Below are 57,671 nucleotides of genomic sequence, written 5' to 3'. Positions count from 1 at the left end.
TAATAGCAGACATTACCCTCTATCAAATCTAAGCAAAAGAGGTTCCCCCCATCATCAATCGCGAAAGGCAATAACGTTTTGGGGATTACATTTCTCTTGACCATAGCGAGGTAGCAGTTCTCTATAAAAGCAGTATTATGCTCCTCCACGTGTCTCGAACCAGCCAGCGGTTTAAACTTCTTAACCCTGACAGCATCATACTCGTCACTGCCATCCCACCAGTCTTTACTAGGCAATCCACCATTATTTTTTAAATAAAAGTTTCTAAATGCTTCTGGCAAGCAGTACCCTATAGCGTCCTCAAAAAATCTGATTTCTGCCAAGCCTATTTTCACGTCTGATTTTAATATCTGCATGCCATAAAACTCATTTATGGTATCTCCTCCAGCCGATCTTCAAAAACAGCCCTGTATCATTACTCTTTAGCACTATGATTAGTAGTCTATCGTAAAAACCTCTTATAGCTCAAAATCTAGGTCGTCAATTGATATGCTTTTATTGAGGCTATTAAATTTTTTTACAGAGTTTACTTTAAGACCATATCCCAACCCTGAAGTTGAAGTTTTAAGCCCTTTATAGCCTCTTAGTTCCAACTCATACAGCCCTGTTGGAATCTCAAGGAAGTCGTTACTCGGCATTCTAGATGTATAATTTTCTCTATAACTTAAAAAGAATTCTTTATCCCAATCCATTAGTGCATTTAAATCAGAAACTATAACCAAGCCCGATTCGATTTTTATGTTAAATCCGCTGTAATAAAACTTCGCCTTCGGAAGACTTGAACTAGCTTCACTGTCATCAATCAGGAATACCGAATAATCCTGTTCGGATATCTGATAAATAGGTATTACTACTCCCTCATCAATTGCTGCCCACCCTAATTTTTCATCATTTAGAAAAGCGTAGAAAATATTAGTTTCTTGTATATCTCTTTTCTTTAAGAAGCCATCCAATACAACTGGATCAAAAATTACAATCCCTGGCATGTACAGCTCAATACTTGCAAGACTTTTTATTAGACCCATACTGCAACCTTAACCTATAGCATAATTATTGGCTTTTAAAAGCATGTTCTATACAACTTTAATCTTTATAATTAGCTTATTTAAAAAATCCTATGTTATTTTTAGATTGATAAACAGGCCATTTTTTACATAACCTACTTTGCTAGAGAATCCGGGCAGCATTGGCTTTACGAATCACCTTGAGGCCAAACATGAAACTCTAGAGGTTTTCTGAAAATCAATATGAAATACTAGTCAACACCCAATTTAACTAAAAAATCGTCAAAAGACTCTGATATTTTCAACAAATTATCTCCATCTTGTGCATATATGTATACAAATCCGTAGTCTATCTTTCGCAAGGAAATAAAGATAGAGTTACCACCTGAGTCGTAGGCAAATGGAACGAACCATCCTTTAGACCAAGTTCCATGCGTGCTGCTTAAAGGGCTAATTTCCTTAATACTCTCTATAACATCAGAAATCTTTAAATTTCCGTATTTTATTGAATAAAATCCATTTACGGGCAGTCCCCATCTTCCTGATTCAACATCTTCTTCAGATGGAAATCCTCCGTTTTTTTTGAGGTAGTATGTTTTGAACCGCGCAGGAAGCACACTATTGAAGCTGGATTCGAAATCTAGAAATTCCACTTCAGATAGATCTGTTTTAGAACCCATCATATCGACCATGAAAACCACCACCCATTAAATATGTATTTAATCCCCGTCGCATACTGGCATTTACTTACTTCACCAGTATACGGTACTTCATTATGGGCCATCGTGTTCACAAGCTGCATATTACCCTAGTGTATTTTGTTTTAACTATCGGATTGACTGGAGTACCATCTGGTTTCAATCTACTTAAGTTTGAATAAAGCGCGTTACTGTTTTATAGTCAAGCCCTCCTCGTTCATTTCTCAAAACTTCGCTAAAACCTCTGGACTCAAGTTTAGCCAGTGAATCACAACTCCACCCCAGCGGATCCACCTTCCCACCGGACTCGGCGCATACGGGTACAAATTCTCCCCACCCAACAACCCAATCGGGTCCTGGGTGATAAATGTAGTGGTCAACAATTCCCGGACACAGAATTAAGTTTTTCTTCTGCTACAGCCGGCGGTACGAAGCCATTGTGCTGATGCGGCCTTGTCCAGTTGTACCGCTGCATGAGATAGCGTCCGATATCTTGCTCGGCCAGCGCTGCCGTCATGTAACCCATCGTCGGTATCCATTCCGCTTTCAAGCTGCGAAACAGCCGCTCCATGGGCGCGTTGTCGTAGCAGTTTCCCCGTCGGCTCATGCTTTGAGTTATCTGATAGCGCCACAGCCGCTGGCGGAAGCTACGGCTGGCGTATTGGCTACCCTGGTCGCTGTGAAATAGTAAGCCCTGTGGCCTGCCGCGCATCTCATAAGCTCTGTCGAGCGCCTTGATGACCAGCTCGGCATCTGGCTTGGCAGACATCGCCCAGCCCACTACCCGACGGCTATACAAGTCCAGGACGACCGCCAGGTAATGCCACCGTCCCTGCGTCCAGATGTAGGTGATGTCACCACACCAGACCTTGTTTGGCGTTGCCACGGTGAACTGTCGATCAAGAACATTGGGGATGTCGAGGCGCTCAACCGTGGCCCGTTTGTATGCGTGAGAACCGGGCTGCTTGCTGATCAAGCCTTGCTCCTTCATCAGGCCTCTGACCTTGAAGCGTCCCACATTGATACCCTCATCCCGGAGCATGGCGACGATACTGCGGCTACCTGCCGAGCTGCGGCTCTGGCTGAACAGCTCGTTGATGCGGCTGCGCAGGCTCGTACGGCGAACATCGATACGCCGTCGGCGGGCCAGGTGCGCGTAATAACAAGATCGGGGCAACTCGAACACTGAACACAACAGCTGAACAGGGTAATGCTCTGCCAACTTCCGAATCGACTTCAACGTCTGCGCCCGTGTTCCTCGGCCATCAAGAGCGCAGTGGCCTCCTTTAAGATTTTCTTCTCGATCTCCAGCCGATTGATGCGAGCCTTGAGCGCCTGGATTTCCTGCTGCTCTGGCGTCATCGCTTTGCTGGATGGGGTCACGCCATTTCGCTCAGCCTGAAGCTGGTTGACCCAGCGACGCAACGCCGGCTCCCCAATATCGAGCGACCTCGCGGCCTCGGCATGGCCGTAGCCTTGATCGAGCACAAGGCAGGCCGCCTCGCGTTTGAACTCGGGGGTGAAAGTACGTCGTTGTCTGCTCATCGAACACCTCTGTGTGGCGATCATTTTCGCCTAAAAAGGTGTCCGGGGTTAGTAGACCACTACAATCACTATTTCCCCATAGCTATTCCGCCCGTATGTTTTACGGCCGCATATATATCTGAAGGTATAAGCTGCATGAATCCTGACTCCTGATTATGGTGCCAAGTATAATCTGAAGGCCTTGGATTCAACCTATTGTAGCCTACAGCTTTATCCGCTCTTGCAAAATCTATAGCCCGTGTTCAACCAAGCTCAATCCTCACATTTTTAATCGAGCATCTAGAAAAGTCAGGGAACCTAACATGGTTGAATGGAACACTGTATGGGTACTTATTCCTTATAGAGACCAGTAAATTTTGAAGCGGATACGTTTTCCCAGCATATCTCCCATTGATCGGAAGCCTGTCATTTACCGGCTTAACCATCTTCGAAGAAAGCTCACAGTTCCAACCCAACGGCTCCACCCAGCCCACCGGACTCGGCGCATACTGGTACAGATTCTCCCCGCCCAACAACCCAATCGGGTGCTGCGTGGTAAACCGCCCCACCTATGGGTCGTAATATCGGAACGTATTGCAAAGATAAGGTCGCGATTGTAAAGTTTGTTAACACCTATACTCTTACCCCTACCACATATGCATTAAACGCGGCTTAGCATCAGGTCGACCATATAATCAAAAACCCCAAAAAATTATAAACTCTTCATAAATATTGTGGAATGCTTGCTTATCTCTGACCTGATAGACATTGCTAGCCACGTCAAGAAAATATTCATCCTAGCCACTAACACGGAAAACTGGAGCTAAGGGTGTAATATTCGCAAAACTTAATTCCGCCCAGTTTTAAAAATCATCCCATGGCGAATATTGGTAGCTGTCATCTATTTTAACAAAATCCAGCCCAGAAACTTTTTTATCAAGGCATTGATCCCTAAAGAAACTTGAACAAACCACCTCTTTAATTTCTTCAAAATAAAAGAGGTCCGAATTTACACCGGCTATTATTGATAGTTTTTCAATTTTCTCGTAGCTGGGTCCATTTAGTCGCTGTTCTTCAATCTTCGGATTTTGGTCAATCGTAAATTTTGAATTTTCTAGATCCATAGCCATTAACCTTTGAGATGCAATAAAGAAAAAGTATTCCAGGCCGCTTGCCTTACCTTTAATAATAAGTTCCACCGGTCGACAAACATACGAACAATTAAGCTTTTCGCAAATTTCCAAAAACTTTTTCGATACTAAAAAATGGTCAGGCAGCCAATCTGCTGTGATTTTTGCAACATGTGCGATCGCTTGGTAACTCTCGCAGAGATCAGCTTGCACAGGGCTCTCAGTTGGATAATGAAAAACTGGAATATCTGGAACCCAATTTAATTCAAAGAAATATGGAGCACCTTCGTCATCAGGAATATACTTCATAACATAGAAATCACTCACGTCTTTTACCTTATAGTAAACGCCCAGTTACTGAATGCACCTTAAACAGTCCTTTCTCAAGACCCTGAGATGCCCAATGCTGAATATTTTTTACTCCGAGAGCTAGGTCTATGTCAGTTAAGCTTCCAGAGTTCTTATTTAGAACCATCATTTTATTTTTAACTGCCTCAGTATACTGCCGGTGATTAGACCAATGCCCAGGCATATCTATTTTTTTTGCAAGAATTTTCGATCCTGGTAAGAACATGCCATTAGAGGCCCCGTCAGATTCCCACCCGATTTTCTTGAGACGTAGGAATAACGCTTTGAATTGAGCACTTTTCATCAGTTCTTCAGGAATAAGGTGATGATTTGCCATCCCATCACCCTTTCTATGGCCCATATTTCTACCTAGCTTAGTGGAACACCACCCCAGCGGATCCACCCACCCCACCGGACTCGGCGCATACCGGTACAAATTATCCCCACCCAACAATCCAATCGGGTCCTGCGTGGTAAACCGCCCCACCTCCGGGTCGTAGTACCGGAACGTATTCTAGTGCAGCCCGTTCTCGTCGTCGAAGTACTGGCCTTGGAAGCGCAGGTTCTGCTCCACCTCGTTCACGACCATGGCATCGATAGCACCCCAGGTTCGGTACTTAGCATGCCACACGATCTGCCCTTCGGCGTTGGTCATTTCCCGGAGAGTGCAGATCTGGTTGGTGTGGAAGTAGTACACCTGGTTTCCGGTATCTGCTTCGGCTGTGTCAATACGCGCACAGCTTGATCGGTAATGTGGCGGCGGCACATGTGGTAGTGAGCATGACTTACCTAACACGCCGCAGCACTGAATCCATTCCCGCTAAGCTTATGGCTAATGGTTGAGAGCATGCGATCGGGCATCCCAAAGACCAGCCGCTAGATTACGCATGAAGCTAGCCGAGCTGTATCTATGCCCGCACTTTCAATCAATACGCAGTTCCTGATAGCACAGTGCCGCATTGCACTAGAAGAAAAAGTTGTTGCACTCAGGTTTTACCGTTATCCCGCCTAATGCAACTATTAACTAGGCATTAGCCTACTTAAAAGAGCAATATCAAAACGCTCATTTTTTATCACTTTTTTGTTCGAAACGGCAGCTTTAAAAACTTCTTCATTAAATATCTCAGGCTTTAAGGCAGCCGAAGCAAATATAAAAACTGCTGGATACGCGTAGTCTTCTGGAAAGATCAAAATGTCCTCCATTGTTCTCTTGCCAGGCACAATCCGATTTATAAATGAAGGCACATAGAATTCTTCAAGTACCTTTCGGATGTTGATGCATACATTTTCGGCCGAGGATACATTCGGGGTATTGGTGCTTCCCCCAAAAGCCCGACAGAATCTATTATCTTTCTCACCTGAGCTTGTGAATGAGTAGCAGGAATCGTTAGGAAGGTTACTCTTATATGGGGGAGTGAACTGGCTGGAGTGATCAAATATTGGACCGCCATATACTAAGCCTCCAAGCACATAGGCGTCAGTCCTAGCCAAATGCTGAAAAAAAATATCCGCTACAACTTTTTTTTCCCACTTGAACTTAAGCTTATTCTTAGAAGCGGCAATAGATACCCCTTCAGCACCTTCTATCTTCTTAAGCTCGTGCAGCAGTGCATTTTCGAAGAATGTCCTATTCTGCGATGTCATGATTCACCAATACCTGAGAACGTTAAAGTTAGCAGTATGCACCGCACCTTTGCCACCGAAAATTCGACCTATACCACTTTTTGTATCAACCTGAAACACAGAGACCTTTCCGTTGGAAGGTTTAATTTTACCACCACCAAGGTGTCGGGTCCTATTTGCTGGATTTGAAATATTAAATACGTTCGCAGATTTCTGGTTTTTTGTTAATAGTGGTAGCGGCGGTGGATGAGATTGTAGACGTGCTCTACGTAAAAAAAGTCTGGACAGCCAGGGGCTGGATCTTAGACAGCTTCTCGCTGCGCAGGGTTATGGCGTAATGCCAGGCCTTGCGGCCTCTGGCGTCGTAGCCAAAGCAACTGGGGAGCTTACCCTGAGTACGGTGGATCTCCCGGTGCAGGCCGTCGCGCTCAAGGTCGCTGATCACCTGACCGTCGAGGTTGAGTTGGTGCAGGCGCACGCTGCCGTAGTACAGGTCTTTCAGTATAAATCTAGATCAAGCCATTGTTGCCAGCACACCTTTAAGCTGTAATGCATATTGTTTGCTATTTGGAATTCGCATTAACTTGATATACTTCTCAAGCAAACCAGAATCAAACTTTAAAATATACAGCTCCACCAAATGTATATTCAAGAAATTAATGTAATAAGGCAAAGTCTCAATGATATGATCTGGCTCACTGGAAGGATGCTTATTAGCCTGAACATCTTCAGTACCTTCTATAGCCTTTAGCTTTGATCCTACGTAGCGGCACAGAAATTTTTTATCAAACAATACTCCTACCAGATCATCTGGATATATATTTGCCATCTTAAACCTTTCTACATCTCGCGATAGAGAAATATCGGAAGGGGGCTGAGGGTTTACTTTAAAATTCAGCTCCCTGGCGACATAATCCAGAGCATCCACATATAGTTCGCTCTCAATCCAGTTCCGGACATCCACTATATTTACCATATATCAATTCCCTTTATAATCCGCTCCAGGTCATATCCTGTATGTCTATATGGATCAACCATTTCATGCTCCCATGGCGTTAGCGCATCCAAATTCCCTGCATCATGAATTTCTCCCCCTCCTACTCTTTGAGGAATTTTTTTGTGATGTAATTCCATAGTAACGTCCCTCACTTGAGGCAAACCAGTCTTACGATTGACTACTTCTACTGTCAATTTTGGAGCATATCCTTCGCTCATCCTTGATATATTGGCTGGCGAATAACTGCGTGTCGGTGTTTTAGCTTCTGATATCCAGAATTTCCGTCTAGCCGCTCCCCAACACTGCCATCCCCATGGATCTATCCAATTTATTGGATTTGGAGCATATCGATATAAATTAATCCCCCCATCCAACCCAATCGGGTCCTGCGTGGTAAACCGCCCTACCTCCGGATCGTAGTACCTGAACGTATTGTAGTGCAGCCCTGTCTCGTCGTCGAAGTACTGGCCCTGGAAGCGCAGGTTCTGCTCCACTTCGTTCACGACCATGGCATCGATGGCACCCCAGGCTCGGTACTTGGCCTGCCATACGATCTGCCCTTCGGCATCGGTCATTTCCAGCGGGGTGCCGATCTGGTCGGTGTGGAAGTAGTACACCTGGTTTTCGGTATGCCCTTCGGCCGTGTCGACACGGGCCAGCGGTGCATAGCTGTCCGGCTCGTACAGGTAAAGCTTGCTGCCCCCTGGCCCCTCCTCTCTTAGTAGCCTCAAGCCTTGCCAGAGGAAGTGTTTGGGTTCGGTGGTGCCGTCCTTTTCGACACTCTTGGCCACCTGGCGGCCGAGGCTGTCGTAGCGGTAGGTGCCGATACTTTCCAGTTTGCCTTGTACATGCGTTTGTACTTCAACCAACCGGTTTTCACAGTCGTAAGCGAGCGTCTGCAGCCGGCTGGGCCCGCTGGTTTTCTCGATCAGGTTGCCCCAGGGATCGTAGGTGTAGGTATGGTTGCGCCAGGTGCTGATACGGTTGTCGCGTACGTGATCGAACTGGCGGGTGTTGAAGTTCAGGCGGTTGGCGGCGGGGTCGTAGCGGAATTCTTCGCTATCGATTAATTGGCCAGTGCCGCTGCTGTGCAGCCGGCCGTTGGCTTCGTAGGTGTAGCTGATCTCCCCGCGCAGCTTGTCCACGGTGCGGCTGAGTTCGCCAGCCGGGTCGTAGTGGTAGCGGCGGTGGATGGGGTTGTAGGCGTGTTCTACGTAAGGGCGGGCTGCACTGCTGGCGTGTGGATTTTCGACAGCTTTTCGCTGGGCAGGGTTGTGGTGTACTGCCAGGCCTTGCGGCCTCTGGCGTCGTAGCCGAAACAGCTGGTGAGCCTGCCTTGGGTGCGGTGGATCTCCCGGTGCAGGTCGTCGCGCTCCAGGTCGCTGATGACCTGGCCGTCGAGGTCGAGCTGGTGCAGGTGGCCGCTGCCGTAGTACAGGTGGTTGAGGTGCTGGCCGGTGGGCAAGGTGAGCGTGGTGAGGTTGTCGAGGGGGGGTGTCGGAAATTTTGTGTTCGGGCATAACATGAGTAAGAGGTGCATGTATGCCAACCAAAAAGAAACCCGAGCTACGAAAGCTACCCAAAATCCCGAAAGAGCTGTTGGAGCAGTTCGACGGTGGAATGATGACCGCTGAAGCCATCGAGGACGCTTCTGCGGCGTTCAAGAAGGCGTTGATCGAGCGAGCTCTCAATGCCGAGCTCGGCCATCACCTGGGTTATCCGCCGGGCGCGCAGCGTCCAGAGGATGAAACCAACCAGCGTAATGGAAAGAGCAGCAAGACCGTCCTGACCGGTGATGGCCCGATTCGGCTGGACACCCCCCGCGACCGGGACGGCAGCTTTTCGCCCATTCTGATTCCCAAGCACGAACGACGTTTTACCGGTTTCGATGACAAGATCATCGCCATGTACGCACGCGGCATGACGGTTCGGGAGATCCGCGCATTTCTCTCGGAGCAGTACGGCACAGACGTTTCGCCCGACTTCATCAGCTCTGTCACCGACGAGGTCATGGCAGAAATTGGTGCGTGGCAACAGCGGCCTCTGGAACCGATGTATCCCGTTATTTTCTTCGACGCCATGCGGGTCAAGATCCGCGAAGAGGGACTGGTGCGTAACAAGGCGATCTACCTGGCACTGGGTGTTCTGCCTGACGGCACACGGGATATTCTTGGCATCTGGATCGAAAATACCGAAGGCGCAAAGTTCTGGATGAAGGTCTTCAATGACCTTAAAACACGAGGTGTCGAGGATGTCTTGATTGCTGTCACCGACGGCCTCAAAGGCATGCCAGAGGCGCTTGGCGCCGTGTTTCCAGAGACTACCCTACAGACCTGCATCGTCCATTTGATCCGTAACAGTCTCGACTATGCGGGCTGGGACAAGCGGCGTGAATTGGCAAAGGCGCTCAAGCCGATCTACCAGGCAATCAACGCCGAGGCGGCCGAGCAAGCCCTGGAAGCCTTCGACCACGGGCCGTGGGGTCAGAAGTATCCGACAGTTACAACTGCATGGCGGCGGGCCTGGGATCGAGTGATTCCCTTTTTTGCTTTCCCGCCTGCCATTCGCAAAGTGATCTATACGACCAACGCCATCGAGAGTGTTAATGCTCAACTGCGCAAGATCATCAAGACGCGAGGTCATTTCCCAACCGACGATGCGGCCACGAAGTTGATCTGGCTTGGGTTGCGCAACATCACGGCCAAATGGGGCTCGGCAGCTCATGACTGGAAAAGCGCCATGAATCAGTTTGCAGTTCTGTACGGAGATCGATTTATCAGGCCAACCTGGTGAAAGCATGGCCTGCCTAGCGGCAGGCCATTAATAGCCCGCACACAAAAAATCTGACAGTCCCCGAGGGGGTCGTACTCGTAGCTCGATTCACCCTGGGGGTTTCCTTTATAAACCGACCGAGGATGTCCTAGGCGAATTCGATTGTTTTTTGAGAAAAACTACATCCAACTGTTTTTTCTGAATTGGAAAAATCTCCAAGATTAATCGAAGCACCCGCCTCCTATATACCTAGTGCGTAGATTTCCCATTTATGAGTATCAATTCCCTCATAGATCAACTCAATCATGCTCATCTAGATAAACACTGCAGCTATCAAACATTAGATACCCACAGACTAAATCGAAACTCCAGTCATCTGCACGCTGCGTAAGCCTAATACCATTCTCTACTTGCTGAACGTCTACTTTTGCATATAACGCACCAGAGATATTTTTTGCGGAAAATTTTTTCACTATAGAACTTGAAATCTTTACGACTATCACATTGTATCGCACACCCCATCTTCCCCACTTCTTTACTTCAATCGCAGGCTGCTGCCTAGTGTGCAGCGACACAGTAGTATTGCCTAGAAAATCAAAATTTACTTGACCTATCATCAAGTTTTTATCCAAACCTTCTGGAAAAAGATTAACGAGAAAGTGTTTATGATCAAGAATATCAAGCAAATTCATTTTTTTCCCCAGCTAAGGTTATACCGCCCATGTATGCCCTCGACATTTGCATGTTGGCCTTAGCATTTGGCATGACATGACATGGATTTTTCACTATCTTCTATAAATTCTTTGAGAAAATTAAATCAATTATAAACATCATCAGCCCCATCGATATAAACCTCACAGCTATCAAAACCAATATCTTCAAAGACCATATAGAAACTCCAATCATCTGATTGCTGCGAGAATCTAAAACCACCTTCCACTTCAAAAAGCTCGACTTTTGAATACAACGCGCCAGAAATATTGCTTACTGAAAATTCTTTTATTCTCGAACTAGAAAGTATTATGACTATAGTGTTATAGTCTTCACCCCACTTACCCCATTTTTTCACGTCCAGTGCAGGCTGCTGCCTAGTGTGCAGAGCGACAGTAGTATTGCCTAAGGGATCAAATCTCACTTGGCCAACCATTAAAACCTCAGTCAGTCCTTGCGGAAAAAGCTTTACTATAAATTCTCTATGAGACACAACATCAAGCAAATTCATTTAAGCTTCCAATTAAAGTTATAGTGCCCATGAGTACCGCTGACACTGCCTGTAGTAGGATTACGAATTGGCCTCACATTGAAATGGGGATCCGCACCTCTCAAAGGCACAGCTTTGGAGTGACCAATACTATGTTCTTGGATAATGATTTTTTCACCTTTATTATTAGTGAAATAGTAATTACGAGTTTCCACTACGGCACCTTTTGAATTTTTTACTGCATTACCGTAACCATCTTCCAGATTAATTCTTTCAATCGTGGGGCTTTGATTGTTAGGTATACCAGCATCCCGCTTCGCTTGCCTGAAAGCATCTCTTCTACTCACGGCCTCATAACTTGTTTTTTTGTTAGGCCCACAAGTCGACAACCCCAGCGGATCCACCCACCCCACCGGACTCGGCGCATACTGGTACAGGTTCTCCCCACCCAACAACCCAATCGGGTCTTGGGTGGCAAACCGCCCCACCTCCGGGTCGTAGTACCGGAACGTATTGTAGTGCAGCCCAGTCTCGTCGTCGAAGTACTGCCCCTGGAAGCGCAGGTTCTGCTCCACCTCGCTCACGACCATGGCATCGATGGCGCCCCAGGCTCGGTACTTGGCCTGCCATACGATCTGCCCTTCGGCGTTGGTCATTTCCAGCGGGGTGCCGATCTGGTCGGTGTGGAAGTAGTACACCCGGTTTTCGGTCTCACCTTCGGCCGTGTCGACACGGGCTAACGGTGCATAGCTGTCCGGCTCGTACAGGTACAGCCTGCTGCGCCCTGGCCCCTCCTCCCGCAGCAGCCTCAGGCCTTGCCAGAGGAAGTGTTTGTGTTCGGTGGTGCCGTCCTTTTCGACACTCTTGGCCACCCGGCGGCCGAGGCTGTCGTAGCGGTAGGTGCCGGTACTTTCCAGTTTGCCTTGCACATAGGTCTGTACCTCGACCAGCCGGTTCTCACAGTCGTAGGCCAGCGTCTGCAACCGGCTGTGACCGCTGGTTTTCTCGATCAGGTTACCCCAGGGTCGTAGGTGTAGGTCTGGTCGCGCCAGGTGCCGAGGCGGTTGTCGCATACGTGGTCGAACTGACGGGTGTTGAAGTTCAGGCGGTTGGCGGCGGGGTCATAGCGGAATTCTTCGCTGTCCACGAGCCGGCCAGTGCCGCTGCTGTGCAGTCGGCCGTTGGGTTCGTAGGTGTAGCTGATCTCCCCGCGTAACTTGTCCACGGTGCGGCTGAGTTCGCCGGCCGAGTCGTAGTGGTAGCGCCGGTGAATGAGGTTGTAGGCGTGCTCCACGTAAAGAAAAGGCTGCACTGCCGGGGTGTGGATCTTGGACAGCTTTTCGCTGGACAGGGTTGTGGCGTACTGCCAGGCCTTGCGGCCCCTGGCGTCGTAGCCGAAACAGCTGGTGAGCTTGCCCTGGGTGCGGTGGATTTCCCGGTGCAGGTCGTCGCGCTCCAGGTCGCTGATGACCTGACCGTCGAGGTTCAACTGGTGCAGGTGGCCGCTGCCGTAGTACAGGTGGTTCAGGTGCTGGCCGGTGGGGAGTACCAGGGTCGTCAGGTTGTCGAGCGGGTCGTACTCGTAGGTCAATTCACCCTGTGGGGTGGTTTCCTTTATGAGTCGGCCGAGTACGTCGTAAGCGAAGGTCAGCTTCTCCGGGGCGATGCCGCGTTTCTTGCCGGTAAAGGTGACATGGCGATCGATGGAGAGCAGCCGGTCGCCTTTGTCGTAGTCGTACGTCTGGCGTCCGTCCTCGTTGACCTTGGCCAGCAAGCGGCCAATGGTATCCCGCTCGAAGGTGGTTACCCTTTCCGGCCGTTCGCCCCGCTCCCCAAAGCCGATCTCTTCCACCTGGGTCAGGTGCCCGCCGGCGTTGTAGGCAAAGCGCCGGGTGAGCTGGTCGATGCGCTGTTCTTCGATCAGGCGGTCGGCTGCATCGTAGGCAAAGCGGTAGGTGGCGTTGTTCTCGTTGCTCAGGCCTATGAGGCGCTGGACCTTGTCGTAGGCGTAGCTGACGGTGTGGCCGCTGGCGTCCTGGCGGCGGGTGGGCAGGCCGCGGCTGTTGCGTTGCAGGCGCGTGGTCTGGCCTTTGCCGTCGGTGTGGGTCAGTACCTGGCCCATGGCGTTGTAGGTGAAGCTCTCTTGAGTACCGTCCGGGTGCTGCAGGCTAAGCACCTCGCCCTCGGGCTTGCGCTCGAGGGTGGTGGTCTGGTCCAGAGCGTCAGGGATCGCTGGCGCTAAAAATCAGATAATGTTTCATCCACCCCAAATCCTTTCAATATTTGGGAGGAGTGAGCTTTCCTATTTCGCCCGGCACTCTTCAAAAAAACGCAACATTTGGCTAGGGTCTGTACCGCTATGCAAAAGTATGCATCCTAGGCAACTTGATATAAGGCTGTAGACAGATACCATTCCCAAAAACTACGGCGCTGTTCGGGATCTCCGTTTCTATCCAAACCACCCGCGAATGCAGAGGCTACTAAATAACTAGGCTCAAATGCCTCAAGATCTAGGTCATAGTCGTCTGTATCATCTGTTGGGTCGAAAAATAAATTATCCGTTGCCGTCACGATGGTATTTGCAGCGGCATGCCCAATGAACATGGCGGGGTATTCATGCGGCTCATACGATTGGTTTTCAACAACATCGACGTAAAACTCATGTCTTATAGCAAGCCCGTCGTCTTGAGTAATTACGCCTGTTACAACCTTGTTAGCTACATCCAAAATTTCTTTGAGCTCATTCTCGCTATTGAATTTCTTTAACCATATGGGTGCACCATAAATCACGCAAAGAGAGTCTAATTTCGTGAGTTTTAATTTTTTCTCATCGACATTAGAGTCTTGCGAAATGCTTTCCCATAATAGCCGCCTTGATTTTAGAGAGATTTCTCCAGTCGGCGAATTTTTCAACTGCTCAAGGGCTTTTTTAATAAGGGTCTCTGTTGTTTTGTTCATTCTGATCTCGGTGCTATCTTCGCCACACCTTCGGATTTAGACCCGTTACTGTTCCGGGAAATTTTCCAGAACAGGAGCGTATAAGCCCACAGATGGCTGTAAATAAAAATACCAATCGGCCAACTCGCTTTTAATACAGCCTCGCTGATACATAAAAGTAGCCAGAGAGCTCCAAATAGTATCAACCGTCCATGCTATCATCATCCAAAATGCTCAAAGCCAAGTCCGCAGCGTCTCTAATATCCTCATTGTTAGATTTTTTTGAAATACTAATTCCTAACCGCAATGACTCATCAGCAAATGCCGCAGCTGACTGGGTACACCAGTACCTAACCCCATCAGAAAGGTGCTCATCTTCTAGAACAATTTTCAATGACTCAACCACATCACTTTTTTTGCATTTATAGAAGAAGTCCTCTACAAGTTGATAAACGCCCAAACCGTCTCCATTACCGAAAGATCTCAAAAAAAGCATAATCGCTTTTTCATCGGGGTTAGAAATAAAATAGCGCCTTACGCTATCATATCTATCTATTAAATCCTGCGTGATATTTTCGTCATCAGGCATTGGCTGATGCTGCTGTAGAAAATCTAAAGCTCCGCTTTTATTAATAAATTATACTCCAAAGCTATTTACTTTTAACTATCAACTTACTAACATTCCCATCTATAAATCTTCTTCCGTAATCCGGCTTGTGTAAGATTTTTCTGGTATCATACGCATCTCTAACAAGATAAGGTGGTAGCCATCATCCTTTAGCGCATAAAACCAACCTGTCTATAGGTATTTTCGAAAATTTGAAGACCCTTAGAAAACCTTATTTTAAGCTATATTGAAATAGCTCCTTACTATTGGCCATTTCCACTGTCAGCCTCGAGCATACTGTCCAGCAATTGGACGGATAGATAAGTTGGGTTAGCATCGACCATCTCGAGTGGCATACCTATTTTAGGTAACAGCAAATGTAGCCTTAACCTTACTAGAGAAAATACGTATGTTCGGTAACTACAGCTTTAGTTATACGATAGCCAAGGCTATCGTGTCGGTAGTTACCAACGCTCTCCAATTATATTTATACCTATGCCTAACCTACACCACTCGAGCCTCACAACCTTAGGCAAACTTCTGTGGCCGGGTCGGAGGGGAATTCTTCACCTTCGACAAGATGGCCCTAATGCTAGTCTGCGAAAGGCTGTTGTTTGCATAGATGTATGCTGGTCTTGCCGCACACCCTGTTCATGATGCAAATGAGACTGGAGGCCTAATAAATTGTTTCTTAGATAAATCCTTACCCAGATCCGTCTTTAAGAAAAATCCCCATACACTCCTTGCTCTTGGGCCTTTTCAATAAAGATATCCATCAAATCTCCTTGAATGCTATCTCCATTATAGGTGAGGGAAAAATCTCCATCTATATTATCTGGGAAATGCACACCATCTATTGTGCCAAAAATCACTGACCCAGTATCTGCAATAACTAATTTTAAGAAATTTATTACTTCGTACTTATCTTTATCTGAAAGCTTAGCAAGTGCTGCCCTCGCTTTTCCATAAGGGTCTTTATCCGAATTTACTGGCTTACTCAAAGAATCAGAATATTGATTGAAATTTTTTTCCAGAAGCTCTTCATATATAGCTTCAATAAATTTCTGATCGACGCCCATGGATATCTTACCTCATTTCGGGATACATAGTTTTGTTCAGTGCTATTAATTCTTGTAATTTAGAGTTTGGAACATCTGGATAGACCCTTCTCAGTTCTTTTATATCGCGAGCCAGAAGATCGCGCCCACTTGCGAATGGCAAGCCAGTTTTTTTATTCACTTTAGCTCTAGAAAGTATTCCAACCCCCTCTTTGGAAATAGTATGCCCTGTACGGGGAACTAGCATTGCTGGAGCAGTGGCTGGATCATATCCTTCGACCAAATCCTTCATCAAGTTTTTTTGACCTACATGGTGAGAATCCAATCCCAAGTTTTTTCCTTTTACTGCACTTTTATTTTTTTGATGCGAGTTGACATCCCACTTACCACATGCCAGCCCTAGCGGATCCACCCACCCCACCGGACTCGGCGCATACTGGTACAAATTCTCCCCACCCAACAACCCAATTGGGTCCTGGGTGGTAAACCGCCCCACCTCTGGGTCGTAGTACCGGAACGTATTGTAGTGCAGCCCTGTCTCGTCGTCGAAGTACTGGCCCTGGAAGCGCAGGTTCTGCTCCACCTCGTTCACGACCATGGCATCGATAGCACCCCAGGCTCGGTACTTGGCCTGCCACACGATCTGCCCTTCGGCGTTGGTCATTTCCAGCGGGGTACCGATCTGGTCGGTGTGGAAGTAATAGACGTTCTGCGCGCCGTCTTCAGTGGCATCGATACGGGCCAAGGGTGCATAGCTGTCTGGCTCGTACAGGTACAGCCTGCTGTGCCCTGGCCCCTCCTCCCGCAGCAGCCTCAAGCCTTGCCAGAGGAAGTGTTTGTGTTCGGTGGTGCCGTCCTTTTCGACACTTTTGGCCACCCGGCGGCCGAGGCTGTCGTAGCGGTAGGTGCCGGTACTTTCCAGTTTGCCTTGCACATAGGTCTTTACTTCAACGAGCCGGTTCTCACAGTCGTAAGCGAGCGTCTGCAACCGGCTGTGGCCGCTGGTTTTCTCGATCAGGTTGCCCCAGGGGTCGTAGGTATACGTCTGGTCGCGCCAGGTGCTAATGCGGTTGTCGCGTACGTGATCGAACTGGCGGGTGTTGAAGTTCAGGCGGTTGGCGGCGGGGTCGTAGCGGAATTCTTCGCTGTCGATTAATTGGCCAGTTCCGCTGCTGTGCAGCCGGCCGTTGGGTTCGTAGGTGTAGCTGATCTCGCCGCGCAGTTTGTCCACGGTGCGGCTGAGTTCACCGGCCGGGTCGTAGTGGTAACGGCGGTGGATGGGGTTGTAGGCGTGCTCCACGTAAAGAAAAGGCTGCACCGCTGGCGTGTGGATCTTGGACAGCTTTTCACTGGGCAGGGTTGTGGCGTACTGCCAGGCCTTGCGGCCTCTTGCGTCGTAGCCAAAGCAGCTGGTGAGCCGACCCTGTGTACGATGGATTTCCCGGTGCAGGTCGTCGCGCTCCAGGTCGCTGATGACCTGGCCGTCGAGGTTGAGCTGGTGCAGGTGGCCACTGCCGTAGTACAGGTGGTTCAGGTGCTGGCCAGTCGGCAAGGTGAGCGTGGTGAGGTTGTCGAGAGGGTCGTATTCGTAGCTCAGTTCACCCTGTGGGGTGGTTTCCTTTATGAGTCGGCCGAGTACGTCATAGGCAAACGTCAGCTTCTCCGGGGTGATGCCACGTTTCTTGCCGGTAAAGGTGACATGGCGCTCGATGGACAGCAGCCGGTCACCCTTGTCGTAGTCATATGCCTGGCGACCGTCCTCGTTGACCTTGGCCATCAGTCGGCCAATGGTGTCGCGCTCGAAGGTGGTTACCCTTTCCGGTCGTTCACCCCGCTCCCCACAGCCGATCTCTTCCACCTGGGTCAGGTGCCCACCGGCGTTGTAGGCAAAGCGCCGGGTGAGCTGGTCGATGCGCTGTTCCTCGATCAGGCGGTCGGCCTTGTCGTAGGCAAAGCGGTAGGTGGCGTTGTTCTCGTTGCTCAGGCCTATCAGCCGCTGCACCTTGTCGTAGGCGTAGCTGACAGTGTGGCCGCTGGCGTCCTGACGGCGGGTGGGCAGGCCGCGGCTGTTGCGTTGCAGGCGTGTGGTCTGGCCCTTGCCGTCGGTGTGGGTCAACACCTGGCCTAGGGCGTTATAAGTGAAATGCTCTTGAGTGCCATCCGGGTGCTGCAGGCTCAATACCTCGCCCTCGGGCTTGCGCTCAAGGGTGGTGGTCTGGCCCAGGGCGTCGGTGACGGCGATCAGGTGGTGGCGGTCGTCGTAGCTGTAATAGGTGTTCTTGCCCGAGCAGTCCTGGAAGCGTTCTACCTGGGCCAGGGTGTTCAACCACAGGTATTTGCGCTTGAAGGTGGAGTACTGTCGTACGCAGCTTTTAATGATATAAAAAAATTTAAATTAACCTAAGCTAAAACTCAGAATCCTGCTGCCTTTCAAATTCTTCATCAGTTGCCTCAAGTATTTGTTCTACATTACGCAAATTAATTTTAAATTTTTGAATATCTGCATCTTGAGAATAATTCAAGCCAAATGGGAGTTCATAAAAATCAGCTTTTAGGTTTTCGTCTTTAACTACTTTCAACACTGACCTTATTAAATCCGCATGAGCTTGATAATCTCCGTCAAATATTTCAATCTCCAGCAATGGATGTGCGGCGCTACAAGCGCTTTTAATAGACTGTAGCGAAACATTGAACAGCCGCTGGAAACTCAATAGATTTTTTGCACTTGGCACTTCATCAAGTACTATCACGATAACAGACATTAGAACTCCTCAAGGAAACTTGGATTTACGGGCTCACCAAATGAATCGTTTCTCCAGCTTCCGCCATGCCATCTCTTTAAATGCTCAGTACGAGTAGCAGGGTAAATGTTTTTAGGGTCGCTGGCAAGATGTGGGTGAGCTGATGCATTGTATCGGTGATGACCCTGAATAGGCTCGCCATTGAAAGTTGGCTTTTTATAATCAAGAATCGCAGCTTTTTGCTCTTGAGACCAATTACGCGTACCCTCATTACCTGCTTTCAAACTCAGTCGCTCTTGAGCCCAGAACCTTGCAATACCTTTAGTTTTTTTGTTAGAGAATCGACGATCCCAATCCAATCGTGCGTATTCTTCCTTAGTAATTGTCCTGCTATCTAATTTCCTTTTCAATGCTTTCCGTTGATATCTTCCCAAAGGAGTATGTGGTAATTTGTGAGTAGTTACTTTCTCGGTAGAATCAAGCGATATCTCGCGTCGTTGAATTTTAACATTCCCAAAATTCGACCCCAACCCTTGAGTCTTGATCTCATACCGCGCATCAAACCATTTCCCACCTTTCGCACCCAGCCCCCCACCTAGCAACCCGGCACCGAAGGTCATGAGCTTTTGGCCATCGGAGCCAGCCCCAAACAACTTGCCACCCGCCCAATGGCCCGCCGCCCCGCCAGCAATCCCCCCCACTAGCCCTGCAGCCACTACGATGGGGCTTGCCAGCACCAAAGCGCTGCCTAAGCCTACAACAAGCAAACTTCTTTCAAGCCATTCCGGCACTTCTGGCCGGATGCTGTCGGTGGTTTGCGTTCCGCCTCCGATAACAACGTTCCCTGAACCCGAGCTTATCTTGGCGTCGCAGACGGTGCGGTCGCCAACGCGGGCGGCGGGCACCCCGTTTATGTAAACCGTATCGCTGCCTTGGGCGAGCACTTGAGGGGCGGGGCCATGTTCATCGCACAGGGCAGTATCCAAGTGCGCCCTGGCGGCAGGCTTACCATTGATAAACACATTGGCGGAGCCGCTTTGGATCTGCCCGGTGCTGTGATCACATACAGACAGGCTACCGATCAATTGGCCAATACCCGCCCCAGCAGTGGCCGACGCACCAACGATTGCTACAGCGGCCAAGCCGCCGGTTCCCACAATCAGGGCAGCGCCTATGGCGCCGATGGCCAACCCGGCAAGCAGGCCAGTAAGTGACCCGGTGTGCTCAATGGGGTCACCGAGCCGTGCCGCCTGACTCATGCCAGTATCACCGGCTTATCCTCAGCGGGGCGCTCGCGTAATTCCAGCGTGTCGACCAGCGAATAAAACGCCGTTCTTTCTTGCTCGGTCATACCGCTGGTGGCATTGCTGGTGCCGGTTACCTGTAGAAGAATTGGCTGTTGATGCTCGTCTTCATGTAGAAACAGCAGTTGAAGCTGGTGGACCGGTTGCCCTTGCTGCCGCCATTTAAACTCGACGCGACGTGCTTCCACGCCCGCCACCTGAGCGGGGCATAAAGGCTCTATCCACTCCAGGTGTGAAAGCCCCTTTTTGAGGTCTTCCAGAAGTTGCTGAGCCATGGCTTCCAGGCTCTGGTCAGCTTCGATGGGCGTACGCCCTATCACAACAGACAAAGGACTCGGCCCAATGTCCGTCAACGTAAACACGTGGAACGTCTTGTCCTTGAAACCTTGTGGTCTAACAAAACTAAGCTCGTTGGTGTGATAACGCTCGGGCGGGGGCGGAGGCGCCTCTTGCGCCTCCTTCAGCAACCGCTCCTCTTCCGACCGTTGTTCATCACGGAGGCGCTGTTGCCACAGGCGGTCATAGATATTTCTGCGCATCGGGTAATTCCTTCTCCGTCTGCTATTTGTTCAGGTTGATAATGGTCTGGCCTTCCACGTCGACCACTATGCCGGACAAGGTGATGGTGCCGTCAGCGTTCATCTTCAATTTGCTCGCCCCCACTTCAAGGGTGATGGAAGTGGCGGATTTGATCTGTACCTCACCCCGATCCACAGTCACGAAGTAGCTGCCCTCTTCAACGGCAATACTGGTTTCCAGTTTGATCGTTTCTTCGTGTTTGCCTTCAACCTTTATGGTGCGGTTTCCCCCAACGGTGTGGCTTTCGCTTGCTTCAATCTCCGTGTCCATATTGCGCTCTGCATGGACAATGATCTGCTCAGCCCCGGCCTTGTCCTCAAACCTGAGGAAGTTGGCGTTGGCGTGTTTACCTTTGGTTGAGCGCGTAAGGAAGCCGCTTTGCGTTTTGTTGGCCGGTAAGGACCACGGCGGCGTGTTATGGCCGTTATACAAACTCCCCATCACCAACGGCCTATCCGGGTTGCCGTCCAGGAACACCACCACCACTTCATCCCCTACGCGGGGGATCTGGATGCTGCCGAAGCCGCCGCTGGCAGCGGATTGGGCCACGCGTACCCAGCACGAGCTGTGGTCGTTGAACTGGCCGTAGCGGTCCCAGTGGAACTGCACTTTCACCCGGCCCATCTGGTCGGTGTAGATCTCCTCCCCCGGTGGGCCAACGATGATGGCGGTCTGAGGGCCGGGAATGCCGGGCTTGGGCAGGTCCATCTGGGGGCGGAACAGGATCTTTTTGCGTACGCACGTGAAGGTGTTGGTGTAGTACGCCTGCTGGCCGGAGGTGTAGTTGTTGCTGCCCCGGTGCTCAAGGCCCATCACCAGGAACTGGCGGTCTTCGGCGGCGCCAAGGTCGTGTTCGTAGTGCTGCGTGAGTTCGAACGTATACCCCGGCCGCAGGGCGCGGCAGTTGCTCTGGCCGGCAAAGGTCTTGCCTTTGAGTTCCAGCGCTTCGATGCGGTTGCGCACCAGTTGCTCGCCGTCTGCCGGGGTGCCATGGGTGTATTGGCCCATGTAGTCGTACAGCTCCAGGGCAGGCGCCTCGCCTTGCTGGTTGAGGCTGTTCATGCTCACGGGAATTCGGTAATTGGGCTGGCGGTAGTCGAAGGTTTGCACCGACACCTTGCCCGCCTGAAACTCCCGTGCAGACGTCCAGCGCGTGATCGAGTCGGCGGTTTCGGTAACAGCCGCGCGGTGAAAGCGTATCTGCGGCTGCTCGGGCAAGGGCGTGAGCACACTGGAGTCGTCCATGATCACCAGCGTGTGGCTGTCTGCTGTGTGTTCGAAGTAGTAGAACAGCCCCTCCTGCTCCAGCAGGCGGCGCACGAAATGGCTGTCGCTTTCCCGGTACTGGGTGATGTAGCTGTGGGGTTTTAGGGCGCGGTTTACCCGAAACTCGTACTTGGCAAGGCCTTCGTACTGGCCGAATACCTGGGTGATGACCTGCTCGACAGTCTGATCCTGATAGATATGCGAATCGAACCGCTGCTCAAGGAAGCCCAGCCAGGACCCAAGGTAAGCCGTGTAGCGGGAAATCCCCTCGTCGCTGCCGTTGGCGCCGAACCCAAACACGTGGCCATTGATATAACGGCTGCCACCGGTGGCCAGTTCGATTTCCACCGTGGCGGGCTGGCCAATGGCGGATTTGAGTTTTACCCCGGCGTCCGTAGAAATAAGTTCAAGCTGGAAGTTGAAATCCCTGGAAAGCCCTTCCTGCCCTGCAAAAGATTCAAGCAGCAACTCCTGGCCACCGGACAGTGCCAGGGTTAGTTTGAACAGGCGCCTGTTTTGCGGGGTAAACAATGCAGTAAGGTCCATCATCGGGCATATCTCCTTGGGCAGGCCCGGCAGGCTCCTGCCATGCCCGGTAATCACTGGCCACACAACTAAGCGCCTATTTAAACGCCTCTGTACGCGAAGGCGCGATGGCACTGAAAAAAGTGTAAAACAGCCTGTTCAATAAGTTGATGGGCGACAGCTTGGGAACTGTTTCACCATTGACGACAGGCTTCGTGGCGTGAAAGGAGACACCCTCGCGCGCCGCTCTGTCAACCCACGGAATTATTTCGCGGCGGCCCGGCCGGTACTATGCGCACCTGCCATAGGCTGGGCACGTTCGGTGAAATTCGGGTTAGCCAAGGGCCTGCCAAGGTCACGCCTGATAAACCCCGTTTCCGACCCGCCACTGCGAACCTCCCGCTGCGCAAGATTTTTTTACAATTGAATACACGACGCCATTGAGCTTCCCCCTCAAGGCGCTGAAAACATGCGCAGAGCGGCTAGAAAAGGGTTAAAAACCATTCAATTGCGTGAACCAGTTCACTTTTCTAAACATTTTTTTAGCTTTTTTCTGGGGATCCAATAGGGTGCTTAGAGGCCCGTGCCACGGCGCTTTGGAGCCAATCGGAGATGGCTCCAAAAGCGATTGATATCACAGTGCCACTGTTGCGATGAGAATCATAATCAAGGAAAAATTGTAATAAGTGGATTGCCAAATAGTAGAAACCAATGGCATTCCGAGTACCGCAGGCCACTAACGATTAGCGGCCTGTAACTGCGCACGCAGTGTTTTAAGGCGCCTAGCCAGTTAACTAACGGCAGCACTTTCAAACCCCTGCTCCGGCCAAGCCATTACAACCCCGCATTTCCCCGAAGGGGCGTGTGAAGAAGGGCTCAAGGACGATGTACCGATGATTCAGACGTTTGACGTAGAGGCACTGATCACGCTGCGAAGCCAGACCCGGGCCGTTTCGGACGTGTTGAAGGCCTTGGCATCGGATTACTTGGCCACCTTGGCCTTGCTGATACGCCCTCAGAGCCTGTTTGGTGAATACCTGCAGGGCGCACAGCGCAGTAGTGGCCGGGAAACGCAATACCACTTCAAGGAGCTCAAAGCCCTGTACGACCGCATTGGTGCGGCGGCCCCGTTTCAATTGGTGAATGAGATGGAAGTGCCGCTGAACCTGATCAGTACCAGCCCGGAATTGTTTGCGCTCGAATATGACAAGCCCCTGGCAGACGGCGGCCAAGCCGTCCGCATCATCAGCCCCACGCGCTGGGTGATCGGGTTCAATTCGTTCGACCTGGAGCATTTTCGCAAGTTGATCAAGGACCCAAACCGCAGTAGCGCTGAGCTGTACCGTTTCGTGGTGCATTACCTGGTGCTGTTCTACTGCGTAAGCAAACTGCCAGGGCTTGGCCGCTTGTTCGAAGGCCTGCGCTTCCCGGTGAGCTTCGAGAAGCTCAAAGGGTTCGGCGACCTGCCCTTCTGCGTGATCAGCGCACCGGTACAGTCCGCGTTACCGGATGACTCGGTCATCCGCAGCAGCACTCAAATTGCCGGCAACGCCAGCTTCGAAGAACTGGTAGGCCGGGACAGCATCATGACCATGGGCGATGACATGCGTGAGCGCCTGTTAGCCGCCCTTGACCCCTTGTAGGGCGCCGGGCTTGACACTGGCCGGCGCGCAAACGACTTGAAGCGAGTTGCTCGCACAGGAGAACACCGTGGCGAAGAAGGAAAGTACCCAGCACAAACTCGACCGCGTTCGTGCACCCCGGGTGCACATCACGTATGACGTGGACATCGGCGATGCTCAGGAAAAGAAAGAGCTGCCGTTTGTGGTAGGCGTGCTGGGCGACTTTTCCGGTACGCCCCTGGAGCCGCTGCCCAAGCTCAAGGACCGCAAGTTCGTGTTCATCGATCGTGACAACTTCAACGGCGTGCTCAAGGGCCTCAAGCCGCGTCTGGCCTACCGGGTGGACAACACCCTGGCACGGGACGGGACGCAACTGGGCGTGGAGCTTAACTTCAACACCCTGGAAGACTTCGAGCCCCAGAACGTGGTGCGCCAGGTAGAGCCCCTGCGCAAGCTGCTGGAAGTGCGCAACAAGCTGGCAGACCTGCGCAACAAGATGGGCGGTAACGACAAGCTCGAAGAGTTGCTGATGGACGTGCTGCAGAACACTGAAAAGCTGAAAACCCTTGGCAAGGAGTTCGGCCGCGAAGCCGCCGTGCCTGCCACTGACGCCAACGACTGAGCCGGAGCACGACCATGAACGAGAAACAGACCGTGGCCCAGCAAGGCAATGACCTGGTGGAAGTGGAGAACTTCGCGCCCCAGGCCTCGCTGCTCGACAGCATCATTTCCGAAAGCCGCGTAGCCCGCTCCGACACCGAGCGCACCCGCACCCGTGACCTGATCGGTGAGCTGGTGGGCCAGGTGCTGGAAGGCGAAATGACGCCCAGCAAGGACTTGATCGCGGTACTGGACGCACGCATCGCCGAGATCGATTCGATGCTGTCGGCGCAGATGAACGAGATCATGCACGCCCGTGAGTTCCAGCAGCTGGAAGCGTCCTGGCGCGGCCTGAAATACCAGGTAGACCAGACCGAAACCAGCACCACGCTGAAAATCCACCTGCTCAATGCGTCCAAGAAAGACCTGGTGCGGGACCTGAAGGCCTCGTCGGAATTCGACCAGAGCGCCCTGTTCAAGAAGATCTACGAGGAAGAGTACGGCACCTTTGGTGGTGCGCCCTTCGGCATGCTGGTGGGCGACTACGAGTTCAACCGCAGCCCGGAAGACATGTACCTGCTCGAAGAAATCTCCCATGTGGCCGCTGCGGCCCATGCCCCGTTCATTTCGTCGGCCTCCTCCGAGCTGTTCGGGTGGGACTCGTTTACCGAAATGTCCGGCCCCCGCGACCTGGCGAAGATTTTCGACACCGTTGAATACGCCAAGTGGAAGTCCTTCCGCAACTCGGACGACTCCCGCTATGTAGGCCTTACCCTCCCCCATGTGCTAGGCCGCCTGCCCTACGGGCCGGATACCACCCCGGTGGAGGAATTCAACTTCGTTGAAAGCGTGGATGGCCGTGACCACAACAAGTACCTGTGGATGAACGCCGCCTACGCACTGGGCACCCGCGTGACCGATGCCTTCTCCCGTTATGGCTGGTGCGTGGCCATCCGTGGCGTTGAAGGCGGTGGCCTGGTGGAGGGCCTGCCGACCCACACCTTCAAGACCGATGACGGCGAAGTGGCGCTCAAGTGCCCGACCGAAATCGCCATTACCGACCGCCGCGAGAAAGAACTGTCGGACCTGGGCTTCATCCCCCTGGTGCACTGCAAGGGCACAGACTACGCCGCCTTCTTCGGCACCCAGTCTGCCCAGAAGCAGAAGCAATACAACACGGACATCGCCAACGCCAACGCCAAGCTGTCGGCGCAGCTGCAGTACATCTTCGCCACGTCCCGCATTGCGCACTACATGAAAGCCATCATGCGTGACAAGGTGGGCAGCTTTGCCTCACGCAAAGACGTGGAAATGTTCCTGAACAAGTGGCTCTCCAGCTACGTGCTGCTGGACGACACCGCCAGCCAGGAAGCCAAGGCCAAGTTTCCGCTGCGCGAAGCCCGTGCCGAAGTGTTCGAAGTGCCCGGCAAGCCTGGCGTGTACAAGGCTGTGACCTACCTGCGCCCTCACTACCAGCTGGACGAGTTGACGGCGTCCCTTCGCCTGGTAGCCGAGTTGCCGCAGTCTACCCGCGGTTGATGGTACGTATTGCCAAGGAGGCACCATGACCAGCCAGCACAGACTACTGCCCTCCTTGCTGGACCGGTTGTTGGACGATCGTCCCCATCAGGCCAGCGAGGCATCGTCGCAGCAGCTGTGTTCGCTGGCCGATTACAAGGCTAGCATCGTTCGGGACCTGGAAATTCTGGTCAATACGCGCCGCTCGCTGGTGGCTGAAGAACTGGGCCCCTTTCCGGGGCTTAACGGCACCCTGCTCGATTACGGCATGCCGGATTTCACCAGCAAGAGCGTGTTGGCACCCGAGGACCGGCTATTGATCCAGCGCCAGCTGGAAAAGGCGATTTCCGAAGGGGACCGGCGCTTTCGCAGCGTGAAAGTTCAGGTACTGCCACAACAAACCGGCCAACGCATGCTCACCTTCCGCATCGACGCCGTGTTGCACCTGCGGGATATCGCCCGGCAGGTGTCCTTCGATGCCGTGCTGCAAGTGAATACCCAGGAATACACCGTACAGAACCTCAACTGATGCTTGACGACCTGCTGCCCTACTACGAAAAGGAACTGTCGCACCTGCGCTTTCTCGGCCAGGAGTTCGCGAGCCAGTACCCGAAAATCGCCTCGCGGTTGCTGATCGAGGGTGACCACTGCGAAGACCCGCACACCGAGCGGTTGATCGAAGCGTTTTCGTTTCTGGCCGCCCGCGTGCATAAAAAGCTGGACGATGAATTCCCGGAAATCGTCGAAGCGTTTCTGGAAACGATGTACCCCCACTACCTGCGCCCTACCCCCTCCATGTCCATCGTGGAGCTGAGCCTGGGCAGCCAGGAAAAGGTCACAGAAGCCTACCGCGTCCCCCGGCATTCCGAACTGCATGCCAACGCCCTGGACGGGGTGGTGTGCAAGTTCCGCACCTGCTACCCGGTGGAGCTATGGCCTGTGGCCGTGGAACAGGCCACGTTCGTGGAAATGGAGCGCTCGGCGTTCAATGGGCACAGCGCGGACCTGGTGGCGCACCTCCGGCTGACCCTAAGCGCTGGCACCAATGCACTGTTTGGCCAGATGGACCTGGACAGCCTGCGGTTTTTCCTGGACGGGGAAAGCACCTTGATGCTGCAGCTGTACGAGCTGCTGTTCAACAACGTGGCCAAGGTGACACTCAGTTTCGAAGACGAAGGCCGTACGCGGGAAGTGCAGTTGCCCGCCCACGCCCTGAGCGCTGTGGGCTATGGCCTGGAAGAAGGCCTGGTGGACTACGCCGAGCGTTCGTTCCTGGGGTATCGCCTGCTGCACGAGTACTTCACCTTCCCGGACAAATTCATGTTCTTTGACCTGGCCGGCCTCAAACGCCCGCTGGCCGGCAAAGCGCTGGAGACCGTAGTGGTGAATGTGTACTTCTCCGACTACGACCTCAACGACCGCCTGGCACGGCTTACCCAAACCCTGGGCCGGGGCAACTTCAAGCTCAACTGCACGCCCGTCATCAACCTGTTTCGCCAGCAGGCCGAGCCCATCAAGCTCAGCCATGCCAAGCATGAGTACGCGGTCATTCCCGACGTGCGCCTGCAAAGCGCGGCCGAAGTGGTGTCCATCGACCAGGTGCGGCGGGTGCGAAAAATTCGCGGGGTGGACCAGGTTGCCACGTGCCCTCCGTTCTTCGAACCCCGTGCCGAACATGGCCAGGGCCAAAGCTTCTGGATCGGCCGCCGGCGGCCGGTGCAGGCCCAGCACATCAATGGGTCGAACATGTTCATTCGAGTGGTGGACCGGGACCTGGAGCTGATCGAAGGCGGCGACGACACCCTGAGCATCGGGCTCACCTGCAGTAACCGGGACCTGCCGCTGATGCTGCCCATGGGTGGGGAGCACGGTGATTTCATACTGCCGGGCAACTCCGTGGTCACCCACATCCGCTGCCTGCGCAAACCGACGGCGTCGGTGCGGGTACCGTTGGGCAACGGGGTGATCTGGCGGCTGATTTCACACCTGTCCCTGAACCATATGTCCTTGGTGAGTCAAGGCCGTGAGGTGCTGCTGGAGCTGCTGTCGCTCTACAACTATCGCCACACCTCGGCCATTCGCAAACAGATCAACGGCATTACGTCGGTTGGCAGCGAGCCGGTGGTGGCGCGTATTGGCCACCCTCGGCCCAATTTCGTACGCGGCACCGGCATCACGCTCACCTTCGACGAAACCCAGTACATCGGCAGCGGCGTGTTCCTGTTCGGCAAGGTGCTGGACCATTTCTTCGGCCAGTACTGCAGCCTGAACAGCTTTACCCAGTTAACCCTTCGCACCTTGCAACGTGAAAAGAGAGTGGTCCAATGGCCCCCGCGAACCGGCGATCAACCCCTGGTCTGATCGACCAGGCCCGGGCTGAGCCGTACCGATTCGAATTTTTCCAATTGGTGCGCCTGCTCCGGCTGCATTACAGCAGAACAGGCCGCATGGACCTGCACACGCGGCCGCATGAAGACCCGCTGCGCTTTCGCTCGCTGCTGTCGCTCAATTTCCCGGCCAGTGAAGTGAGCGACCTGCGGTTCGAGCACGAAGGCCGGGTGTCAGCGGCAGGGCTGCCCCTGTCGGACGTGCAGGTGACGTTCATGGGCCTGGTGGGGCCCTCTGGCGTACTGCCGCGCCCCTACACAGAGTTGCTGCTGGAACGGCACATCCAGTACCGCGACGATGCGGCCCATGCGTTTCTCGATGTGTTTTCCCATCGCATGACCACGTTGTTCTACGAGGCCTGGCAGAAGTACAAGTTTCACATCGAGTACGAGCGCAATGGCAGCTCGCGCTTCGACCGCTACCTGCTCAACCTGGTGGGCTTCGGGCCACAGGCCCAGCAGCGGCAGTTCACCCAGAACGGCTCTTCCCTGCGCCCGTCCCTGTTCACCTATTTCGCTGGGCTGTTCGCGCAAAAGCCGCGTAACGCGCTCAACCTGGAACGAATGCTGAGTTTCTATTTCTCGCTGCCGTTCAAGGTAAAACCTTTCGCAGGGCGCTGGCTGAAGCTGGACGTGAGCCAGCGCACACAACTGGGCCGCCGGAACGCTGCCCTTGGGCAAAGCACAGTCGTGGGCCAACGCGTGTGGGATTACCAATCCTGCGTGCGTATCGAACTGGGGCCGTTGGCGCTGGCGGACTACCGCCGCTTCCAGCCCAACACACCGGGCTACCGCCAGCTGGTGGAACTGGTGCGTTTTTACGCGGGCCCGGAACTGGACGTGCAGCTGTCCCCCACCCTTAGGCGCGAGGCCGTACCCCTGGCCCAGCTCGGCCGCGAGGGGGGTGTGGCCTTGGGCTGGCTGGGCTGGCTCAAGCGCCCAGGCCGCGATGTCGCGCCCTCCCGTTGCGCCCTTTTCTCTATTCCTTTCGATGGGGTTTCCCTGTGAACCTGAAGTCGCTGTTCGCCAAGCTGAACGACACCAGCCGCACCGCCACAGAAGCCGCTGCGGCCTTGTGCCTGTCCGAGCGCCATTACGATGTGGAAGTGGAGCACCTGCTGTTGCAGTTGCTTGATGGCGAGGGCAACGACCTGCCGGCGATTCTGCACCACTACGACGTGGTGCCGGAGCGGCTCCAGGCTCAGTTGGTGACCGCGCTGGGCACCTTCAAGACCGGCAACACCCGCACCCCCGCCCTGTCGCCCCATATCACCCGCATGATCGAGCAGGCCTGGCTGCTGGCCTCCATCGAGTTCGGCCAAAGCCAGGTACGCACGGGTCACCTGATCCAGGCCCTGCTGGACGATGACGCCCTGCGCCGCGTGGTGGTGGCCTCTGCCCCGGAGCTGGACAAGATCAATGCCGATGACCTGCGGGTCAACCTGGCGAGCTTGCTAGAAGCCAGCCCTGAAGCCCGCTTAGCCAGGCCCGAGGCCCAGGCCGCCGGTGGAGCACCCATGGCCAAGGGCAACGGTAAAACCCCGGCCCTGGACCAGTACACCGTCAACCTGACCCAAAGCGCCCGCGAAGGCCGGATAGATCCCGTGCTGGGCCGCGAGTTCGAGGTGCGGCAAATGGTGGATATCCTCACCCGCCGCCGCCAGAACAACCCCATTCTCACGGGTGAGGCCGGCGTAGGGAAAACCGCGGTGGTTGAAGGGCTGGCGCTGCGTATCGTTCAGGGTGAAGTGCCGTCCGTGCTACGGGACGTCGCCATCCACACCCTGGACCTGGGCCTGCTGCAAGCGGGCGCGGGCGTGAAAGGCGAATTCGAAAACCGCCTCAAGTCGGTGATCGAGGAAACCAAGCGTAGCCTGCACCCCATCATCCTGTTTATCGATGAAGCCCATACCCTGATTGGCTCCGGGGGCCAGGCCGGGCAGAACGACGCAGCCAACCTGCTAAAGCCTGCCCTGGCCCGTGGCGAATTGCGCACCATCGCGGCCACCACCTGGGCTGAGTACAAGAAATACTTCGAGAAAGACGCCGCCCTGGCCCGCCGCTTCCAGGTGGTGAAGGTGGAAGAGCCAGATGAAGAAAAAGCCATCTACATGCTACGTGGCTTGCTGGCCAAGATGCAGGCGCACCACAAGGTGAGCGTGCTGGATGAAGCGCTGGTTCAGGCCGTGCGCCTGTCCAACCGCTACATCACCGGCCGCCAGCTGCCGGACAAGGCCGTGAGCGTGCTGGACACCGCCTGTGCCCGCGTGGCCTTGGCGCAGTCCGCCCAGCCCGGCCGGCTGGAAGACAGCCTGCGCCTGATCGAGAACCTGCACGCGGAAATCGCCGTGCTGGAGCAGGAAACCGCCCAAGGCGCCGACCATGCTCGCCGGCTGGCGACGCTCCAGGAACAGGCACAGGCCGCCCAGCTCACCAAGGCGGCCCTGGAACAGCAATGGCAACAGGAGCTGGAGCAGGTGCAAGCGCTCAAGGCGCTGAGCGAGCACGCCGCGCCCGATGCGAACGCCATCGCCGCCGCCCGTGCAGACTTGGCCGCCGTACAAGGCGAGCAGCCGTTGGTTCATGCCCAAGTGGACGCCGGCACCATCGGCGAAGTGATCTCCGGTTGGACGGGCATTCCACTGGGCAAGATGCTGCGCAATGAAATCGACACCGTGCAACGCCTGCCTAGCCTGCTAGGGGAGCGCGTGCTGGGGCAGGACCATGCCCTGCTGGAGATCGGCAAGCGCATCAAGGTGTCCAGGGCACAGATGGAAGACCCGAACAAACCCATCGGCGTGTTCCTGTTGCTGGGCCCCAGCGGGGTGGGCAAGACCGAAACCGCCCTGGCCCTGGCCGACACCCTGTACGGCGGCGAGCGTAACCTGATCACCATCAACATGTCCGAGTACCAGGAGGCCCATACGGTCTCCAGCCTCAAGGGCTCCCCCCCAGGTTACGTGGGCTATGGCGAAGGTGGCGTGCTGACCGAAGCGGTCCGCCGCAAGCCTTACAGCGTGGTACTGCTGGACGAAGTGGAGAAGGCCCACCCGGACGTGCTGGAGCTGTTCTTCCAGGTGTTCGACAAAGGCGTGCTGGACGACGGCGAAGGCCGGGAGATCAACTTCCGCAACACCGTGATCATTCTCACCTCCAACACCGGCACTGACCGCATCATGCAGTGGTGCCTCAACGCCACCGAGCAACCGACGCCCGAGGCTATCGTCGAGGGCCTGCGCGATGAACTCAACCAGGTGTTCAAGCCGGCGTTCCTGGGCCGCTTGACCATCGTGCCGTACTACCCGGTGCAGGACAGCGTACTGGAGCGCATCGTCGCCCTGAAGCTGGCGCGCATCGCCCAGCGTTTCGAGCGCAACCACCACGCCGTTCTGGGCTACGACGCTGCACTGGTAGCGGCCATCGCGGCGCGCTGCACCGAGGTGGACAGCGGCGCCCGGAACATCGACAACATTCTGTCCAAAACCCTGATGCCCGAACTGGCACAGCGGGTGCTGGCGTGCATGGCCGAAGACACACCCATCCAACGCCTGGACATCGAACTGGGCAGCGACGGCGACTTCGCCTATCACCTCAGTTGATCGGGCATTTCCCTGGCAAGCGTTCATAGGTAGCAGTCATGAATAGGCAATACATGGGGCGGTTTCAACCACAGGCGTGCTGGGCACGAGGCCTGGCCGTGCTGGTAGTGGCCACGGCGTTGGCCGCCTGCGGTGTCACGGACCGGGCGAGCAAGCGCGTGGATGACACCTGGGCAGGCGACATGCTGTTCGGGGACAAGGAAAAACTGATCCTGACCGCCGATGGCGGCAACCAGTTGAACCTGGACGCAACCGGCAAGCCGCTGTCGGTGGTGATGCGGGTGTACCAGCTCTCCACCCTGGAGCGCTTCGCCTCCATCGATGCCGATACCCTGTGGGATAACCCCCAGCAAGCCTTGGGCAACACCTTGGTGGAGAGCCAGGAAATCACCCTGCTGCCGGGCCTGGGCCAGGTGGACCAGTGGCCGCTGCAACCGGCTGCCCAGTATGTGGGGGTGGCCGCCTTCTTCCGCAACGATGAGAACAGCCGCTGGAAGGTAGCGTTCGACGCCCGGTCCCTGCGCAAGGACGGTATCTGGTTCTCCTCCGAGGGCCTGCGGGTACTGGTCGACAACAACCAGGTACTGGCCGCCCGTGGCGTTGATGTGCTGAACAAGCCCCCCACCGAGGCGCAACTGTCCGCCAGCAACGCCCTTCCCGCACACGCCGATTCACCCATGGGCAGCCATCATGAGTAAACACAGCCGCGTGATGTGGTCCGAGGGGATGTTTCTCCTGCCACAGCACTTCCAGTACCAGGACGAATTCCACCAACACCAGCTCGCCGAGGCGACCCTGCGCGGTACGCCGTTCCATTGGGGCGTGCAGGCGTTGAGCATCGATGAGGAAGCGCTGGCCAGTGGCTCGCTGCAACTGAAGCGCCTGAAGCTGGTGTTCCCCGACGGCACCCTGTTCGATGCGCCCCAGCACGACCCCCTCCCCGCTGCGAGGGATTTGAAAGCACTGGTCAAGGGCACCGACTTGAAGGTGTATGCCGCGCTGAAGCTGCCTGAACCCTTTGGCCAGAACTATGTGGAAGACGGCCAGGCGCAGCAGAGCGCACGGCGGTTTCGCAAGCAGTTCGATACCTTGCCCGACCTCAACGAAGGCGACCTGGAAAACGAGATCACCAGCCTGCGGCTGAACGTGGTGATGCTGGTGGACGGCGACAGCCTGGACGGTTACAGCTATTGCCCCATCGCGCGGCTGTCTCGCAACAGCCTGGGCGGCTTCATGCTGGACACCCACTTCGTACACCCCACGTTGCACCTGGGTGCCCACGACACCCTGGCCAGCCTGAGCCAGCGCCTGCTGGGCGCGCTCCAGACCAAGAGCAACGTGTTGTCCGGCCGTCGCCGTGAACGGGCCGACCAGATCGCTGAATTCGGCTCCAGCGACGTGACCCTCTTCTGGCTGCTCAACACCGTGAACCGGGCCTACCCACAGCTGGCCCACCTGCTGTCGCACCCGCGCCTGCACCCCGAACGCCTGTACCTGTTCCTGGCAGAGCTAGCGGGCGGCCTGCTCACCTTCTCCTTGGACACCGACCTCAAGGACATTCCCGAGTACGACCACCACGACCCGGCGGCCTCGCTGGTCAAGCTCGACGCCATGATTCGAGTACTGCTGGACAACGTGATTCCCAACCAGTGCATCACGGTCCACCTCAACCAGGTCAAGCCGTCGTACTGGCAAGGGCAGCTCCAGGACCCGCGCCTGGCCCAGGCCGATTTCTACCTGTGCGTGCATGCCGACATGCCCGGCTCCACCCTGCTGGAGCTGGTGCCGCGCGCCATCAAAGTGGGCTCGCCCGAAGACATCGAAGTGGTGGTCAACAGCGCCATGCCAGGGGCCACCTTGATTCACGCGTCCCGGCTGCCCAACGCCATTCCCGTGCGGCTGGACAACCACTATTTCGCGATCGAGCCCCATGGGCGCGTGTACGAACGCATGATGGCCGCGCAGGCCCTCTCCTTCTATACCCCTAGCGCATTCACCAACCTGCAGCTTGAACTGATGGCGGTACTCAAATGACTGAAGCCGTGCTTCCGGGCGCCATGGCCGCGGCCCCTGCAACACCCACCTTGAAAGCACTGGTTCAGGACTTCATCAGCATGGTGCTGATTGTGCGCCGTGGCCGCGAGGTCTCGTCCGTTCATGCCTTTGAAGCCAGCGTGGACAGCTTTTTCACCACCCTGGAGCATGAGGCACGCCGGGCCGGCTACAGCGTGGAACAGGTCAAAGACACCCAGTACGCCCTGTGTGCCTTCCTGGACGAAAGCGTGCTGCGGTCCGGCGACTCCAACCTGCGCGCCCACTTCGAGCTGTCACCGTTGCAGTTTCGTTACTTTGGCGTACACCTGGCCGGGCAAGGCTTTTTCGACAAGGTCGACGCCCTGCGCGGTGATGTGAAAGGCAACCTCGATGTGCTGGAGGTGTATCACCTGTGCCTGGCCCTGGGCTTCGAGGGCAAGTTCGGGCTGGCGGAAAAAGACCAACTGCGCTACCTGGCCAACACCTTGGGCCAGGACATCGCACGCTACCGCACCGCACCCAAGGCCCTGTCACCGGACTGGGCCTTGCCCGACCAAGTGTCGCAGATGTTGCGGTACGACATACCGGTGTGGGTCTACCTGGCCCTGATTGCCCTGGTGTGCGTGGGGGTGTACCTCACCCTGGACTGGTTGCTGGGCCGCGACGTGGCGGCGCTTTCCGAACACATCAGCCAGCTGTTCAGCGCCTGAGTGGCCAGGTAACCGAGTCCAGGACGACATGAAAAGACTTCTCCGCGCATTGAAAAGCTTCTGGTTTCTAATCCCGGTGCTGTGGCTGGCCAGCCTGCTGGTCTGCGGCTTGCTGGCACCCCGCTTGCCGTGGTGGCGCCACCACGTGCTGGAAGCCATGGCCATTGTGACCGCGTTCTTCGTGCTGTTGATCGTACTGCGCCAATACCGGCGTATTCGCATCGAGCACAACCTTGAGCACCTGGTTCAAATCGAGGTAGACCGCTCCCTGGCCCCCCACACCGAGCTGCGCGACCAGCAGGTGCTGCGCGACCGCCTCAAGCACGCCATTGCCCTGTTGCGGGCCGACCGCTCCGCAGGCGGGGGTGGCGCCTCGGCCCTGCATGACCTGCCCTGGTACCTGGTGATCGGGCTGTCTGCCGCGGGCAAAACCTCATTGCTCACCCGCTCCGGCCTGTCGGCCAGTATCGCCAGCCGCTACAACGAACACGACAGCGGCACCCAGCATTGCGACTGGTACTTCAGCCCGGAGGCCGTGCTGATCGACACCGCTGGCCGCTATGTGCAGGACGACCCGTCTGCCAACGAATTTGCCGCTTTCCTTCAGCTGTTGGCCAAGCAGCGCAAGAAAGCGGCCGTGAATGGGTTGGTGCTGGTCGCCAGCCTGCCGGAACTGCTGGCGGCCACCCTGTCGGAACGGGCAGAGATGGCGGCGCAGCTGGTGGCGCGCATCGAGCAGTACACCCGTGCCCTGAATGCCCAGCCCCCGATCTACCTGATGCTAAGCAAGACCGACCAGCTGCCGGGCTTCCAGGAAACCTTCGACAGCCTGGACCTGCACGGGCGCCAACAACCGCTGGGCATGACCTTCGCCCTCTCGGAGTTCCAGAGCCACGGCCTGCGAGCCGTGCTGGACCGCAAATTCGCCAACCTGCACGCCGGTATCCAGCACCATGTGGACGCCCACATGGCAGCCCTGGGCGCAGGCGCCAGCAGCGCCCTGTTGAACTTCCCCAACTATTTTGCCGAGCTGGCAGGTGTGCTGGAACAGTTCCTGGGGCATTTCGTGCAGCCGGGCCATGGGCACAACCCGCTGTTGCTGCGGGGCCTGTATTTCACCAGCGCACTGCAGACCGACCAGCAACTGAGCCGGGTGTATGAAGACGACCTGGCAGAGTCCTTCGCCTTGAAGCCTGCGGCTGTCCCACCGCAAGCCCAGGATGAGACGGTTGCCCGCAAGGTAGGGGACCGCAGCTACTTCATTACCGATACCTTCCGGCAGGTGATTTTCGCCGACCGTGACTTGGCCCTGCATCAAGCCCGCACCGCACAGAGCCGCGTACTGGCACCGGCCCTCATCGGCGCCGGCGCGCTGGCAGGGCTGGCCGTGCTGGGCTGGCAGGCGCTCGCCTTCCAGAACAACCGGGACTGGATCGCCTCGGTACAGCACCGGGTGCACGGCCTGGTGGATGCCCCGGACCGCACCGAGCGCCTGGCCTCGGGCGAAGGCCTGGAACTGCTGCGCACCGAGCTGTTGGCCATCGAGAAGTACCGCGCCAAGGGTGTGCCCTTCCGCCTCGGTGCCGGGCTGTACCGTGGGGATGACCTCTATGCCTTGGTGCAGCCGGCTTACCTCCAGCAATTGCAGACCCAGGCCTTGGCGCCTGTGGCCCTCAAACTGCAGCTGCGCCTGCGTGCGTTCAACGAATTCGCTGACGCCGTGAACCCCCAGGAGGCGTTCGCGCCCGCCAACACCAAGCCGGCGGGCAAGCCCTCGGCACGTCAGGCGTACGTGGACGGCGCCGTCAAAGCGTTAAAGCCCTCCGGCACCCCCAGCCTAGGCACCTTGCCTCGCAGCCTCGGCAGCGCGACCAGCAGTGCCAAAGGCATGGCCAGGCAAGGCGTGGCCCAGGCCCGTCAGGCAGCCCTTGATGGTGTACGCAACCCCGCCACGGCAGGCGACGCCGCAGAGCTGTCCGCGACTACCGGCGGGCTGTCGCTGTCCGAGGAGATGCTGGGGCGCCTGGATGAGCAACAGGTGGCGTCCATCATCGAAGCGTACAACACACTCAAGTTGTACCTGATGCTGACCCAACCTAGCGGCCACCCAGACCCTGAATTCATCAGCGCTGCCCTCCCCTTGGCCTGGGCCGAAACCGTGGGCGAACAAACCCCTGCCACAGAAGGCACCTTGCGAGGCAACACGGCCCTGTATGTTCAGTTGGTCAGTAACGGCCAGGCCCCCACGCTGCCCCGTAACGAACCTTTGATCGAGGCTACACGCAAAAGCCTGAAAGGCTTCATGATCTCCAGCTCACTGGTAGACCGTGAATACCTGCGCCTGCAACTGGAAGCCAGCCGGCAATTCCCGCCCATCGGCCTCAATGACCTGGTGCCCTCGCCGGGCCGGGACCTGCTTTACGGCGGGGAAGCCGTGCCGGCCCTGTACACGCGCCAGGGTTGGGACGCGTTCGTCAAACCTGAACTGATCAAGCTGGTGTCCACCAACCTGCGCAACGAGTCGGATTGGGTACTCGATGGCGAAGGGGGCGACAGCCTGGTACAGAAGGCCAATTTCGTTCGCGAGTTCATGGGGCGCTACAAGCGCGACTACGCACAGGCCTGGTACACGCTGCTCAAGGCCGTGGGCGTACGCCACTTCACCGATTTGGGCAATGCTACCCAGCAACTGTCCTTGCTCAGCGACGTGGTGAACTCCCCGGTAAAGGCGCTGCTGTCGGCCGTGAACGAAAACACCCAATGGGATGTACCGGCCCCACGCCAGCCAGCGCCTGCCGGCAAGCTTCCCGACGACTCCTTCTGGGCCCAGGTGACTGGCCTGTTCGACAACGCCCCCAAGGCCGCCAACGCCTTGGCCTCGCCCCTGCCTCAGGTGGACGACGGCACGCTCGCCAAACGCTTCGAACCCGTATCGCGGCTGTTCGCGTCCCAGAACGCCGAGGGCGCTGACAGCACTGTGATGGACCGCTACCTGGCGGCGCTGCGCAAGTTGAAAGTGCGCATGAACAATATCCAGCGCTCCCAGGATGTAGGTAAAAGCAGCAAACAGCTGATCAGCGAAACCCTCGAAGGGCAACCCAGCGAAGTCACCAACGCCCGCAACTATGTGGAAACCACGGTGGATACCAGCCAGGGTGGGCTGTCGGCCTCCCTGCAAGGGTTGTTCAGCCTGCCCATACAATTCGCGTGGGAAACCCTGCGCGACCCCGCAGGCCAGCAGATCGCCAAGGCGTGGGCCCAGCAGATCGCCAAGCCCTGGGAACAGGTGATGGCGCACCGGTACCCTATCGCACCGGGTAGCCGCAACGAGGCCTCGGTCAAGGACCTGCAACGCTTCGTGGACCCGGAGTCGGGCCTGCTTCCCGCGTTCAAGCGCAATGAAATCGGCAACCTGTCGGGCGGTGAAGGCCTGGGCATGGGCAGCAGTGCCCGGCAGGCGCCGTTGGTCAACCCGTCCATGGTCAACAGCATCGACAAGGCCAGCTCGGTGGGCCAAGTGATTGCCAGCCTGTCCGACAAGGACAACGGCTTCGAGATCATGCTGGAGCCCTCCGGCAGTTTCACGGACCTTATTTTCACCCTGGACGGCCAGGCCCAGCACTACCGCAACGGCAAGACCAGCTGGAGCCGCTTCTCCTGGCCAGGCACCACCACCGCGCCCGGCGCGCGCCTGGACGTGATCACCTTGGCAGGCGAGCGCGTGACGGTATTCGACTACCCCGGCCGGTGGGGCCTGTTGCGCATGAACGACAGCGCCCGCGTAGAAGACCTGGACGGCATTCAGCAGCGCTTCAGCTGGAATACCGCCAATGGGCCGGTGAGCCTGACCGTTCGCAACTATGGGGGTGTGAAGCTCACCGACCTGGCCAACGTGAAGGCGCTGAGCGCACTCAATGCGCCAGGTGCATCTGCAGCGGCCCAGGGGCGTGACAAGTGAAGCGCCTGTGCCTGCACCGTGGGAGCAGCCTATGATTGGCTGCTTTGGAAAGATACCGGCCAGTTCGGACTTTGTGAGCTTTCATGGCTCAACGGCCGAAGCCTGTGAATTTGACAGTTGGTTGCAAACCGCCCTGGCGGCCTTGCAGCACCACGAACACTGGAAAACCGTGTTCGACCAGCTGCCGGTATGCTTTTTCGCCTACCGGGCACGGTCAGGCACCACGCTGCTCGGCGGCCTGATCAGCTCCAGGGATGCCAGCGCCCGGCGCTATCCGTTCTTTATCTTCCAGGCCGTGAAGCCCAAGGACGCCGCAGCGTTCATCAACCCCTTCACCTTGGGCGAGCTGTTCAGTGCGCGCATCAAACCCCTGCTGCACCTGGCCCTGCAGGGTGAGCCACAGGCTGTGCTGTTCAAGCAGATAGAAGCGCTGCGCCCCTTGCAAAGCCAAGACTTTGCCCTGTTTGCTCAGGTACACGAAAAATTCCTGTGGAACTTCACCCTCACGGACATCAGCACCGCCTTGAACAGCACAGCCCCCGAGCGCGCTACCGAGGGGATGCTGGCACGCCTACAGGCTGCCCTGCGTGTGGGCTCCCAGGCCGAACCCCAGGTGGCCTGCCTGCCCCTGCCTGCCGAACGAGGCCTGAAAAACCCGACCGCCGACCTGTGGGTGGACTGGCTGTCACGGCTCGATGCTCACCAGCAGGCGCCAGCAGTGAGCGTGTTGGCAGACGACTTCATGCACCCACGGCTTTACTGCTTTGGCTCCCGGGCAGCCACGGGGCTGTACCAGGCCCTGGCCCAGGCGGATAAAACCGAACAGCGTGCGCCCTTTACGGTGCCCGCTACGGCGCCTACAGCGGCCGGGCGCCAGTTGGCCGAGGCCATCGACCCGGACCGCCCTCTATTTAATGTTATGCACCAATTTGCTGGCGCGCTGGATGTGAAGCCCGTATGAACACGATCAAGTATTACTGCCTGCGCTACCAACCCTACCTGCTGGGGCTCTGTTTCTTCCTCTGCATGTTCCTGGTGTGGGGCGCTGGCGCCGCGCTGGGCTTCAGCTCATTGAACAGCCTGCTGGCGGGCATCGGTGTGTTTATCGTGCTCTCGGCCGGTTATGTGCTGCTGCTCTACCGGGGGGTTTCCCGCCACCCCAACCTGGAACACCTGCTGCGCGAGGACGCAGACCAGGCCGTGCTCAATGCCAGCCCTGCAGACCGCGAAGAAGTGAGCCTGCTGCGCGAGCGTTTACTGCAGAGCATCGAACGCCTGCACGCCAACAAGCCCCGTACAGGTAACAAGCAGGATGCCCTCTACGCATTGCCCTGGTACCTGGTGGTGGGCCAGCCAGCTGCCGGCAAGAGTACGATGCTGTACCAGTCTGGCCTGAACTTCCCCTATGCCGAGCGAGAAGGCGTGCGGGTCGCCGGGCTGGGCGGCACCCGCAACTGCGACTGGTTCTTCAGTTCCGAGGCTGTGCTGCTGGACACGGCCGGGCGCTACATGGACAGCCCTGAAGAGGCCGGAAAATGGCGCGCATTTCTGCAGTTGCTGCGCCAGCATCGCCAGCGCCGCCCTTTGAATGGCTTGATCGTCACCGTAAGCATCCATGACCTGATGCAGGGGTCGTGGGAGGAACAGGAGCGCCTCGCCAAGCGCTTGCGCGAGCGTATCCAGGAAACCCATGCCTTGCTGGACGTTCGCCTGCCGGTGTACCTGGTATTTACCAAGTGCGATCTGGTCCCCGGCTTCAGCGGGTTCTACCGCCACCTGGATGACGCGGGCCGTGGTGAGGTGATGGGCAAGACCTTTGCCCATGCTGACTACGCACGGGCGGACTGGGGGCAGCGGTTCGACAGCGCCATGGATGAGCTGGTGCGGTACTGGCAGGCGGTGGCCGAACAGAAACTGGTCAACCAGGACATTCAGATTACCCGCCAGGACGCGACCGTTTACCGTTTCCCTCTGGAGCTGGCGGCCCTCAAGCCCAGGTTGAGCCAGTTCGTGCAGGCGCTGCTGCAACCCAACCCCTACCAAAGCGCCGAGCTGCTGCGTGGGTTCTACTTCACCAGTGCGCTGGATGCCGACGCCCCCGACACCGGCGAATACACCCGCCAGGTTCGGCAGCGTTTTGGCCTGCACACCGAGCAGGCCGCCGTGAACCCCAACCCCTTGGCGCAACCGCTGTTCATCAACAGCCTGTTTCGCAAGGTCATCATTCCCGACCAGCACTTGGTGGCGTTGTACACCAGTAACCGCCGCGAACACCGGCGCAAGGCGCTGTGGGTGGGGTCGGCCACGGCCATTGCCCTGGTGGTGTGCAGCCTGTGGGGCTGGTCGTATTGGAACAACAAGGCCGAGCTGGACAACCTGGCACGTGAGCTGGCTGCGGCACAGGCGCTGGATGCTGCCCAACCTGACCACTACACCCCTTGGCACACCCTGGACCGCCTGCGCCTACAAGCCAGCGACTATTACCAGCGCCATCACCAGCAGGGGGTACCGCTGCGCCTGCGCCTGGGCCTGTACCAGGGCTACAACGTAGAACCTGCCGTACGCGAGCGCTACTTCAGCCGGCTGGAGACGGTGATGCTCAAGCCCACGGCGGACAACCTCACACGCTCGTTGTATTTGCTGACCACCATCAAGGTGTACCAGCGCAACGCCAAAACCCTCACACCGGTAACGGGCGTGGACAGCGTAGAACCCCGTGCGCTACCGGCAGACAACCGCGCGCAGTCCATTGCCGACTTCGGCAAGGCCGCGCTCACCACGTACCTGATGCTGTCGCGGGCACAGCGGGAAACCGCCGACCCTGCCGTGCTCAAGGCCCGGCTACCGGATTACTGGTACCCCGCTATCGCCCAGACAACCGGCCATGCCATCAACACGGGTGACGCCACGCCAGCCGAGGGTAGCGACTATGAGCTGGCCAGCCGCCAGATCACGTTCTACAGCGACCAGATTCATGAGCCGGACGTGCCCCATATTCTGGAGAACGCGTTCCTGGCCTCCAGCTCGCGCAACTACATCGACAGCCTGCTCTCCCAGTCGCTGCGGTCCATCGAAACCATCACGCTGGAGTCTGACACCCTGTTCGCCTTTGGCCGCGCCGATTTCCAGAGCCTTAAAACCGAGGGCCAGGGCCAGCTTAGCGCCATCGCGGGCAAGCTACTCAGCACCCCGAACATCGGCCGCATCATCATTGGCGGCCATGCAGACCAGTTGGGGGACCGCCAGGGCAACCTTCAGGTGTCCCAGCAGCGTGCGCAAACCATCAAGACCTACCTGATCGGCAAGGGCGTGCCCGCTGCCTTGATCGAAGCGGTAGGTGAAGGCAGCGAGAAACCTTTGGTCAAGTGCGACATGCAGCTCCCCAAGGCCCAGTTGATTCAGTGCCTGGAGCCCAATCGCAGGGTGGAAATCGAGGTGCGTGCGCTCAACTGACATTCAGGTTCAAAACACTGAAGCCTTGGCGCCTGAACAGGCGCCAGGGCCTCTAGGCCCGCTGGAGGCTCAGCGAGGTCAATCAACGGGCCGCGACTGTGCCCGCCATGCAAGAAAGGAGAAGTGACAAATGGCATTTGATGCATATATCCAGATCGAAGGCATCCCAGGTGAAGCGCTGGACGAAAAACACAAGGACTGGATTGAAATACTGGGTTTTGAATTCCAGGCCACCCAGGCCACGTCTGCTACGGCCAGCTCTGCAGGTGGCGCGTCTTCCGAGCGCGTAGCGCTGAGCGACTTCAGCATTCGCAAAAGGGTCGACAAGGCCTCTGCCAAACTGTTCGAGGCCTGCTGCAAAGGTACGCACATTCAGAAGATCCAGCTGAACGTCAACCGTGCTGGCGGTGACAAGGTGACGTACCTGACCTATAACCTGGAAGAAGTGGTGGTGTCCTTGGTGAAAGCACAGGCCGGCAGTTACCTGACCGGTGAAAACGAAGCCATAGGAGACTTGCCTACCGAGGAGATCCGCTTCAACTATGCGCGTATCAAGACCACCTACACCCAGCAGAGCCGTGCCGACGGCCAGGGTGGCGGTAATGTGACCGGCGGCTGGGACCGCACGGCGAACAAGCCCTTCGCGTAATCAGGTAACACGGGTGGGCCATTGCATTCGGCAATGGCCTGCTACCGACACCCTGCCAGCACCCTCGGCAGGGTGTTTTTCCCTCGCTTGCAGAGTGCCCTATGGCTGAATTTCTCGACGACCTTTCCCTTACCGACCTTGTTGCCCCCATCAACGGTGGGAGCGGCGAGGACCTGAGCTTTTCCCTGCTGTTCGACCAGATCAAAGAGGCGCGCCGAGCCGACGCTGATTACCTCACGCAGGGCGACTGGCAAACCGACCTGAAGCGTTCGGATTGGGACCTCACCATTACCCTCGCCGCCCAGGGCCTGGCCCATGACAGCAAAGACCTGATGCTGGTCGGCTGGCTGTGCGAAGGGCTTGCGCAGAAACACCATTTCACCGGCATTACCTTCGGCCTGACCGTGGCTGAACGCGTACTGGCCACATTCTGGGACGACCTTTACCCAGGGCTGGAAGAAGGCCTGGAAGAACGCGCCGCACGCTTGACCTGGCTAAGCACAACATTGGCCGCCGTAGTGGGCACGCTGCCCATTACCCAGGGTGACGCCTTCGGCCTGATGCACTACGACGAATCCCGCCAGATGGAAAACCTGGCGCTGCAGAATCCACAGGCCATGACGGCCGCCCTGAATGAAGGGAAGATCAACGCGGAGCGCTTCCAGCGGTCGGTGGTGCTTACCGACACGGACTACTTGCTCAGCAAGGCTGCGCAGGTCAACGACAGCCTCCAGGCCTGCCACCAGTTGCAAGCCACGGTGAACCGGTTGTTTACCGCTGAAGCCCCTGGCTTTGCCGGGTTGGCCGGGGTACTGGAGCGTGTGGCGCAGTTGATAGAGAAGCTGCTGAAAGACCGTGGCGTGGCGCTTGACGTACCGGCGGACGAGCCCCTTTCCGCTTCCTCGACTACGGATACAGCAACCACCGCTCAGAACGCTGACACTGTAATGACCGCCCGGGACACGGCCCCTGCCCCCCTGCGTACTACCCCGCTGACCCGCGATGAAGCCTTTACGATGCTGGCCGGCATTGCCCAGTTCTTCAAGCAGACCGAACCCCAAAGCCCGGTGCCCTACCTGATAGAGCGGGCTATCAAATGGGGCAACATGCCGCTGGAAGGCTGGCTGAGCGACGTGATCAAGGACAGTAATGTGGTGGACAGCATAAGGGACGTACTGGGCACCAAAACGCCCTAGGCTATGTACGAAAAGCCCTGACACTCGGTGATGCTGCGTTGAAAACAGCTGGGGCCGCCTAGGCTCGGAATGCTCATTTACAACCAGTAAACCCGAATGCGGGCCCAGTCCGCTTCCTCGCCTGCGCGGCCCGAGCTGTTTTCGCCTTGCCTGCGCGGCCCGGCCTGACCTTCGCATCAGAACATTTCGTACACAGCCTGAGTCTGGGGTGAAGGTGGGCGCTGGTTGAGGGGCGAAGGGTCTATAGACAACCCAGGCTGTTCATTCGACCTGCTTGGCCTGGCGCGAGATCATCACATCCCCTACACAGGGCCACCGAGGCGAGTGTAGATCGGAGGCGTCGTGTACCGACATGTCTAACTCAACCTCCGTATCCCCTATTTCCCATACCCAGCCCAATAATTGTTTGGAAGCGCCTTCCGGGGAACACAACGGCATGTTCTTGAGCGGCGGTCGGCCTTTATTGCCTTCGATACGGGCTCGGACAGTGAGGCTTTCGGACTCTTCGTCGAACTCGCCTACCTGAGTGATCACGACCCGAAGCGGCTCGCTGCGCAATAACCGCCTCAATGCCACAGGGAACGCCTCTAAAGGGGGCACCGGCTGGTTTTCAACATCTTTGGGTATCCAATGGTCGAACGCCACTTTGCGCATGGGGTATCGGCGATGTTCGACGGAGCCCTTCCACTCCAGTGCGCCTGCAACATATTCAAGGTCTTCATCGCGAATCAGCATGGCCGCATCCCCCGGCACCCAATAAAACTGTTGGTCTGGGGCGATTTCGCGGTCCACAAGAGCATCTTTCTCAAGGTCTAGCGTCACGCACGTATCACCGTCGTCGGTCAATTGCTGCCACCAAGTCCCTTCGTAAAAGCGCGGAGGATTGGACTTCATATCGAGGGGGTGAGTAGTCCAGAATAAAAGCTGGCACCGGTAATCTGGCATCAAAACAAGCAAGTGATAGCGGCGGAAACACGCGCTCAGGTAAAAGCCTGGCAGGGTACTACCGGACAATGGACCGATTACTTCAGACGCCGCCTGAAACTGGATGTCGAAGGGTTCAGGCAGCGCTTCTGACAGTACGCCAGGAGACGGGTAATCAAAATTGGACGCGGTTTGGGCTATTTCAAACTGCGTTTCAAACACGCTCAACGCCTCTTCACGCGCGTAGAGCGTGACCACATCTTTAAGGGTCTGGTCCAAGGTGTATATCTGGCCAGGTTCCAGCTGCCCTGCTCGCGCCTTTGCACGCTCCAGGTCCTCGGGCGGAATGAGCTCGTCCAGCCAGTAAGCCTCAGTGAGCGCTGTGTTGAAAAATTCCACAAAGCTTTCAGCCACAACCCATACATCGCGCTCGAAAATATCAATCGCTGATACGGTTTCTTCGCCTGTGTCATCCTGGCGGTAATACAGCAAGATACCCAGTGGCGTCATCAGAAAGGGAATGCGCTGCACTCCATCGTCCGAGTTGGAAAGCCATTTGTTCAACACAGGCTCCCAAGGCGCAGGGTCTACTAGGCTGTGTATGAAATGTTCTGACGCGAAGGTCAGGCAAGGCGAAAACAGGCGAGGAAGCGGAGTTTACTGGTTGTAAATGAGCATTCCGAGCCTGTTTTCAACGCAGCATCACCGAGTGTCAGGACTTTTCATACATGGCCTAGCCAAAGGCGCAATTCGCCATAGTAACCAAGACCATGGGTTTGCCAGAGTTCAAGCAAGGCTGGAGGTACTAGCGAGGCGTAGCGCTCAAGCCACTCAGCGCCCGGCCGAATGTTACTTGGATGAGGTGGGTGCGCCTGGGTAAACACACTTAGCTGAACAGATGTGTACATAATTGGACTCTTTTAAAACAGATAAAGTGTTGAGCACTGGGGACTGCTAAAGGGCCATTGACCCCGCTGATCTTGCCTAGGAATATATCAAAACCTGATCCCCTTGGGGATACTTCAATCAACTTCCACAATGTCAGCCATATATACACAAAGGTATACCCCGCCACTCACCCTGCACAGTAGGCCGATGTTGCTAAACGCTAAATATCTGCAAAGCTGTACGGCTCAAGCTCGGTCAGCTGCGATAGCAACATCAAATGCTCCACTGCTTTTACTTTTTGTAAATGATCAAATGTATCAGGCCCGCCAAGAATCAATGCAGGCGCGAAGCCGTACATCTCATCAGGTTTCAAGACGCCAAGCTTTTTTTTCGCCCGCTTGAACATACCTTCAAAATCATTTCCTTCCTTATTTAGAGATAGAATAAAATTTTGCACCGACCTATCCATCGCTTCGTCAGAGTTCCCAAACTCAAGAATAGAACATCTTGAAAACATACTAGTTATCTTAACTGAAGGCCCTGTTTTTTCACCCCACAAATACAAGTCACCGAAAGCCCCGCGCGCAATCAGATGATAGGTGTCACGCGCTTCGAGCTTTGTGCCCTCAATCCACGATGCAACCACTCCCTCATAATCGCGCGGGTCGACGAACCATAAAAGGCCGTCACCGTACCCACTCCAGCCGTGTTCCGCCCAGTATTCCAGCAAGCGCTTGGGGAGTTTGCCTTTATAGTGCTCAATGCTTTCTGCCGGTACTACCTGATGGTGTGTCGGCTGGCCGAGTTTCTCAATGAAAACAGCGAAAGCTTCGTCCATTTGGCACCTTTTATAAAAATGTGAATCTATACAGCCTTAAACATCCGGAAAATTATAGGGTTCTAGCTCCGCAAACTGCGAAAGTATCATCAGGTGTTCCACTGCCTTCAACTTTTCAAGGTTATCAAATTTTTCTGACCCACCAAGCATAAGCGCAGGAACAAACCCATACATTTCGTCATGCTTTAAAGCACCAAGTTTTTTTCTAGCGCGCCTGAACATATTCTCAAAATCGTTATCTTCCACTTCCTGAGATAGCAAAAATACTTCTGCCTCTTCATCCATTTGCTCATCAGTAATTCCAGGATCATCGATATCGTATCGGGCATATACACTTACTATAGTGACGCATGCACCTGTTTTTTCTCCCCACAGGTACAAATCGCCAAACGCACTACGCGCAATAAGGTGGTAGGTATCATTCGCCTCAAGCGCCGTGCCTGCGAGCCACGACTGCACTACTGGTTCGTAATCTTGCGGATTCACGATCCAAAATAGCCCGTCACCGAACCCGCACCACCCATGCTTTGCCCAATACTCCAGCCAACGGTTAGGGAGCTTTCCTTTATAGTGCTCAATACTGGACCCTGGAACCTTCACAGGGTCAGTGATGCCACCGAATCGTTCCAGGAATATATCAAAAGCGTCATCCATTCAGGTGCACTCCCCAAACAATCGTGAAACCTTATCCATGATGGCGCGCAAATAGAATTTTCAACTATAGACAACCTTAAAGAATCTATTTTATCTACGCTTAAAGATCCGAAAAACTGTAGGGCTCAAGCTCGGAAATTTGCGATAGCAGCATGAGATGCTCGACCGACTTTAGCTTCTCCAAATGGTCGAGCGTATCTGGACCACCAAGCATTAAAGCTGGAGCAAATCCGTACATTTCATCATGCTTTAGAGCACCCAATTTTTTCTTTGCACGTTTAAACATACCATCCAGATCGTTATACTCCAATTCATTGGCCAACAAGAAATTTTGTAACATCTTATCCATGTCTTCACCGTCGCTACATATATCATGTATAAGGCACCTAGAAAAAACACTGTCGATTTTGATAGAAGGACCCGTTTTTTCTCCCCAGAGATAGAGCGCACCAAAGGCGCCTCTAGCTATTAAGTGATAAGAGTCACGATGCCCAAACGCTGTGCCTTCAAGCCAAGATGCTACTACCCCTTCATATTCTTCTGGATTCACAATCCAAAAAATACCTTCTCCATAGCCACACCAACCATGCTCCGCCCAATAGGTGAGCAACTGATTTGGTAATTTTCCTTTATACCGCTCAATGCTTTCTGCCGGCACGGCCTGGTGGTTTATAGGCTGACCAAACACCTCTATAAAAATAGAAAAAACCTCGTCCATTGCAGACCTCAAACAAAAAGTCGAAATCTATAAAACCCTAAACATCCGGAAAATTATATGGCTCTAGCTCCGCAAGTTGCGAAAGTATCATCAGGTGTTCAACTGCTTTGACTTTTTTCAAATTCTCAAATGTGTCTGACCCTCCTAGCATGACCGCAGGAACGAAGCCGTACATTTCATCGTGTTGAAGCATTCCAAGCCTTTTTCTTGCACGATCAAACATATTGTCAAGATCATTGTACTCCACCTCAGTTGTCAACAAGAAGCCGTGCACTTCTCTGTCCATGGTATCCTCGCTGATGGTGAAGTCTTGAATAGAGCAACGCGAATACACGCTGACTATTGTGACAGATGGGCCAGTTCTTTCTCCCCATAGATATAATTGCCCAAAGGCACTACGTGCTATGACGTGATACTTGTCACGATTCTCCAGCTCTGTTCCCTCTAACCAGGCAGCAACTACACCCTCGTAATCTTGAGGATTTACAATCCAGAAAATCCCATTGCCGTAACCGCACCAACCATGTTCAGCCCAATATTCAAGCCAAAGTTTTGGCAGCTTTCCTTGATAACGTTCAATGGCGGATGCGGGGACGTCAACTCGATCAATAACGTTACCGAGCTTCTCTATAAACCTAGCAAAAACTTTATCCATTAATTTTTCCTCTGGATCTTGGGCATCTACGTAATCTTACGTTCATCATAGTTGAACCTTGCACTGCTTTTGGAACAGACTCTGCAGCTTCCCGAATCCCTTGAATCTTACCTCTCCATTGCGCACCGATGCTCGAATTTACACGCCGATCCCCAAATCCGCCTATTACATCATTTCCACCTGCGCTAAGATCCGGATTGTGTAGGCCTGCAACCTGAGACATTACCTGCCTTGCTTTTTCCTTAGCTGCGGCTTCTGCGTCAAACGGATCCATTCCTTTTGAAAACTCTCGATAAAATCGTGACTCAAGATCGTTACTAAATCGGCTTCTCGCCGCCTTCGCTGCAGCCCTACTTCGTTTTACTGGATTAGCAATATTCTTCAGATACTCCTCGACAGTAAGTTGATTCAAACCATTCTGTTGGCCTTTTAATTGCTTCCGAAACTCCTCCCATTTGGAAGCTGGCAACCTACCTGCTTCAAAACAATGCACCTCATGCAACGGCATCGCATTCGCCCTGCCCTTGAGCGCCTCTTTTTCCTTGTCCGCCGCATGCTTGGGCCGTGGCTCTGGCGCTTCTGGCGATACCACGCTGCGGCGGGGTTCGGGGGCTTTGAGGTCGGGGTGTTGCTTCAGGGCGTCTTCGTGCTTGACCATCCATTGCCCGAGGGAGGCGCCCCGCTCGCTGCGGCGCATGTCGCTGGCCAGCACCTGCGCGGTGCCGCGGCCTCGGGTGAAGTAGGCCACCATGGCACCGAGCAGTAGCACCACCACCGCTTCGTGAGACTGGGCGATGTCCACGGCGCCTTGCTGGGCGGCCATTTCGTCGTTGGAGAAGGAGCCCAGTGGGTTGCCGTTGCGCTCTTTGGGGCCTTGCCAGGCGATGCGAGCGCCCCTCAGGTAGCCCATCACAATCGGCTTGAGTTCGTCGGTGAAGAACTCCGCCAATGACGCCAGCCCCAGAATGCTCAGCAGCCAGGTGCCGGCGTGCATGCCGAGCAGCGCCCCGGCCATGGCACCGGGCGCTGCGCCTACGCCGCCGGCCATAGCGCCCAGCCCGCCACCCACGGCGCCGCCGGTGAGCGCGCTGCCCACGATGATCATCGCCATGTCGGTGACCACGCCCATGAGGTCTGCCAGGATGCTGCGAATATCCAGGTCACTGAAGCGCTTGAGCAGGCTGGCACCGGCTTGCTGTTCGGCCAGGTCACAGGCGCGCCGTACACATTGGATACGCCGGTTTATCAAGCCCAGGCTTGGCATGGACAGCATGCTGAGGGCGCTGATGGGGCTGGTGTTGCCGCTGCGTTCGCTCATGGCCCGCTGGCCGAACAGGCGTTCGGCCCAGGCCTGGATATCCAGCCAGCTAGGTCGGGGATTCCATAAAGGCATTCATCGCTCCTGCGGTGAGGGAAGCGGGAAAACTAACCGCTGAGCTGCCCCCTGTCAAAAGCGGATCCGAACCCGGCGGTTCTACTGCCCGCTTTAACCGCGCCAACCTCAAGGAGTATGGGTCATGGCGCGCAGGGTGCCATCGGCTTTCATGGCGGCGATGGCCCGGTTGAAGCCTTGCACGATTTTCTCGTGGTCGGGGTTCTTCAGGCTGACCAGAATGCGCAGGTCCGGCTCTGCCAAGGGCACGGGCATGGGTTCTACCTGGTACTGCAAGGGCACGGCCTGCTGCCCCAACACGTAGCGCCCCACCCGCTCGTCTTCAATGGCCAGGTCCACGCGGCCAGCCACCAGCATTTCCAGGCCCATGGCAAAGTTTCGAACCGGCACCTTGTGCAGGTGCTCATCCTGGGTGAAGGCTGGGCTATAGGCGTAACCCCGGCTCACGGCAATGGAGTAGTCCTGCAGCGCCGCCAGGTCACGATCGAAATGAATATCGGCCCCGCGCTTGCGCCAGAACAGGATGCGGTTGAGGAGATAACCATCGGAGTACTGGCCGATCTGGGTACGGGCAGGGTCGTACCACACGGTTACCAGCACGTCATAGCGCCCGTCACCCAGGCCCTGGATGGCCCGTGCCCAGGGGACCTGCTGGAACTCGCTGGCGAAGCCGGCACGCGCCAGGGCAGCCGTGACGATGGCGGTGGCGATGCCGCTGTCTGGTAGCAGTGAGTCTACGTACGGCGGCCAGCGGTCTGCCGCCAGCCGCAGTGTGGTGGCACCACTGCCGGGTGCTATCGCCAGTAGCACCAGTAGGGTTACGCCCCGTAATAAACCTTGCATGCACTCCCTCGCCTACCTTGGCCAGCCAATCGCCGAAAACGCCCCTGCCGACGATAGGCTTCACCGCGTGCGCTGACCAGCCCTTGGGGAAGAAATAGTGCCCAATGGCAGTGCTGGCCATCACACATCGCACCACGCGTGCACCACGTTTGCTTTCCGGCGCCAGGGTGGGTTCAATGGTCATATGGACCCCCAGGTACCCTAAACCCCCTGGGGTCGCTCTAAAGGAAGCCACTATGACCGCACGAGCCGTAATCAACGCCTCCATCAGCCCCAAAGGCAGCCTGGAAACCCTGTCACAGCGTGAAGTGCATCAACTGAGCGAAGCCGGGTCCGGCAGCATCTATACGCTGTTCCGGCAATGCGCCCTGGCCATTCTCAACACTGGCGCCCATGTGGACAACGCCAAGACGATTCTGGATGCCTACAAAGACTTCGAAGTCCGCATCCACCAGCAAGACCGCGGTGTGCGCCTTGAGCTGCTCAATGCACCGGCTGATGCCTTCGTAGATGGCGAAATGCTCGCCAGCACCCGGGAAATGCTGTTCAGCGCCCTGCGCGACATTGTGTACACCAAGAGCGAGCTGGACAGCCAGCGCATCGACCTGAGCAACTCCGTAGGCATCACGGACTACGTGTTCCACCTGCTGCGCAACGCCCGCACCTTGCGCGCAGGTGTGGAGCCGAAAATGGTGGTGTGCTGGGGTGGCCACTCCATCAATACCGATGAATACAAGTACACCAAGAAGGTGGGCCACGAGTTGGGCCTGCGCAAGCTGGACGTGTGCACCGGCTGCGGCCCTGGCGTGATGAAGGGCCCCATGAAGGGGGCGACCATTGCCCATGCCAAGCAACGGCTTACCGGTGGGCGCTACCTGGGCTTGACCGAACCGGGCATCATCGCTGCCGAAGCGCCCAACCCTATCGTCAATGAGCTGGTGATTCTGCCGGACATCGAAAAGCGCCTGGAAGCCTTTGTGCGCGTCGGCCACGGCATTATCGTGTTTCCCGGTGGCGCCGGCACGGCCGAAGAGCTGTTGTACCTGCTGGGCATTCTCATGCACCCCGACAACCGCGAACTGCCCTTCCCGCTGCTACTTACCGGCCCTCACAGTGCAGCGCCCTACTTCGAGCAATTGCATGCCTTTATTGGCGCTACGCTGGGGGCTGAAGCCCAGGCGCTGTACAGCATCGTGATCGACGACCCCGCCGAAGTAGCCCGGCAGATGGCCCAGGGCCTGAAGGCGGTGAAGCTGTTCCGCCGCGAGCGCAACGACGCGTTCCACTTCAACTGGCTGCTACGGATCGAGGAAAGCTTCCAGCGGCCCTTCGAGCCTACCCATGAGAACATGGCAGCCCTGGAACTGAACCGGAGCATTGCGCCTCATCACCTGGCGGCCAACCTGCGCCGTGCGTTCTCCGGCATTGTGGCCGGCAACGTGAAGGCGCAAGGCATTCGCTTGATCGAGGCACACGGGCCTTACGAGATCCATGGGGACCCGTCCATTCTGCAGCCCCTGGACCACCTTCTGCGCGCCTTCGTGGCACAGCACCGGATGAAGTTGCCGGGCGGCGACGCTTACGTGCCTTGCTACCGCGTGGTGCAATAACCCCTGCCTTTGGCGCCTTGTGCATTCAGGGCGCCTCCTCACCTTCGGAACACCCCCATGATTTCAATACGGCCCATGCGGCCTGAGGATTTCCCTGCGTTCTGGCCCACCTTCCAGGCGGTGATTCAGGCCCAGGAAACCTACGCTTACGACCCGTCACTGACCCAGGCCCAGGCCCACGCACTGTGGCTGGACTACCCCCTGCACACCTTGGTGGCCGAGGAAGACGGCGTGCTGCTGGGCAGCTATTACCTCAAGGCAAACGCGGCAGGCCCTGGCAACCACGTCTGCAACTGTGGCTACATGGTGACCGAGGCGGCGCGTGGGCGTGGGGTGGCGCGGCTGATGTGCGAGCACTCCCAGCGCCTGGCCCGCGACAGCGGGTTTCTGGCCATGCAGTTCAATTCGGTGGTAGCGGTCAATGAAGTGGCCGTAGGCCTTTGGAAAAAGCTGGGGTTCGAGGAAGTGGGCCGGTTGCCCAAAGCCTTCCGGCACGCTCGCCAGGGCCTGGTGGATTGCCTGGTGATGTACAAGTGGCTGGAAACCGAACCCCGTGTGCCCCTGATCGGCCGCAAGAACATCGAGTCGGTTGTCTCCCGCCCGCGCCGCCGCTAAGCCTATCCCCTCAGCAGTTTGGCCCCCTCCATGCGTCGGCGCCCTGTGCCGGTGCGCTTTAGTTTACCCAGCGTTTGCCGATGTGTAGGGCCATCGGCAGGCGGTGCCTGTGCGTTCTCTCTCGCGTACGAAAAGGGTAAACCAACATGGGCTTCATCAATAACGCCAAGCTGGCCACCAAGTTGCTCGCGGCCTTCCTGCTGTGCGCGCTGCTGACCCTGGCCATCGGGATCATCGGGGGGCGCGGTATCGGCCAGGTGAGTGACAACCTGGACAGCGTGTTTTCCAACAACGTGGTGTCGATCCTGAACGTCACCAAGGTACGTAGCAACCTGACTGCGCAGAACCGCGACCTGTACCGCTATGTGTCCCTGGTCGCAGCCAACGCCAGCCCGGAAGCACGCCGCGAGCTGATTACCTCCATGAACACCAGCCGGGATGACGCCTGGAAGGCGTTTATGACCTACCGCACCACGCCTATGTCCGATGACGAACGTGCTGCTGCCGATCCGTTACAGCAGACAGACTGGGCTGCCCTTCAGGCCCAAGTGGACAAAGCCGTCACTGTGATCGATTCCGGTGACATCAATGCTGCACGCGCGGTGCTCAATGGGCCGCTGCTGGACAGCTACCGCCGCGTGTTGGGTGAAGTCACCACCATCACGGATTCGAACACACGTCAGATCGATGAGGCTGCCAAAGACTCACGGCAAACGTCGGCGCAAGCGACCTACCTGCTGCTGGGCGGCATTGTCGTAGCCTTTGTGCTGGCCATTCTGCTGGGCCTTGTAATTACCCGCTCTATCGCTCGGCCTATCGCGGTAGCGGTAACGACAGCCCGGCGCGTGGCGGACGGCGACCTTACCGTCCCTATCCAGGCTGACCGCAAGGACGAAATCGGCATGCTGCTCACAGCCTTGGGCGGTATGCAGACCAACCTGAAAACCACTATCGAAGAAATTGCCCGTGCGTCTGACCAGTTGGCGTCGGCGGCCGAAGAGCTGAGCGCAGTTACTGACGAAAGCACCCGTGGCCTCACCCGCCAGAACGACGAAATTCAGCAAGCGGCAACTGCCGTTACCGAAATGACCAGCGCGGTGGAAGAAGTGGCGCGCAACGCCGTGTCTACCTCCGAAGCCTCGCGCAGCACCAGTGAAGCTGCCGAGACAGGCCGCAACCAGGTGCAGCAGGCCGTAGGTGCCATCAACGGCATGGCGCGCGAACTCAATGACTCTACTGCCACCGTACAGACCCTGGCCGATCAGGTACGCAATATTGGTAACGTGGTGGACGTGATTCGCGGCATTGCCGAGCAGACTAACCTGCTGGCGCTCAACGCCGCCATTGAAGCTGCCCGCGCCGGCGAACAGGGCCGCGGCTTTGCGGTGGTCGCGGACGAAGTACGGGCACTGGCGGCCCGCACCCAGACCTCGACGGGTGAAATCGAAACCATGATCGCCACGGTACAGGCCACGGCGGATAAAGCCGTGCACGCCATGGGCAACAGCCAGTCGCTGGCACAGAACACCCAGCAACTGGCCGAAGCGGCGGACCAAGCCCTGGAACATATCACCGTGGCGGTGGCTGGCATCAACGAGCGTAACCTGGTGATCGCCAGCGCCGCTGAAGAGCAGGCTCAGGTGGCCCGTGAGGTGGACCGCAACCTGGTGAACATCCAGGACCTGTCCAGCCAGACCGCCGCGGGCGCCAACCAGACCAACGCCTCCAGCCAGGACCTCTCCCGGCTGGCGGTGTCGTTCACCCAAATGGTGGCAAGGTTCAAGGTGTAATCAGGCACTGTTGGACCGGGCGCAGCCCGTGAACCGCTCAGCGCTGATGCTTCAGAAGGCCAGCGTCAGCCCCAGGTTCACCCCTTGCTGCACGTTGCCATTGCTGCCCCGCCAGTTGTAGGCACCGCTAACGGCCAAGCCTGGCGCCAACTGGTGGTGCAGGCCCAGGCTGGCACGGTTCAGGTCACGCTCGGGGCTGTACCCTTGCAGGGTAAAGCTGTTGGCGGGCAGGCTACGCAGCGCCAGGGTCAGCTGTTGCGCATCGTCATTGAGTTCGCGTTCATGGGCCACCTCGCCGAACACGGTGGTGGCACTGGACAAGGTGCGGCTGGCTTTCAGCCCCACCCCCAGGCGCTTGGAGTCCCGGCGTTGGTCGTCAATGTCCAGTGCAGTGGCGCGGTCTGACCGCTCTGAATACCCGTCCACCTTCACGCTGGCGTAGTCCGCGCTCAGGAAGGGCGACACTTGCCAGGGGCTGCCCGGCTGCATCAACTGAATGCCGAGCCGCCCGCTCAAGGCCCAGAGGTCCCCTTGGCTGTCGCCTTTTTCCGACCGTTTGCTTACGCCCAGGTCGAACGTGCGCTTGAGGTTGTCGTAATCCAGGCTGCCTGCTGTGACGGCCAGGTCTGCCCACCACCGGCCTTGCTGGTATTGCGCGAAGGCGGTGCCCAGGTAGCTGTCCAGGCTGTAGTCCGAATCTGCCACGCCAGCTTCCATCTGCTGGCGGTAGTACCCCCCGGCCAAGCCCAGGCGCCAGGCCTCGCTCAGCCGGTAGCTGCCGCCCACCGTCAGCGCATAGCCGTGGCCATCCCCCTTGGCGCCGCCGTGCTGGTCATCGAAGGAAACCTGCTGCCCACCGGTATCAAGCATGGCCTGCCACTGGCCCACCGGCTGCCAGGCTTGCTGCCATTGGTTGCGCAGGGCGTCCTGGTGGCTGCGTAGGCTGCCGTGGGCCATTTCCGGCAACAGGGTCAGCTCCCAGGGCGCGGACAGAATGGAATAGCCATAGTCGGCAATCAGCCTCTGGCCGGTGGTGGTGGGGTGCACTTTGTCGTTGAACAGCAGTTTGCTGGCATCGGGGTTGGTGCCGTTCTGGCCGTATTTCGCGCTTTCCTTGCATTGGTCGCCATTGAAGCAAGCAGCTACCAAGTTCACATCAGTCGCCAAGCCATAACGGGCGGGGTCGGCTACCACTTCCGAAAGCAGCTGGGGGACATTGAGGGGAATGATCTGGGCGTCGATCTGGGCCAACTGGGTGACCAGCGCCTGGTTGAACACCTTGGACAGGGCTGAAACACCGGCCTGCCGAGGGTCGCCATCGAAGAACGGCGTAAGGCCCAGGTCTGGGAGCAGCCATACCATCATGTATTTCGCGCCGGCCTGCTGAAGGGCGGCCGCGCTGCTGGCCAGCTGGCCTGCCGCCACAACCGCCGTGGCCGGTGACGTGACCTGCTGCTGCAGGAAATCGTTGCCACCCCCGGTGATGTAGTACAAGGCCTTGGGGTCGGCGCGGTTGCCGTTGGCCAGGTAACCAGGGCGGGTGCGCAACGTGAGGCCGGGGACTTCCACGGTGGACTGGCCGGTGATGGAGTCCAGAATCTGGTCTGTGCGGTAGCCCCCTACCGCCCAGTTGTTGCCGTCTGGCAGGCCGATCGCGGCATTGATCGGTGAGGTGGAAGCGCCCAGGTCTAGGGAATCGATGCCCAGCCGGTTGCCCAATAACGTGGGAGACACCGCACCATAAATCCCGCCCTCTCGGTTGGTAAAGCGCGTGCTAGCACCTTGAGGGCCGGCCGGGTCCGGAAACTGGCCCGCATCGCTTAGGCTGTCACCGAACACGATCATGGTGGAATAAGGCGAAGGGTTTGCCGAGGCAGGCAAGGTTGCCATGCCCACAGCAAAAGCAATGGCAGAAGCCAGCAAGGTCTTTTTATTCATGCAGGTATCGTCCTTGTAGTGTTATTGATACGAGCGTGGACGATAGTACTAATTTTGGAGGATTTACACCCTTGTGAAGCCAATAAGCAGCATTTTGTATCTGATTGAATAGCTTTAGCTTACGAAAGCGACCATTCCTGCACCGGCAAGTACTGGCCTTTTCGGGACTCGAACAGCGCAAAGTGCGTGCCCGTCAGCCAAAACTCAGGGGGCTCGACAGCCTCGGGCGCCGGGTTGCGAAAATCCCGCGCCAAGGTCAGGTGGGGGCGATAGCCCTGCAGTTCCGGCGTTAGGCCCAAGGGCTGCATAGCCTGCTGCAGGTCGTAGGCCAGGCGCAGCAAAGGGGCAGGCGGCTGGTCTGCAGTCAGCGCTAGCACCGATGAGCGGTGCCAGGCTTCCAGTGTGTCCAGCACTACCCTGAGTGGCCGGGTTGGCCGCGTCACGGAATCGGCCGCCGCCACTACAGCGGGTAGCAACTCGACACTTACATCGCCGAGAAACAGCAATGTGATGTGAAAGTTGGCCGCAGGCACTCGCCGCGCATTGCCTAGGTTCAGGCTGTTGCGCCAGCGAGCGATGGCCTTGGCCTGCGGGCCTGGGAACGCCATGGCGAAGAACAGCCGTTTAAAAGGCTGCCCCGGTGGCCGCGCGTACACGCTCATAGAACGGCTTGGCGAAGCGCGCCCTCAGGCGCCCATGTCGAAGGTTTCAGGGTCTGGGCCCAGGCGCTGATTGTCTTCCAGGCGTGCGATCTGCTCCCGGTCC

General features: G+C 56.4%; 48 protein-coding genes and 6 pseudogenes (2 of these 54 only partly in view). 19 read left to right on the top strand and 35 right to left on the bottom strand.

Annotated elements, in window-relative coordinates:
- From HBH25_RS10295 to HBH25_RS10245, 13 genes and pseudogenes are all read right to left on the bottom strand, one after another.
- A protein-coding gene (locus HBH25_RS10295) for an SMI1/KNR4 family protein (protein ID WP_168083813.1) crosses the window boundary here: on the bottom strand, positions 1-356 show its 5' portion. The gene continues 127 nt to the left of window position 1, outside the view; only the first 356 of its 483 coding nucleotides appear in the window; the start codon lies at positions 354-356; its stop codon lies beyond the left edge, outside the window.
- 102 nt (positions 357-458) lie between these two features.
- Entirely contained in the window at positions 459-986 is a 528-nt protein-coding gene (locus tag HBH25_RS10290; protein ID WP_229631872.1) for a hypothetical protein, read from the bottom strand.
- Between the two features lie 269 nt (positions 987-1,255).
- Positions 1,256-1,696, bottom strand: a complete 441-nt coding sequence (locus HBH25_RS10285; RefSeq protein WP_168083812.1) for an SMI1/KNR4 family protein — start codon at positions 1,694-1,696, stop codon at positions 1,256-1,258.
- Positions 1,697-2,078: 382 nt separating this feature from the next.
- Positions 2,079-3,247, bottom strand: a protein-coding gene (locus HBH25_RS10280; protein WP_168083811.1) for an IS3 family transposase whose coding sequence is annotated in 2 segments (ribosomal slippage) — positions 2,079-2,986 and positions 2,986-3,247 — 1,170 coding nt in all. Because the reading frame shifts where the segments join, the coding sequence is not laid out codon by codon here.
- 68 nt (positions 3,248-3,315) lie between these two features.
- The gene (locus tag HBH25_RS23720) at positions 3,316-3,438 is read right to left on the bottom strand and encodes an HNH endonuclease (protein WP_218585487.1); all 123 of its coding nucleotides are present in this window, start codon (positions 3,436-3,438) and stop codon (positions 3,316-3,318) included.
- Positions 3,439-3,684: 246 nt separating this feature from the next.
- Positions 3,685-3,822: pseudogene (locus tag HBH25_RS23715) on the bottom strand (RHS repeat-associated core domain-containing protein); the annotation flags it as partial.
- Positions 3,823-4,089: 267 nt separating this feature from the next.
- Positions 4,090-4,683, bottom strand: a complete 594-nt coding sequence (locus HBH25_RS10270; protein WP_168083810.1) for an imm11 family protein — start codon at positions 4,681-4,683, stop codon at positions 4,090-4,092.
- A gap of 10 nt (positions 4,684-4,693) precedes the next feature.
- Positions 4,694-5,041: an AHH domain-containing protein gene (locus HBH25_RS10265; RefSeq protein ID WP_168083809.1), complete on the bottom strand. Its 348-nt coding sequence runs from the start codon at positions 5,039-5,041 to the stop codon at positions 4,694-4,696.
- A 45-nt stretch (positions 5,042-5,086) separates the two neighbouring features.
- Positions 5,087-5,440 (bottom strand): annotated as a pseudogene (locus HBH25_RS23295) (RHS repeat-associated core domain-containing protein); the annotation flags it as partial.
- A gap of 284 nt (positions 5,441-5,724) precedes the next feature.
- Positions 5,725-6,348 (bottom strand): hypothetical protein, encoded by a 624-nt coding sequence (locus tag HBH25_RS10255; RefSeq protein WP_168083807.1) that lies wholly within the window; start codon positions 6,346-6,348, stop codon positions 5,725-5,727.
- A gap of 206 nt (positions 6,349-6,554) precedes the next feature.
- Positions 6,555-6,829 (bottom strand): annotated as a pseudogene (locus HBH25_RS23290) (hypothetical protein); the annotation flags it as partial.
- 12 nt (positions 6,830-6,841) lie between these two features.
- On the bottom strand, positions 6,842-7,303 hold the full coding sequence (locus HBH25_RS10250; protein WP_168083806.1) for a hypothetical protein: 462 nt from the start codon (positions 7,301-7,303) through the stop codon (positions 6,842-6,844).
- Positions 7,297-8,816, bottom strand: a pseudogene (locus HBH25_RS10245) (RHS repeat-associated core domain-containing protein); the annotation flags it as partial. The pseudogene HBH25_RS10245 and the gene HBH25_RS10250, both read right to left, overlap by 7 nt.
- A 50-nt stretch (positions 8,817-8,866) precedes the next feature.
- Between HBH25_RS10245 and HBH25_RS10240 the strand changes: the two are divergent.
- The gene (locus HBH25_RS10240; protein WP_168083805.1) at positions 8,867-10,117 is read left to right on the top strand and encodes an IS256 family transposase; all 1,251 of its coding nucleotides are present in this window, start codon (positions 8,867-8,869) and stop codon (positions 10,115-10,117) included.
- A gap of 278 nt (positions 10,118-10,395) precedes the next feature.
- Here the strand turns inward: HBH25_RS10240 and HBH25_RS10235 are convergent, their stop codons facing one another.
- The 12 genes and pseudogenes from HBH25_RS10235 to HBH25_RS10185 form a co-directional block, all read right to left on the bottom strand.
- Complete coding sequence (locus tag HBH25_RS10235) at positions 10,396-10,788, bottom strand: hypothetical protein (protein WP_168083804.1); 393 nt, start codon at positions 10,786-10,788, stop codon at positions 10,396-10,398.
- 125 nt (positions 10,789-10,913) lie between these two features.
- The gene (locus HBH25_RS10230) at positions 10,914-11,318 is read right to left on the bottom strand and encodes a hypothetical protein (protein ID WP_168083803.1); all 405 of its coding nucleotides are present in this window, start codon (positions 11,316-11,318) and stop codon (positions 10,914-10,916) included.
- A complete protein-coding gene (locus HBH25_RS23575; protein ID WP_324616882.1) occupies positions 11,315-11,512 on the bottom strand; it encodes an HNH/endonuclease VII fold putative polymorphic toxin in 198 nt (65 codons plus the stop codon). Before HBH25_RS23575 ends, HBH25_RS10230 begins: the two co-directional genes overlap by 4 nt.
- 168 nt (positions 11,513-11,680) lie before the next feature.
- Positions 11,681-13,419: pseudogene (locus HBH25_RS10225) on the bottom strand (RHS repeat-associated core domain-containing protein); the annotation flags it as partial.
- A 254-nt stretch (positions 13,420-13,673) separates the two neighbouring features.
- Positions 13,674-14,255, bottom strand: a complete 582-nt coding sequence (locus HBH25_RS10220) for an Imm5 family immunity protein (RefSeq protein ID WP_168083802.1) — start codon at positions 14,253-14,255, stop codon at positions 13,674-13,676.
- Between the two features lie 181 nt (positions 14,256-14,436).
- Complete coding sequence (locus HBH25_RS10215) at positions 14,437-14,823, bottom strand: hypothetical protein (RefSeq protein ID WP_168083801.1); 387 nt, start codon at positions 14,821-14,823, stop codon at positions 14,437-14,439.
- A gap of 737 nt (positions 14,824-15,560) precedes the next feature.
- Positions 15,561-15,920: a hypothetical protein gene (locus HBH25_RS10210; RefSeq protein ID WP_168083800.1), complete on the bottom strand. Its 360-nt coding sequence runs from the start codon at positions 15,918-15,920 to the stop codon at positions 15,561-15,563.
- Positions 15,921-15,927: 7 nt separating this feature from the next.
- Positions 15,928-18,252, bottom strand: a pseudogene (locus HBH25_RS10205) (RHS repeat-associated core domain-containing protein); the annotation flags it as partial.
- A 52-nt stretch (positions 18,253-18,304) separates the two neighbouring features.
- A complete protein-coding gene (locus tag HBH25_RS10200) occupies positions 18,305-18,661 on the bottom strand; it encodes a hypothetical protein (protein WP_168083799.1) in 357 nt (118 codons plus the stop codon).
- Positions 18,661-19,899 carry a PAAR domain-containing protein gene (locus HBH25_RS10195; protein WP_168083798.1) on the bottom strand — a complete coding sequence of 413 codons (1,239 nt, stop codon included), beginning with the start codon at positions 19,897-19,899 and terminating at the stop codon, positions 18,661-18,663. Before HBH25_RS10195 ends, HBH25_RS10200 begins: the two co-directional genes overlap by 1 nt.
- A complete protein-coding gene (locus HBH25_RS10190; RefSeq protein ID WP_168083797.1) occupies positions 19,896-20,483 on the bottom strand; it encodes a DcrB-related protein in 588 nt (195 codons plus the stop codon). The genes HBH25_RS10195 and HBH25_RS10190 overlap by 4 nt, the downstream gene beginning before the upstream one ends.
- Before the next feature lie 22 nt (positions 20,484-20,505).
- Complete coding sequence (locus tag HBH25_RS10185; protein ID WP_168083866.1) at positions 20,506-22,335, bottom strand: type VI secretion system Vgr family protein; 1,830 nt, start codon at positions 22,333-22,335, stop codon at positions 20,506-20,508.
- A gap of 872 nt (positions 22,336-23,207) precedes the next feature.
- Here HBH25_RS10185 and HBH25_RS10180 point away from each other — a divergent pair.
- The 15 genes from HBH25_RS10180 (at position 23,208) to tssA (ending at position 44,040) form a co-directional block, all read left to right on the top strand.
- Positions 23,208-23,957, top strand: coding sequence for a hypothetical protein (locus HBH25_RS10180; protein WP_168083796.1), 750 nt, complete (start codon positions 23,208-23,210; stop codon positions 23,955-23,957).
- 67 nt (positions 23,958-24,024) lie between these two features.
- Entirely contained in the window at positions 24,025-24,558 is a 534-nt protein-coding gene (gene tssB / locus HBH25_RS10175) for a type VI secretion system contractile sheath small subunit (protein ID WP_168083795.1), read from the top strand.
- 14 nt (positions 24,559-24,572) lie between these two features.
- Positions 24,573-26,075, top strand: coding sequence for a type VI secretion system contractile sheath large subunit (tssC, locus tag HBH25_RS10170; protein ID WP_168083794.1), 1,503 nt, complete (start codon positions 24,573-24,575; stop codon positions 26,073-26,075).
- Positions 26,076-26,100: 25 nt separating this feature from the next.
- Positions 26,101-26,583: a type VI secretion system baseplate subunit TssE gene (gene tssE, locus HBH25_RS10165; RefSeq protein WP_168083793.1), complete on the top strand. Its 483-nt coding sequence runs from the start codon at positions 26,101-26,103 to the stop codon at positions 26,581-26,583.
- Complete coding sequence (tssF, locus tag HBH25_RS10160; protein WP_168083792.1) at positions 26,583-28,415, top strand: type VI secretion system baseplate subunit TssF; 1,833 nt, start codon at positions 26,583-26,585, stop codon at positions 28,413-28,415. The genes tssE and tssF overlap by 1 nt, the downstream gene beginning before the upstream one ends.
- Complete coding sequence (tssG, locus tag HBH25_RS10155; RefSeq protein WP_168083791.1) at positions 28,379-29,449, top strand: type VI secretion system baseplate subunit TssG; 1,071 nt, start codon at positions 28,379-28,381, stop codon at positions 29,447-29,449. The genes tssF and tssG overlap by 37 nt, the downstream gene beginning before the upstream one ends.
- The gene (gene tssH, locus HBH25_RS10150) at positions 29,446-32,040 is read left to right on the top strand and encodes a type VI secretion system ATPase TssH (protein WP_168083790.1); all 2,595 of its coding nucleotides are present in this window, start codon (positions 29,446-29,448) and stop codon (positions 32,038-32,040) included. The genes tssG and tssH overlap by 4 nt, the downstream gene beginning before the upstream one ends.
- A 53-nt stretch (positions 32,041-32,093) precedes the next feature.
- Positions 32,094-32,738, top strand: coding sequence for a type VI secretion system lipoprotein TssJ (gene tssJ, locus HBH25_RS10145; protein WP_420708470.1), 645 nt, complete (start codon positions 32,094-32,096; stop codon positions 32,736-32,738).
- Entirely contained in the window at positions 32,731-34,074 is a 1,344-nt protein-coding gene (tssK, locus tag HBH25_RS10140; protein ID WP_168083788.1) for a type VI secretion system baseplate subunit TssK, read from the top strand. Before tssJ ends, tssK begins: the two co-directional genes overlap by 8 nt.
- Positions 34,071-34,784 (top strand): type IVB secretion system protein IcmH/DotU, encoded by a 714-nt coding sequence (gene icmH, locus HBH25_RS10135; protein ID WP_168083787.1) that lies wholly within the window; start codon positions 34,071-34,073, stop codon positions 34,782-34,784. Before tssK ends, icmH begins: the two co-directional genes overlap by 4 nt.
- A 28-nt stretch (positions 34,785-34,812) precedes the next feature.
- Positions 34,813-38,742, top strand: a complete 3,930-nt coding sequence (locus HBH25_RS10130) for a type VI secretion protein IcmF/TssM N-terminal domain-containing protein (protein ID WP_168083786.1) — start codon at positions 34,813-34,815, stop codon at positions 38,740-38,742.
- Between the two features lie 31 nt (positions 38,743-38,773).
- Positions 38,774-39,703 carry a type VI secretion system-associated protein TagF gene (tagF, locus tag HBH25_RS10125; protein WP_168083785.1) on the top strand — a complete coding sequence of 310 codons (930 nt, stop codon included), beginning with the start codon at positions 38,774-38,776 and terminating at the stop codon, positions 39,701-39,703.
- Entirely contained in the window at positions 39,700-42,195 is a 2,496-nt protein-coding gene (gene tssM / locus HBH25_RS10120; protein ID WP_168083784.1) for a type VI secretion system membrane subunit TssM, read from the top strand. Before tagF ends, tssM begins: the two co-directional genes overlap by 4 nt.
- Positions 42,196-42,325: 130 nt before the next feature.
- Positions 42,326-42,844, top strand: coding sequence for an Hcp family type VI secretion system effector (locus HBH25_RS10115; RefSeq protein WP_168083783.1), 519 nt, complete (start codon positions 42,326-42,328; stop codon positions 42,842-42,844).
- A gap of 101 nt (positions 42,845-42,945) precedes the next feature.
- Positions 42,946-44,040 carry a type VI secretion system protein TssA gene (gene tssA / locus HBH25_RS10110; protein ID WP_168083782.1) on the top strand — a complete coding sequence of 365 codons (1,095 nt, stop codon included), beginning with the start codon at positions 42,946-42,948 and terminating at the stop codon, positions 44,038-44,040.
- Positions 44,041-44,301: 261 nt separating this feature from the next.
- Here the strand turns inward: tssA and HBH25_RS10105 are convergent, their stop codons facing one another.
- The 7 genes from HBH25_RS10105 to HBH25_RS10070 all read right to left on the bottom strand — a co-directional run bounded on the left by HBH25_RS10105 (position 44,302) and on the right by HBH25_RS10070 (position 50,953).
- Entirely contained in the window at positions 44,302-45,528 is a 1,227-nt protein-coding gene (locus tag HBH25_RS10105) for a hypothetical protein (protein WP_168083781.1), read from the bottom strand.
- Positions 45,529-46,072: 544 nt separating this feature from the next.
- Entirely contained in the window at positions 46,073-46,690 is a 618-nt protein-coding gene (locus HBH25_RS10095) for a GAD-like domain-containing protein (RefSeq protein WP_168083779.1), read from the bottom strand.
- A 36-nt stretch (positions 46,691-46,726) separates the two neighbouring features.
- The gene (locus HBH25_RS10090) at positions 46,727-47,344 is read right to left on the bottom strand and encodes a GAD-like domain-containing protein (RefSeq protein ID WP_168083778.1); all 618 of its coding nucleotides are present in this window, start codon (positions 47,342-47,344) and stop codon (positions 46,727-46,729) included.
- 100 nt (positions 47,345-47,444) lie between these two features.
- The gene (locus tag HBH25_RS10085) at positions 47,445-48,062 is read right to left on the bottom strand and encodes a GAD-like domain-containing protein (RefSeq protein ID WP_168083777.1); all 618 of its coding nucleotides are present in this window, start codon (positions 48,060-48,062) and stop codon (positions 47,445-47,447) included.
- A 37-nt stretch (positions 48,063-48,099) separates the two neighbouring features.
- Complete coding sequence (locus tag HBH25_RS10080) at positions 48,100-48,717, bottom strand: GAD-like domain-containing protein (protein ID WP_168083776.1); 618 nt, start codon at positions 48,715-48,717, stop codon at positions 48,100-48,102.
- Positions 48,710-50,110: a DUF6861 domain-containing protein gene (locus tag HBH25_RS10075; protein WP_168083775.1), complete on the bottom strand. Its 1,401-nt coding sequence runs from the start codon at positions 50,108-50,110 to the stop codon at positions 48,710-48,712. Before HBH25_RS10075 ends, HBH25_RS10080 begins: the two co-directional genes overlap by 8 nt.
- A 108-nt stretch (positions 50,111-50,218) precedes the next feature.
- The gene (locus HBH25_RS10070) at positions 50,219-50,953 is read right to left on the bottom strand and encodes a substrate-binding periplasmic protein (protein ID WP_168083774.1); all 735 of its coding nucleotides are present in this window, start codon (positions 50,951-50,953) and stop codon (positions 50,219-50,221) included.
- Positions 50,954-51,189: 236 nt separating this feature from the next.
- Between HBH25_RS10070 and ppnN the strand changes: the two genes are divergently transcribed.
- The 3 genes from ppnN to HBH25_RS10055 all read left to right on the top strand — a co-directional run bounded on the left by ppnN (position 51,190) and on the right by HBH25_RS10055 (position 54,968).
- Positions 51,190-52,563 (top strand): nucleotide 5'-monophosphate nucleosidase PpnN, encoded by a 1,374-nt coding sequence (gene ppnN / locus HBH25_RS10065; RefSeq protein WP_168083773.1) that lies wholly within the window; start codon positions 51,190-51,192, stop codon positions 52,561-52,563.
- A gap of 57 nt (positions 52,564-52,620) precedes the next feature.
- Positions 52,621-53,178 carry a GNAT family N-acetyltransferase gene (locus HBH25_RS10060; RefSeq protein ID WP_168083772.1) on the top strand — a complete coding sequence of 186 codons (558 nt, stop codon included), beginning with the start codon at positions 52,621-52,623 and terminating at the stop codon, positions 53,176-53,178.
- A gap of 146 nt (positions 53,179-53,324) precedes the next feature.
- A complete protein-coding gene (locus tag HBH25_RS10055) occupies positions 53,325-54,968 on the top strand; it encodes a methyl-accepting chemotaxis protein (protein ID WP_168083771.1) in 1,644 nt (547 codons plus the stop codon).
- Between the two features lie 51 nt (positions 54,969-55,019).
- On the opposite strand, the gene estP is transcribed toward HBH25_RS10055, so the two are convergent.
- The 3 genes from estP to HBH25_RS10040 form a co-directional block, all read right to left on the bottom strand.
- Positions 55,020-56,906, bottom strand: coding sequence for an esterase EstP (estP, locus tag HBH25_RS10050; protein WP_168083770.1), 1,887 nt, complete (start codon positions 56,904-56,906; stop codon positions 55,020-55,022).
- Positions 56,907-57,025: 119 nt separating this feature from the next.
- Positions 57,026-57,568 (bottom strand): RNA 2',3'-cyclic phosphodiesterase, encoded by a 543-nt coding sequence (gene thpR, locus HBH25_RS10045; RefSeq protein WP_168083769.1) that lies wholly within the window; start codon positions 57,566-57,568, stop codon positions 57,026-57,028.
- A gap of 24 nt (positions 57,569-57,592) precedes the next feature.
- Positions 57,593-57,671, bottom strand: partial view of an aldo/keto reductase gene (locus HBH25_RS10040; protein ID WP_168083768.1) — the 3' portion only. Its footprint extends 758 nt past the window's final position; 79 of the gene's 837 nt are visible here — the last part of the coding sequence; its start codon lies beyond the right edge, outside the window — the gene reads right to left on this strand; its stop codon occupies positions 57,593-57,595.

Source organism: Pseudomonas quercus (assembly GCF_012033695.1).
Lineage (GTDB): Bacteria > Pseudomonadota > Gammaproteobacteria > Pseudomonadales > Pseudomonadaceae > Aquipseudomonas > Aquipseudomonas quercus.
The sequence above is the reverse complement of the archived record's forward strand: the minus strand, read 5'-3'. Positions and strand labels throughout refer to the sequence as shown.

Bases quoted from the DNA above. Each gene is read 5' to 3' on its own strand.
- HBH25_RS10290 (WP_229631872.1), bottom strand. From the start codon at position 986: ATGCCAGGGATTGTAATTTTTGATCCAGTTGTATTGGATGGCTTCTTA.
- HBH25_RS10285 (WP_168083812.1), bottom strand. From the start codon at position 1,696: ATGGTCGATATGATGGGTTCTAAAACAGATCTATCTGAAGTGGAATTT.
- HBH25_RS10265 (WP_168083809.1), bottom strand. From the start codon at position 5,041: ATGGCAAATCATCACCTTATTCCTGAAGAACTGATGAAAAGTGCTCAA.
- HBH25_RS10255 (WP_168083807.1), bottom strand. From the start codon at position 6,348: ATGACATCGCAGAATAGGACATTCTTCGAAAATGCACTGCTGCACGAG.
- HBH25_RS10250 (WP_168083806.1), bottom strand. From the start codon at position 7,303: ATGGTAAATATAGTGGATGTCCGGAACTGGATTGAGAGCGAACTATAT.
- HBH25_RS10240 (WP_168083805.1), top strand. From the start codon at position 8,867: ATGCCAACCAAAAAGAAACCCGAGCTACGAAAGCTACCCAAAATCCCG.
- HBH25_RS10235 (WP_168083804.1), bottom strand. From the start codon at position 10,788: ATGAATTTGCTTGATATTCTTGATCATAAACACTTTCTCGTTAATCTT.
- HBH25_RS10230 (WP_168083803.1), bottom strand. From the start codon at position 11,318: ATGAATTTGCTTGATGTTGTGTCTCATAGAGAATTTATAGTAAAGCTT.
- HBH25_RS10220 (WP_168083802.1), bottom strand. From the start codon at position 14,255: ATGAACAAAACAACAGAGACCCTTATTAAAAAAGCCCTTGAGCAGTTG.
- HBH25_RS10215 (WP_168083801.1), bottom strand. From the start codon at position 14,823: ATGCCTGATGACGAAAATATCACGCAGGATTTAATAGATAGATATGAT.
- HBH25_RS10210 (WP_168083800.1), bottom strand. From the start codon at position 15,920: ATGGGCGTCGATCAGAAATTTATTGAAGCTATATATGAAGAGCTTCTG.
- HBH25_RS10200 (WP_168083799.1), bottom strand. From the start codon at position 18,661: ATGTCTGTTATCGTGATAGTACTTGATGAAGTGCCAAGTGCAAAAAAT.
- HBH25_RS10195 (WP_168083798.1), bottom strand. From the start codon at position 19,899: ATGAGTCAGGCGGCACGGCTCGGTGACCCCATTGAGCACACCGGGTCA.
- HBH25_RS10190 (WP_168083797.1), bottom strand. From the start codon at position 20,483: ATGCGCAGAAATATCTATGACCGCCTGTGGCAACAGCGCCTCCGTGAT.
- HBH25_RS10185 (WP_168083866.1), bottom strand. From the start codon at position 22,335: ATGGACCTTACTGCATTGTTTACCCCGCAAAACAGGCGCCTGTTCAAA.
- HBH25_RS10180 (WP_168083796.1), top strand. From the start codon at position 23,208: ATGATTCAGACGTTTGACGTAGAGGCACTGATCACGCTGCGAAGCCAG.
- tssC (WP_168083794.1), top strand. From the start codon at position 24,573: ATGAACGAGAAACAGACCGTGGCCCAGCAAGGCAATGACCTGGTGGAA.
- tssE (WP_168083793.1), top strand. From the start codon at position 26,101: ATGACCAGCCAGCACAGACTACTGCCCTCCTTGCTGGACCGGTTGTTG.
- tssF (WP_168083792.1), top strand. From the start codon at position 26,583: ATGCTTGACGACCTGCTGCCCTACTACGAAAAGGAACTGTCGCACCTG.
- tssG (WP_168083791.1), top strand. From the start codon at position 28,379: ATGGCCCCCGCGAACCGGCGATCAACCCCTGGTCTGATCGACCAGGCC.
- tssJ (WP_420708470.1), top strand. From the start codon at position 32,094: ATGGGGCGGTTTCAACCACAGGCGTGCTGGGCACGAGGCCTGGCCGTG.
- tssK (WP_168083788.1), top strand. From the start codon at position 32,731: ATGAGTAAACACAGCCGCGTGATGTGGTCCGAGGGGATGTTTCTCCTG.
- icmH (WP_168083787.1), top strand. From the start codon at position 34,071: ATGACTGAAGCCGTGCTTCCGGGCGCCATGGCCGCGGCCCCTGCAACA.
- HBH25_RS10130 (WP_168083786.1), top strand. From the start codon at position 34,813: ATGAAAAGACTTCTCCGCGCATTGAAAAGCTTCTGGTTTCTAATCCCG.
- tagF (WP_168083785.1), top strand. From the start codon at position 38,774: ATGATTGGCTGCTTTGGAAAGATACCGGCCAGTTCGGACTTTGTGAGC.
- tssM (WP_168083784.1), top strand. From the start codon at position 39,700: ATGAACACGATCAAGTATTACTGCCTGCGCTACCAACCCTACCTGCTG.
- HBH25_RS10115 (WP_168083783.1), top strand. From the start codon at position 42,326: ATGGCATTTGATGCATATATCCAGATCGAAGGCATCCCAGGTGAAGCG.
- tssA (WP_168083782.1), top strand. From the start codon at position 42,946: ATGGCTGAATTTCTCGACGACCTTTCCCTTACCGACCTTGTTGCCCCC.
- HBH25_RS10095 (WP_168083779.1), bottom strand. From the start codon at position 46,690: ATGGACGAAGCTTTCGCTGTTTTCATTGAGAAACTCGGCCAGCCGACA.
- HBH25_RS10090 (WP_168083778.1), bottom strand. From the start codon at position 47,344: ATGGATGACGCTTTTGATATATTCCTGGAACGATTCGGTGGCATCACT.
- HBH25_RS10085 (WP_168083777.1), bottom strand. From the start codon at position 48,062: ATGGACGAGGTTTTTTCTATTTTTATAGAGGTGTTTGGTCAGCCTATA.
- HBH25_RS10080 (WP_168083776.1), bottom strand. From the start codon at position 48,717: ATGGATAAAGTTTTTGCTAGGTTTATAGAGAAGCTCGGTAACGTTATT.
- HBH25_RS10075 (WP_168083775.1), bottom strand. From the start codon at position 50,110: ATGCCTTTATGGAATCCCCGACCTAGCTGGCTGGATATCCAGGCCTGG.
- HBH25_RS10070 (WP_168083774.1), bottom strand. From the start codon at position 50,953: ATGCAAGGTTTATTACGGGGCGTAACCCTACTGGTGCTACTGGCGATA.
- ppnN (WP_168083773.1), top strand. From the start codon at position 51,190: ATGACCGCACGAGCCGTAATCAACGCCTCCATCAGCCCCAAAGGCAGC.
- HBH25_RS10060 (WP_168083772.1), top strand. From the start codon at position 52,621: ATGATTTCAATACGGCCCATGCGGCCTGAGGATTTCCCTGCGTTCTGG.
- HBH25_RS10055 (WP_168083771.1), top strand. From the start codon at position 53,325: ATGGGCTTCATCAATAACGCCAAGCTGGCCACCAAGTTGCTCGCGGCC.
- estP (WP_168083770.1), bottom strand. From the start codon at position 56,906: ATGAATAAAAAGACCTTGCTGGCTTCTGCCATTGCTTTTGCTGTGGGC.
- thpR (WP_168083769.1), bottom strand. From the start codon at position 57,568: ATGAGCGTGTACGCGCGGCCACCGGGGCAGCCTTTTAAACGGCTGTTC.